The organism is Achromobacter sp. 1012554356, from assembly GCF_059760815.1.
In genome coordinates this window covers 1-54,483 of record NZ_JCBANC010000011.1, presented here as the reverse complement: position 1 = coordinate 54,483, position 54,483 = coordinate 1, and the positions used below count along the sequence as shown (strand labels likewise).

The following is a 54,483-nucleotide window of genomic DNA, read 5'->3' as shown; positions in this document are numbered from 1 at the left end:
TCTGGCCAGCGCAAATGCGATAAGCATGGCGACGCCAGCCACGCACGACGCCACAAAAATCCATTCGATGCCTTCAATGTAGGAGGCCGCCTTCGCTCCTTTGTCTGAAGAAAACACCAGATAGACGCTCAGTAGACAGGCAGCACCCAACAATCCGAAAAGGGAAAACGCACGGTCTGACACAATAGATAGCGTCGCGGCGCCCCGGCCCTGCCCCTTTTTCATGCCTCTGAAAATGTACATGGCCCGCACGACATCGCCGCCTGCGGCACCTGGCATATATAGAGAAAAGAATCCGCTCATCAGCTGGATGCGCAATATCGTTGGCAGCTGAACAGGAAATCCGGCTATGCGCAGCAGCAGCCACCACCGGAATGCCCCCGCAAGAATGCCTATGAACATCAGCACGAGCGCCGGGGCGAAATATGCAGGCTTGGTGAAGGCCAACACCAACGCTCCGGCGTCGATGTAGTCACCTTTGAAGAGCGCGAATACAAGCAGCGCACCAAAGCATACCTTCAGTGCGCTGAGTATCCATCGCTTTGGATTCCTCACGATCTGCCCCAATCAGTCTGGCTTTTATCTGCGATGGGTAAACCCAAATCGCGCACAAAGCGATCAATCCGTCTGCGGCATGCAAATATCAGGACGAGCAGGGCGAGGCTTGCGAAGCTTAAGGACAGCGCAAGCGTCAGGGTTTTGGGACGATATTTCAGTTCGACGCGGAAGTCGCCGGCGGGCACTTGAATGCCCCGGAATAACCCATTTACCCTCAGCACCTGCGCGGGCTTCCCGTTGACAGTAGCCGACCAATTTGGGTGCCAGTTATCAGTAAACACGACAAGACCCGGTTCCGCCGCGTTGCTCGCAAGAACGACCTCCGCATTCCGATACCGCACAATTTCTATCGGGGTGGCCGATGACCGGTAATCGTCACGCAGCGTCAGAGCTTCATCCTGGGCCGGCTCCGCGCGCGGGACAAAGAAAGCCCTGGCCATGACCGTCGGGTTTTCGTAAACGAATGACCCCGGCGTCTCGAAAGCCAGGCTCAGCCCGTGCTCGAGAAACGCTTTTCTATAGTTCAGGTACGAAGACGGCGTGATGATGTATTTGACTCCAAGCAAATCCAGGGCAGCCCAGTCGATCTTCGTTTTTTCCGGCTCGTCCTGAATACTATATAGGCTCGGAAAAGGTCCTCTGTTCAATGTGTAGTTGAAGCCGAATTGTTGCGAAGGCTCCATGTCGAACGTGTCGTAGAAATAGTCCCGAAAATATGGAAGATTTCCTTCGTTGGTCGAACTGACTTCCTGGATTCCGAACGCCGAGCCTAGATCTGGATATAGCGCACTCGTTCCGAAGTTCGCCGTGCGGTAATTACCAACGTTTTTCTTCACGAATGCGATGACGTCGGTCGGCTTCTTGAAAAAGTCACTACGCTCGTAGCGAATCATTTTCGAAGACATCAGCAATTCGACAAACATTACCACCACGAACACCGCAGCAAGTGCCTTGAGCACCCAACCTACCCTAACAAACCTGGCGCACACCAGACCCGAGACAAGAGCGACCAGCAGGATCCCCGTCCACATAAGAGCGCTCTGCTTGAAATCCAGGTTGGGTTCGCGCAGTCCATAGGTCTGCCACAGGAAGATCGCGCCCGCGATCGCAATTCCTAGAACGGCCAGCGCGGGCAGTATCCGTGTGCTTCCCGAACGGATGTTGTCTAGTCCCAGCCCTACTAGCGCGACCATGGGCATGACGACCGACATCCACCAATATTGATTTCCGATGCTTCCAATAATTGGGATCGACGCCACAATCGGCCGGATGACTCGGGCGCCATATATATTGGCAAGAAAGAAGAGCACCGCAGCGGAGCAGACTAAGGCTACAACGCGGAACCTATCATTTCTTCTAGATACAGCACACGCGGCCGCTGCGAAGGCGACCAGCCCAAAATGATAGACAGTATTCGGAAAATATTTCGGCCCTAGTGACGCAGGCTCGCGGAGGTTATAAGACTCGAAAAATAGAGAGGGTGAAAACAAACCTGCTAAGCCACCGGGAAATACCACGGGGTAGTAAATTCGGATCAGGTAGTTTTTCAACAGTGCCGTACTCTCGAGGTTTTCGAGCACCGGCAGATACAGAAAAGCCAGAATAGACACCGCGAAGCCGCCAGCGACTGCCTGCAAAGCCAAAATATACAGGACCGCCTTAACGGAGATCTCACGACTGGCTGCGCGATGCGCGAGATACGCCAAGGCTACGACATACACCCCGATGATGCTCACTATGGTAGTGGGCGCAAAGGTGCAACTCAACGCCAACGCAAAGCTGAGACAGACCCAAACGAATCGGAGAGCACTCGGCGTCTTTGCGTGCATTAGCACTGCATAAAGACATATAGGAATGAAAGGATAGCTCTGCGCCACATTGGAGCCCAGGTTGGCGACAGCGTATCCGTTCAATAAGAAAAAAACCGCTGCGCCAATCGCTGCAGTCTTGGATAACTCAAAGACCCTGGTCATTGTCAGGATCAAGAAATAAATGCCCAGCACAAAGTAGATCAAGGCACTCACGTTGTAGCTCAAACTCGAGCCGCCCGTCAGGGCGGTCACAATCGTGGGCACCGAAAACTTCATATCCACCAAGCTTTCGGGACCCATCGCCCCCCCGGCTGCATAGGGGTTCCAATAAGGCGAATCTCCAGTTTTCATCACACGCCGCATGAATTCAATCATGGGCTCGGACTGGAATGCCGCTCCACCGGTATCGTTATAAGCTCCCCACCACTTGACGTGCTCTGGCACTGGATAGAACGGTCGCAATTCCTTGCCGCCATAATATTCAGCCGCCATGTGATCCGTCATTCGGAGGCTGGCGCCTTCGAAGATCACATCAGGAAAAACAGCAACGACAAGCGCAAGCGCAATGGCGGCACACACCAGATACTGGCGGGCCGCCCATTTTTTAAGGGAAGACATTGATTTTGAAAAACCGGATACCTGTTTCTGCGTTGCGCTCAAAACCAATATGCAATCTTGTAGCGATGCAAGAAGGAGCGCAGGAGGCAATATGAGAATCCAATGCCTTCCTTGCGGAATATGAATTTTGATACGCCCCGCGCGCGCACACCCTGCGCGCCAGGAATATATTTGACCTGACCGCCTGTCAGGATCGCCTTGAAGGTAATCTCCGGGCTGATGCTGAAGCGATTCTGGCTCAACCCCATACCAAGCAACTCACGGCGCCGGAACATCTTGAAGGCGTATGTGGAATCGGGGATGTATTGGCCCAGTGCAATGCGTACACCGATCCGGAAGAAAAACTGGAAAAACTTGTATTTGAACGGGATGGTTGAGTCATCCCCTTTTTCCAAATACCGAGAGCACTGTGCCAGCACAGCGCCTTTCTCCATTTCGTCGTAGAGCTTGGGAATCAGTTCGATGGGATCGACGGCGTCCGCCGAAACGAAAATGCCGTAGCGGCCTACGCCATGGGCAGCCCCGTATCGGACCACGGCGCCATAGCCACGCCGCTGCAATTCACGACGCACCACGCGCACCGGAATCACACCCCGGTTGTCCGCCGCCCACTGGATGGCTCGCTCATACGTGGCGTCATCGCTCTGATCATCGACGACAACGATTTCGCTCGTGAACCTCTGACCCGCAACTGCCTGTTTCACGCTATTCAGAATATCTACAATATTCTCCTCTTCATTGAGGCAAGGAATAACGATCGTCAGATCAAGGGCGTCAACGCTGGAATTCAAGATTCTTCTCACAGAAGGGTTATCGGTCGCCCCTGATGCCAAGACACGCCGACAATTCAAAAATTCATGATTGAAAATGGCCGCGCCAATTATACGTAGATCTATAGGCTTAGTCTGAATTGATGGTGTAAACCCTCATCGATCATCCTTTTCGCGACAAAAAAAGGCGGACCGCAAGGTCCGCCTTTTTGAAGTGCTGATTCCGCTTAGAACGGAATATCGTCGTCCATGTCCGCCAGGTTGGCGCCGCTGCTGGCAGGGGCCGCTGCGGGGGCCGGGCGCTGTTGGGGCGCCGGGCGTTGGGCCGGAGCCGCGCGCTGCTGGCGCGGCGCGTCGTCGTAGCCGCCGCCACCGTAGTTACCGCCGCCACCGCCGCCGCCGTCTTCGCGGCCGCCCAGCATCTGCATCTGGTCAGCGACGACCTCGGTGCTGAAGCGGTCGGCGCCCGTGTCCTTGTCTTGCCACTTGCGGGTCTTGAGGCGGCCCTCGATGTAGACCGAGCGGCCCTTCTTCAGGTATTCGCCGGCGATTTCAGCCAGGCGGTTGTACATGACGACGCGGTGCCATTCGGTTTCTTCGCGCTTTTCGCCGCTGGCCTTGTCCTTCCAGGACGAGGTGGTGGCGATCGACATGTTGCAGATTGCCGCCCCGTCGGGGCTATAGCGGACTTCCGGGTCGCGACCCAGATTGCCCACGAGTATGACTTTGTTAACCGATGCCATGCCGATGTCCCTCTGTTGTTGACAGCCTGCGCCTTGCGTTGCCGCGAGCGCGCCGGCAACAACATAAAAAAGCGATGTTGAAGACCGGCTTCATGAAACTCGCCGGTCATCAAAGCGATGCCGGCGATGCCCAGGTGAAGCCTGTGTTGATGCGTATTATCGACGAAAAGCGCTCGCCGCGCCAAACGGGATCAGTGACAGATCGAACACTGCTGACAAACCATTTCGGCGCTGTTGGACGCCGTTCGGGGCCAGATCCACGACTTTCCGAAGTCTGCGGGAAAGCCCGCAGCCATCAGGCCAGGGGCCGCAGCGCCCAGGTGACCGCCAGCCATACCGCCGACAGGATTGCTGCAGCGATGAACACCGCGCTGGCGCCGGACTGCGACGCCAGCCAGCCGCCCAGGGCGCCCCCCGCGAAAAGGCCCGCGGCCTGCGCGGTGTTGTAGAAGCCTAGCGCCAGCCCTTTGTAGGCCTGCGGCGCCACGCGCGACACGAGCGAGGGCTGCAGGGCTTCCAGCACGTTGAAGGCGACGAAGAATCCGGTCAGCGCGATGGCCAGCGTGTAAAAGCCATGGCTGGCGGCCGGCAGCAGTGCGCACACCAGCACCAGGGCGGCGACCGACGCGCGCAGCGCGCCCCGGTGCGCCCGGCGCTTTTCGGCGACGAACACCACCGGCACCATCAGGACGAACGACACCAGGATGACTGGCAGGTAGACCTTCCACAGGTCGCGAGCGTCCAGCCCGCCGACCTTGGCCAGCAACGCCGGCACCACGACAAAGAGCGACACCTGAATCAGATGCAGCACGAAGACGCCGAAATTCAGGCGCAGCAGGTCGCGATGGGTCAGGACCTCGCGTGGCTTGGCTGCCTGCATCGTGCGGGCCTGCGTGCGGGGCACGACCGGCACCACCCAGCGCGCGACCGCCAGGCAGACGACGCCCAGGCAGGCGATGGTCCAGAACAGACCCGACAGCCCCCACCAGCCCACCAGCACCGGCGAAAGCACCAGAGACACGGCGAAGGAAAGCCCGATCGATGCGCCCACCATCGCCATGGCGCGCGTGCGCACTTCGTCGCGGGTGGCGTCGGCCAGCCAGGCGGTGACGGCTGCGGAAATGGCGCCGGCGCCCTGGATGGCCCGGCCGATCGTGATCCAGAAAACATCCGTCGCCTGCGCACACACGATGCTGCCGGCGACAAAGAGAAGCAGCCCGAACAGCACCACGGGGCGACGCCCCCAGCGGTCGGAAGCCAGACCGAACGGGATCTGCATGAACGCCTGGGTCAGGCCGTACATGCCCAGCGCGAGGCCCACGCGGACGGGATCATCGCCGCCCGGCATGCCGCTTGCGGCAACGGCGAAGACGGGCAGCAACAGGAACAGGCCCAGCATCCGCGCGGCGAACAGGCCGGCCAGGGCCACGCTCGCGCGGCGCTCGGAAGGGGTCAATTTCAGTTTTTTGTCTGCCGGCATGCGGAAAGTTCAACGATGACTAGGGCGGCGCGCATGTTTGCATGTCATACGCTCACGGTCTGATTCTTGCGGTGCGGCGCCGGCCTCTGGCCTGTCCAACCCGATGAACGGCCTTGAACGCGAGAGGATTCGGCGCGCTATAGTACCAAGTTGGCCTTTGAAACCGCTGAAATGCGCCCAAAGGGTGCGCGAGATCAAAGGCGCCATCGACGACGCAACTGGACGTTACCCATACCGACGTGACCATACGCATTCGGGGTGCCCGCACCCACAATCTCAAGAACGTCTCGCTGGACCTGCCGCGCCACAAGCTGGTGGTCGTCACCGGCCTGTCCGGGTCCGGCAAATCCTCGCTGGCATTCGACACGCTTTACGCGGAAGGCCAGCGGCGCTACGTGGAAAGCCTGTCGGCCTACGCCCGCCAGTTTCTGCAACTGATGGACAAGCCGGATGTGGATCTGATCGAGGGCCTGTCTCCGGCCATCTCGATCGAGCAGAAGGCCGCGGGACACAATCCCCGCTCCACGGTCGGCACCATCACCGAAATCCACGACTACCTGCGCCTGCTCTACGCGCGGGTCGGCACACCCTATTGCCCCGACCACGGCCTGCCGCTGCAGGCCCAGAGCGTCAGCCAGATGGTGGACGCGGTGCTGGGCTGGACGCCCGAGACGCGGCTGGCGGTGCTGGCGCCCATTGCGCGCGGCAAGAAAGGCAGCTTCGAGGACGAATGCGCCAGCCTGCAGGCGCAGGGTTACGTGCGTCTGCGCGTCGACGGCCAGCTGGTGGAAATCGACGGCATGGCGCCGCTGAAAAAGACCGAGAAGCACGATATCGACGTCGTCATCGACCGCCTGCGCATCAAGCCCGAGAGCAAGCAGCGCCTGGCCGAAAGCTTCGAGACCGCGCTGCAACTGGCCGAAGGTCGCGCCCTGGCGCTGGACATGGACAGCGAGCGCGAACAGGTCTTCTCCAGCCGCTACGCCTGCCCGGTGTGCAGCCACAGCCTGCCCGAGCTCGAGCCGCGCCTGTTCAGCTTCAACAACCCCATGGGCGCCTGCCCCAGTTGCGACGGCATTGGACAGGTCGGCTTCTTTGACCCGAAGCGGGTCGTCGCCTTTCCGGAGCTGAGCCTCGCCGCCGGCGCGATCCGCGGCTGGGACCGCCGCAATGCCTTCACGCATTCGCTGCTGACCAGCTTGGCCGCCCACTACGAATTCGATATCGAGGCGCCCTTCGAGGAGCTGCCCGAAGCGTTGCGCGACAAGGTCCTGTACGGGTCCGGCGAAGAAGAGATCTCGTTCCTCTACCTGAACGAGAAGGGCCGCAGCACCGTCAAGCGCCACACCTTCGAGGGCGTCATCCCGAACCTGGAGCGCCGCTGGCGCGAAACGGACTCGGCGACGGTGCGCGAGGAACTGGGCAAGTACCGCAATATCAAGACCTGCCCCGACTGCGCGGGCTCGCGCCTGCGCCCCGAGGCGCGCAACGTGCTGATCGGCCATGATCCGCGCGGCGGCGAACGCCACGGCCAGGCCATCTACGAAGTCGAGGCCATGCCGCTGTCCGGCTGCCTGGACTGGTTCCGCAACCTGAACCTGACGGGCGCCAAGCAGGAAATCGCGCAGCGCATCGTGCGCGAGATCGAGGCCCGGCTGAGCTTCCTGAACAACGTCGGCCTGAACTACCTGTCGCTGGACCGCAGCGCGGACACGATCTCCGGCGGCGAGGCCCAGCGCATCCGCCTGGCCAGCCAGATCGGCTCGGGCCTGACGGGCGTGATGTACGTGCTGGACGAGCCCTCCATCGGCCTGCACCAGCGCGACAACGACCGCCTGATCGGCACGCTGCAACACCTGCGCGATCTCGGCAATAGCGTCATCGTGGTCGAGCACGACGAGGACATGATCCGCATGGCCGACTGGGTCGTGGACATGGGGCCCGGCGCCGGTGAGCACGGCGGCGAGGTCGTGGCCCAAGGCGACCCCGAGACCGTGCAGCGCGATCCCAATTCGCTGACCGGCCAGTACCTGAGCGGCGCGCGCGCCATTGCCATCCCGAAGCGCCGCCCCGTCGACGACGAGCTGCCGTGGCTGACGCTTACCGGGGCCACCGGCAACAACCTCAAGAACGTCGACCTCCACGTGCCCGCCGGCCGGCTCGTCTGCGTGACCGGCGTGTCCGGCTCGGGCAAGTCCACGCTCATCAACGACACGCTGGCCGTGGCCGTATCGCGCCAGCTTCATCACGCGCAGAGCGAACCCGCCCCCTACGTGTCGATGCAGGGGCTGGAGAACTTCGACAAGATCATCAGCGTGGATCAAAGCCCCATCGGGCGTACCCCGCGCAGCAATCCCGCCACGTACACGGGACTCTTCACGCCCATCCGCGAACTCTTCGCCGGCGTGCCGGAGGCGCGCACGCGCGGCTACGACCCGGGCCGGTTCAGCTTCAACGTGAAGGGCGGACGCTGCGAAGCCTGCCAGGGCGACGGCGTGGTCAAGGTCGAGATGCACTTTCTGCCCGACATGTACGTGCCCTGCGACGTCTGCCACGGCAAGCGCTACAACCGCGAAACGCTCGAGATCCGCTATCGCGGCCGCAACATCAGCGAGGTGCTGGACCTGACCGTCGAGCAGGCGCTCGAATACTTCGAATCGGTGCCCGCCATCTCGCGCAAGCTGCATACGCTGATCGACGTGGGCCTGTCGTATATCCGCCTGGGTCAAAGCGCGACCACGCTGTCCGGCGGCGAGGCGCAGCGCGTGAAGCTCTCGCAAGAGCTGTCGCGCCGCAGCACGGGCCGCACGCTGTACATCCTGGACGAGCCGACGACGGGCCTGCATTTCCGCGACATCGAGCTGCTGCTCCAGGTGCTAAATCAGTTGGTGGACGCCGGCAACACGGTGCTCATCATCGAGCACAACCTGGACGTCATCAAGACGGCCGACTGGCTTGTCGACATGGGCCCTGAAGGCGGTGACGGCGGCGGCCGGGTCGTGGCGCAAGGCACGCCGGAAGTCGTGGCGGCAACCGAGGCCAGCCACACCGGCCAGTATCTGGGCAAACTTTTGCGGCGCAAGCCTGGCGACTGATCACCCCACTCCTACCAACGGGAAAGTCTGCATGTACACCCTGATCATCGGCAACAAGAACTACTCGTCCTGGTCCATGCGTCCGTGGATCGCGCTGCGGGCGGCGGGCATCGCGTTCACGGAACAAAAGGTCGGCCTGTTCACCGAGGAGTTTTCACAACGCGTCGCCGCCGTGTCGCCCGCCGGCCTTGTGCCCGTGCTGCTGGACGGCGATTTCGCCGTGTGGGACTCGCTGGCGATCTGCGAATACGCCGCCGACCGTCACCCCGAGGCCGCGTTGTGGCCCAAGGATGCCAAGGCCCGCGCGCGGGCGCGATCGCTGGCCGCGCAGATGCACAGCGGTTTCGGCGCGCTGCGCCAGGCCATGCCGATGAATGTCGAAGCGGATTTACCAGGCATCGACTTCCCCGAAGCGGCACGCGCCGATGTCGCGCGCGTGCAGGCCATCTGGCAGGAAACGCGCGCGCAGTTCGGTCAGGGCGGCCCGTTCCTGTTTGGCGGGTTCTCGATTGCCGACGCGTTCTTCGCGCCGGTGGTCTCGCGCTTCAAGACCTACAACATCGCCGCGGCAGGACCGGTGCGCGACTACATGAACGCCGTGCTGGCGCTGCCCGCGATGCAGGAATGGACCCGGGACGCGCTGGCCGAAGCGACCTTCGTCGAGGCCGACGAGCCCTACCGCAAGCATCGCTGACAGCGCGCCGCCTGCGGGCCGGCGCAGGCTACGCCATGTCGAACAGCCGCTTGTGTTCGCGGATGGCGTAGCGGTCGGTCATGCCGGCGATGTAGTCGGCAATCGCGCGCGCCTGTTCGTTGAACTGCGCGCGGCGGTAATCGGGCGGCAAGAGGCGCGGGTCATCCAGAAACGCCGCGAACAGGTCGCGCACAATGCGGCGTGCCTTGCGCGTCATGCGCAGCACGCGGTAGTGGCGGTACAGGTTGTCGAACAGAAATTTCTTCAGCGTGTCGGCTTCGCGGCGGATGTCTTCGGAAAACCCCGCCAGCGGCGGCGAGCGGCGCACGTCGTCCGCGCTGGCCGGCGCCGCGTCGCGGATGCGCGCGAGCGATGTGCGGGTAAGGTCGACAATCAGCGTGTTGATCACCCGGCGTATCGTTTCAGCCACCGCGCGCCGCGGCGCGAGGCCGGGATAGCGGTCCAGCACATAGGCATGGTGCCGCTCGAAGATCGACACTTCCTTCAATTGATCCAGCGTGATCAGCCCCGAGCGCAACCCGTCGTCAACGTCGTGGTTGTTGTACGCAATCTCGTCGGCCAGGTTGGCAAGCTGCGCCTCCAGCGACGGCTGCGTGCGGTTCAGGAACCGCTCACCGACGTCGCCCAGCATGCGCGCATGGGCCACCGAGCAATGCTTGAGAATGCCCTCGCGCGTCTCGAAGCACAGGTTCAGGCCGTTGAAGTCGGCATAGCGCTCTTCAAGCTCATCCACCACGCGCAGGCTTTGCAGGTTGTGTTCGAAGCCGCCCGCCTCCGGGGCCAGCTCGCGCATGCAGGCGTTCAGCTCGTCCTGGCCGGCGTGGCCGAAAGGCGTGTGGCCCAGGTCGTGCGCCAGCGAAATGGCTTCGGTCAGGTCTTCGGACAGCCCCATGCTGCGCGCCAGCGTACGCGCGATCTGCGCCACTTCGAGGCTGTGCGTCAGGCGCGTGCGGAACAGGTCGCCTTCGTGATTGACGAAGACCTGCGTCTTGTATTCCAGCCGCCGGAAGGCGCCGGAATGGACGATGCGATCACGATCGCGCTGGAACTCCGTGCGGTTCTCCGGCGGCGGTTCGGCGTGCGTCCGGCCGCGCGATCGGGACGGGTGAGAAGCATAGGAAGCCAGTTCATTCATCTGCAACACCGTCCTTGACTGCGTTTACTGGGTGGTTCGGGCCAGCACGGCGCGCACCGCATCGTCGGGGGCCGGCCGCATCACGGCTTCGCCGATGCGTGTCATGAGCACGTAGCGGATCGAGCCGCCTTCGGTCTTCTTGTCCACCTGCATCAGGTCGAGCCAGCGGTCGGCGCCCAGGTCGGGCGCGATTGCCGGACAGCCAATAGCTTGCACCAGCGCGCGCACGCGCTCGACATCGACACGATCGAAGCCCGCCACGTCGGCCGACAGCTCGGCCGCCTGGACCATGCCGCAGCCCACCGCCTCGCCATGCAGCCACGCGCCGTAACCAAGGCCCGATTCAATGGCGTGGCCGAACGTGTGTCCCAGGTTCAGGATGGCGCGCAGCCCGGATTCGCGCTCGTCCTTGCCGACCACCTGCGCCTTCAGCTCGCACGAGCGGCGGATCGCGTGGGCCACGGCATCGTGATCCAGAGCGCGCAGCTTCTGCGCGTTGTCCTCGCACCAGCGCCAGAATTCGGGATCCAGGATAAGGCCGTATTTAATGACCTCGGCCAGGCCCGCCGACACCTCGCGCGCCGGCAGGGTGCCCAGCACGTCGGTGTCGATCTCGACCGCGATCGGCTGGTAGAAGGCGCCGATCATGTTCTTGCCCAGCGGGTGATTCACGGCGGTCTTGCCGCCCACCGAGGAGTCGACCTGCGCCAGCAGCGTCGTGGGCACCTGCAGGAAGCGCACGCCGCGCATGTACACGGCCGCCGCAAAACCCGTCATGTCGCCGATGACGCCGCCGCCCAGGGCGACCAGGACGCAGCGCCGGTCCAGGCGATTGCCCAGCAGCGCATCGAAGATCAGGTTGAGCGACTGCCAGTCCTTGTAGGCCTCGCCGTCGGGCAGCTCGATGCGCAGCACCCGCTTGCCCGTGCGCGCCAACGCGGCCTCGGCGCGCTCGGCGTACAGGGCCGCCACGGTCGGATTGGTGACCACGGCAATGGCGGTGGCATCCGCGGGGATGCACTGATCCAGGAAGTCCAGGCGGCCAGGTCCGATGTGGATCGGATAGCTTCCGCCCGGGGTTTCGACGTCAACAACGTTCATATGCGCTTCTCGAAAGCTTGTAGTTGCGGCAGCAGCGCCTTGACCAGGGTGTGGATGGGCATGGAGCCCGTTTCCACCACCAGGTCGGCGACTTCCTTGTAGAGGGGCTCGCGCCGGGTCATCAGGTCGCGCAGCGTGCCGCGCGGGTCGGCGGTGGCCAGCAGGGGCCGGTTGCGGTCACGGCAGGTCCGGCGGAACAATTCGTCCACGCTGGCTCGCAGATAGACGACAATGCCGCGCTCGTGCAACAGTTGCCGGTTCTCGGCGGCCAGGATGGCGCCGCCGCCCGTGGCAAGAATTATGTTGCGCCGTTGGGTACACTCTTCCAATGCGGCGGACTCTCGGCGACGAAAACCGGCTTCGCCCTCGATTTCGAAGATTACCGGCACCCGCACGCCGCAACGCGCCTCGAGCTCATGATCCAGATCCATAAAGTCGCGCCCCAGCGCCCGCGCCAGGCTACGGCCTATGGTTGTCTTGCCCGCGCCCATCATTCCGACCAAGAATACCGGCAGGTCGTGCGGCAACGACACGGTCTTGCCCGTGCACTCGACGGCGCAGGGCTGGCTTTCAGGCGCTGCGTCGGAGCGCTCCGGGTCCGGGGCTGCCTCCGGACATGAGTTAGCGGCAAAGTTCATGGCGGCATTATCACATTTGCCGCCAGTTGCCCGTGCACCACACTGAACTATTTTGTTACAGAAACCGATCCCCCGCCATGAGGTGGGCCCGGAGATACCCGTAAAATCGCCGCGATGAGCAAGCCCCAGAATTCCTCCAAAAAAGACAAGCCCGTCAGCAGCGGCTCCCCGATACTGCGGTTCTTCGTTAAAACCGGCATCTTTTTCGCCGGCCTGTTCCTGTGCGGCGTCCTGCTCGCGGGGATGGCGCTGGCGCTCGCGTGGCCCAATCTGCCCGACTTGAACGCCATGACGGACTATCGGCCGCGGGTGCCGCTGCGCGTGTACACGGCAGACCGCGTCCTGATCGGCGAGTTCGGCGAAGAACGCCGCAACGTGCTGCGCTTCAACGAAATCCCGGACGTCATGAAATCCGCGGTACTGGCGGCCGAAGACGACCGCTTCTACCAGCACGGCGGCATCGACTGGATGGGCGTGGTGCGGGCCGGCCTGACCAACCTGATCAGCATGTCCAAGACGCAGGGCGCCAGCACGATCACGATGCAGGTCGCGCGCAACTTCTACCTGTCGTCCGAAAAGACCTATTCGCGCAAGTTCTACGAACTGCTGCTGACCTTCAAGATTGAATCGGAGCTCACCAAGGACCAGATCCTTGAGCTCTACATGAACCAGATCTACCTGGGCCACCGCGCCTACGGCTTCGCGGCCGCCTCGCGCACCTATTTCGGCAAGCCCCTGTCGGAAGTCACGCCGGCCGAAGCCGCCATGCTGGCCGGCATTCCCAAGGCCCCGTCGCGCTTCAACCCCATCGCCAACCGCCCCCGCGCCGAATTGCGCCAGCGCTACGTGCTGGGCCGCATGCACTCGCTGGGTTACCTGACCGAACCGGAATACAAGCAGGCGATGGCGCAGCCCATCGTCATGAAGTCCGCCGAAGGCACGCCGGCCGGCGGCTATTCCATCCATGGCGAATACGTGGCCGAGCTGGCGCGCCAGCTTCTCTACAACGTGTATCAGGACAACGTGTATTCGCGCGGCATCAACATCTACACGACCGTGCAGTCCAAGGACCAGGAAGCCGCCTACCGCGCCGTGCGCGAAGGCGTGCTGGAATACACGCGCCGTGCGCCCTATCCCGGCCCGGAAGAACAGCTGGATCTGCCCGCGGGCACCGAGAACAACCCCGCCGCGCTCGACGAGTTCCTGGACGGCGTGTTCGACAAATTCCCGGACAGCGGCGACCTGCTGACTGCGGTGGTGCTGTCGGCCAGTCCCACCGAAGTGAAGCTGGCACGCAGCTCGCGCGAAGTCATCACCGTGACGGACAAGAAGGTGCTGGGCGTGGTCGCCCGCGCACTGAACGACAAGGCCAAGCCCGAGCAGCGCATCAAGCGCGGCTCCGTGGTCTACATCCGCAAGTTCGGCGACAACTGGGAAATCATCAACTTGCCGTCGGTACAGGCGGCCTTCGTGGCGCTGTCGCCGCAGGACGGCGCCATCCGCGCCATGGTCGGCGGCTTCGATTTCTACCGTGGCAACTTCAACCGCGTGACGCAGGCATGGCGCCAGCCGGGCTCGAACATCAAGCCCTTCATCTACGCCGCCTCGCTGGAACGCGGACTGACGCCGGGCACGCAGATCTCGGACCAGCCCTTTGAACTCACCGCCGCGCAAACCGGCTCCAAGGCCTGGAACCCCAAGAACTACGGCAACCAGTACGAGCCCATGCTGACGCTGCGCCAGGGCCTGTACAAGTCCAAGAACATGGTGTCGATCCGCATTCTGCAGGCCATCGGTCCGCAATACGCGCAGGACTACCTGACCCGCTTCGGCTTTGACAAGGCGCGCCAGCCCGCCGTGCTGCCGCTGGCGCTGGGCGCCGGCTCCGTCACGCCGCTGCAGCTGGCGGGCGCCTTCTCGGTGTTCGCCAATGGCGGCTACCGCGTCACGCCCTACCTGATCGACCGCGTCACCGACAGCAGCGGCAAGGTCATCATGCAGTCCAAGCCGGTTGTCGCTGGCGATGCGGCGGCTCGCGCCATCGACCCGCGCACGGCCTGGGTCATGGACGACATCCTGCGCGGCGTCACCACGTACGGCACTGCGGCGCGCGCCCGGGCTCTGCTCAAGCGCGGCGACATCGCCGGCAAGACGGGCACGACCAACGAATCCGTGGACGCCTGGTTCTCGGGCTATACGCCGACGCTGGCAGCGACCGCCTGGCTGGGCTTTGACCAGCCCAAGTCGCTGGGTTCGCGCGAGACCGGCGGCGGCGTCGCCATGCCGATCTGGGTGGACTACATGCAGAGCGTGCTGAAGGGCGTGCCGGAAGAAAAGCCGCGTCCCCGTCCGGACGGCCTGCTGGTGGAAAACGGCGAGTTCTACTTCTCTGAATTCCCGCCGGGACAGGCCGTGGCCCGCCTTGGACTACCCGAGGCCGACACGTTGGGTGAATTCCTGAATGGCCTGAGCAGCGGTTCCAGCGAGGAAACCCGGATCAAGGTCGCACCAGGCGTCGGTACGCAGACCGCCACGCCCTGGTCGCAGAAGATTCCCTTCTGATGCAAAAAGGCCGGCCCCACCGGCCGGCCTTTTTTTTACAGCCGGATCGTCACGGGGACGCCGGCGGCCGCGGAGCAGATCTGGGACAAGGCGTCCGGCAACTGCGGCCCGCCCCGGGTATCGTTCCAGTGCTGGCCATCAAAGCGGTAGTGGAATCCGCCGCTGCGCGCGGCGACCCACAGCTCCTGCATGACGGCCTGGCTGTTCACCACGACGTGGGTGTTGTCCTCGAAAACCAGGGTCAGCACATTGCCGCTACGGCTGGTTTCGACGTCGACGTCGAGCGAAGCCGCCCAGTCATCGGCCTGGCTTTCGATGCTGTCCAGCACCTGGTCGATCAACGCAAGAAATTCGGTTTCGGTCATAATCGAGCCTGCAAGAATTACGGAGTTCCCAGTGTTCCAATTGGCATATAGCCGCATGGCTCTTCGCATTGTAGCCACGCTCATGGCGGCCGGCATGGTGACGGCCTGCGGGTACAAGGGGCCGCTCTTCATGCCGCCGCCCCCTGAAGGCAGCAAGGCGCCGGCCCGCACGCAGCAGAACCCGCCGCCAGCGCAGATCCCGCCCGCCCCGGTCCTCCCATGACGCCTCCGTTCCCAACCCCGCCAGAGTTGGCCGGCCATCCCTACTTCCAGTACCGCAATAACGTGTTGTACGCCGAAGATGTGCCGCTTGACCATCTGGCCGAACGGTTGGGAACGCCACTTTACGTCTACTCCCGCGCGGCCCTGAAAGCCGCCTGGCAATCCTATTGCAGCGCCATCGGGCAGCGTCCGGTGCTCGTCTGCTATGGCATGAAGGCCAATTCCAACCTGGCGGTGCTTGGCGAATTCGCGCGGCTCGGCGCCGGCTTTGACATCGTGTCGGGCGGCGAACTACATCGTGCTCTCGCCGCGGGCGCCGATGCTTCCCGAATTGTGTTTTCCGGCGTGGGCAAGCAGGCCTGGGAAATGCGCGATGCCCTGCACGCCGGCGTAAAGTGCTTCAACGTCGAATCCGTTGACGAACTGCACCGCCTGTCCGACATCGCCGCGCACCTGGGCCTGCGCGCCCCCGTATCGCTGCGCGTGAACCCGGACGTCGACGCCCGCACGCACCCGTACATCTCGACCGGCCTGAAAGAAAACAAGTTCGGCATTGCCATCGGCGACGCACTCGAAGCCTACCGCACCGCGCAGTCGCTGCCCGGCCTTCGGATCGTCGGCGTGGACTGCCACATCGGCTCGCAGCTCACCGACATCAGCCCCTACTTCGATGCGCTCGAAAAGCTGCTGGACCTGATCGAGGGTCTGGAACAAGCGGGCATGCATATCGAACACCTGGACCTGGGCGGCGGACTGGGCATCCGCTATATGGACGAGACGCCGCCTTCACCACGCGCCCTGCTGGACCGCGTTTTCGAACGATTGAACGCGCGCGGCCAGGGTCACCTGCAACTGGTGCTGGAACCGGGACGCTCGCTCGTTGGCAATGCCGGCGTGCTGCTCACCACCGTGCAATACATCAAGCACGCCGAAGCCCGCAATTTCGCCATCGTCGACGCGGCCATGAACGACCTGCTGCGTCCGGCGCTCTACGATGCATTCCATGGCGTGCAGCCGCTGCACCCCCGCGCCGGCGACGCCGCCGAATACGACATCGTCGGCCCTGTCTGCGAAAGTGCCGATTGGCTCGCGAAGCAGCGCCTGCTCACGATCCGCCAAGGCGACGTGCTTGCAGTGGAATCGGCCGGTGCCTACGGCATGACCATGGCCAGCAACTACAACTCGCGCGGCCGCCCGGCCGAGGTCATGGTCGATGGCGATAAATTCTATGTCGTGCGCCAGCGCGAAACCCTGGCGGACCAGCTACGCGGCGAATCGCTGCTTCCCTGAACCGGCGTCGCGCAAAGGACAAAGGCCCCTGCATGCAGGGGCCTTTGTTCGTCTGCGGGGATACTTGCGAGCTTAGAGCTGGCCGTACGAGTGCAGGCCCGACAGGAACATGTTCACGCCCAGGAACGCGAAGCCCGTGATCAACAGACCCATCAGCGCCCAATAGGCCGCCATCGCGCCGCGCAGGCCCTTGATGAGGCGCATGTGCAGCCATGCCGCGTAGTTCAGCCAGACGATCAGCGCCCAGGTTTCCTTGGGATCCCACTGCCAGTACGCACCCCACGCATCGGCCGCCCACAGCGCCCCCAGGATGGTGGCCACCGTGAAGAAGGCGAATCCGATCGCGATGGCGCGATACATGATGTCGTCCAGCACTTCCAGCGAGGGCAGCGCTTCCGCGATGCGGCGGCGGCCCAGAAGAATAGCGCCCACGATCACCGCACCCACGCCGAAATACAGCATCCAGGTGGCCGACAGGCCGTCAGTGCGGAACACCATGGGCTCGGCGCACAGCAGCACGCCCAGAATGAACAGCGGCGCCAGCTTGGCCCACGACGTGGTCTGGCCGTGCTGCTTGACCAGGTACGCAAAGCCCACCATCGCCGCCAGCGAGAACGTGCCGTAGCCAATGAAGTTGGCGGGCACATGCAGTTTCATCCACCAGCTCTTGAGCGCGGGCACCAGCGGCTGGATCTGTCCCGCGTCGCGCGTGAACGAATACCAGAGCAGGAACACGACGGCCGACGTCACCACCAGCATCACGAAGCCGCCCAGCGCGCGCGTGGCGTATTTGCGTTCGTAGTACAGGTAGAACAGCGCCGTAATGAGGGAAAACAGAACGAAGACTTCGTACAGGTTGCTGACCGGGATATGGCCCAGATCCGGGCCCATCAGATGGCCCTCGCGCCAGCGCACGAGTAGACCCGTGACGCCCGCGAACACCGCTCCCCAGCTCAGAGCCGTGCCCAGCCATGCGGCCGTCGGGCTGAACAGGCCAATCCAGTAGCAGACCATCGACAGCGCAAACAGCGCGCTCATCCACAGGATGGCGGACTGCGAGGAGAACAGATACTTCAGGAAGAACACCTGCTCGGCGCGGGCGAGATCGGTGCCATACAGCATCAGCGCCAGGCCCGACGAGATCGCACAGGCGATCATCAGCCGGCGCAGCGGCCGCCACAGCCAGCCCAGCCAGGCCACCGCAGGCACCGTGCCGCACAGGATGATCTTCTCGTAATAGTCCATCGCGTGCCCGTATCGGGTCAGCGCGAATCCTGCCCCCACCGCAAGCAGCAAAAAGAAGACGATGTCGGTCCAGTCAGGCTTGCCGCGTTGCGCGCGGTTGTCGCCGGTTTCGGACAAGGCATCCTGCCAGAGCGATTCAGGCGACGGGGGTTGCGTGGTGGTCGTCGTGGACATAAATAACCTTAGGACCCTTTTTTCTGGCGCAGCAGCGCCTGCTTGAAGCGTTCGAACTCTTGATTGAAGTCAAGTGTACGCTTCTGTGACGTCATGGCCGCCAGGACGCTGCTGCCGCCGCCTTGCGGCTTGACCCAGATCCAGACACGACGATCGCGGATGTAGAACATGGAGAACACGCCCAGGACCAGCAGCAGGCTGCCCAGGTAGACGGTGTTCTTGCCGGGCGTGCGGCTGACCTGAAACACGCTGGCCTGCACGTGGTTGAAGTCGGCCAGCGACAGGAAAACCGGCGCGGGATAGACGGTCAGATCGGACAGCGCCGCCACCGCCAGGCGCGACCACACTGCCGCGCGTTCGCCCTCCTGGCCTTCGACGGGTACGGGCGGCTGACCCGCGCGTTCGCGCGCGATGGCGCGCAATTCATTCATGCTGGCGCCGATCAGGCGGATCACGACATCGGCCGCGCGCTCCAGATCCGGGGCCGGCGTGTTGGCTTGCAGGAAGGCCGCAACGGCCTGCAGGCCGCCGGAGGCAAAGGTGTCCAGCGCGCGCTCGGCCGCGGTCTCCAGCGGCTGGCGGTCGGCGCCCGACGGGCTGTTGCGCTCGGCAAAGCGGCGGGCCGCTTCCTTGCGCGCGGCCGGGTCGGCCAGGGTGGCGCGCAGGCGCATGAATTCAGCAATGGTGCTGTCGTCGTCGGCCGGAATGCGCAGATAGCGGAACGGCTCGGCCGCGTTGTTGCGCACGCCGGCCAGAAACACGGCCGCGCCGTCCAGCTCGACGGGCAGCATGTAGTTCTGGAATTCGTGCGCCTGGCCCGCATCGTCGATCAGCTTGTACTCGACGCTGGGACCCACGTTGCGCAGGTTCTCGTTCTTCTTGCCGGCCGCACTGCCGGCGACCGACGCCACGTGTTCCGCAAAGCTTTGGTTGGCGCCCTTGGGATCGCCGCGGGTCAGGTCCTCGACGTTGATGGGACGCATGGCCGTGATCTCGATGCCCATGCTGCGCGGGCCCTTGGCCGTCTGCGCGGTGAGTTCGCTGGTCTTGCCGACCGTGCCGTCGACCGAGAACGTGGCGTCGTTGGCGCCCACCAGCGGATAGCCCTTCAGCGCGACCGTGCTGCCGCCATCGTCAAAGCTCGACTGATACACCGTCATGCCCTTGAAGCGCAGCGGCTCGTTCACCTCGATGGTCGAATCGAAGGTCTTGCCGGTGTCAGGGTCGGTGACCTCGACTTCGCTGGCGAAGCGGCTGGGCATGCCGGTGGAGTAGTAGTCGACAACGAACTTCTTGAGCTTGAGCGTGAAAGGCATCGGCTGCACCAGAGCGCCGTCGCCCACCATCACGACCGCCGTGGTGGCCTGGCCGCCCTCGGGCACGAGCACGCTGGCACGAAAGCTCGGATTGTTGACGGACAGGCGCCCGCTCTCCGGCACCTCGGAAATCAGCATGTTGTCGACGATCGGCTGCTTGCCGCCAAACATGACCTGCAGGCGCACCGGCAGTTCGCTGTCGAGCAGGCCGCCGATACAGATGATGACCATGGCCGCATGGGCGAACACATACCCCAGGCGGTTCGCGCTACCCTTCTTGGCCGCCACCAGGACGCCGTCCTGGTCCTCGCGCACGCGCACCGCATACCCCATGCGGCCCAGCAGCGCCTTCAGGCCGGTCACGGTCTGCGGCACGCCGGTGGGCTCGGTGGTTTCCACGCGATGCGGGAATGCGCGCAGGCTGCCTTCGCGCACATGCTCGCGGAACGAACGCGCGTCGCGCAGCATCTTGGGCGCATTGCGGATCAGGCACACCGAGGTCGACACGACCAGAAAGCCCATGATCAGCAGGAACCACCAGCTGTTGTAGACGTGCCAGATGGAGAACTTGTCGAACACTTCAAACCAGAACGGGCCGAACTGGTCGATGTAGTTGTTGGACGAGCGGTTCTGCTGCAGCACCGTCCCCACCAGGCTGGCCACGCAGATGAACATCAGCAGGCTGACGGCAAAACGCATCGAACCCAGAAGTTCAAAGAGATCGCCTGGCAGGCTGCGCAGAGAGGGGCGGGAGTGGGTTCGAGTCGAATTCATGAAAAAAGGGGGGCCGCGCTATCGGCTACCCCCCTCATAGACAGTGCGTGACGGAACGAGGTTCCGGCGCGCTCAAGTTGCATCAACGCGGACCGGCCGCGCACGTTGCGGCCAATCGTTTACCGAAGGCCGGCCGCGTAATCCGACACCGCCTTGATGTCGGCGTCCGACATGCGGTCCGCGATGGCGTGCATGACGTCGTTCTTGCGGTCGCCGCTACGGAAAAGCTTCAGTTGCTCTTCGATGTACACGGGGAACTGCCCCGACAAACGGGGGTACTGGCCGGGAATTCCGGCGCCATTGGCAGAATGGCATGCCGCGCAAGCGGGCACATTGCGGTCAGGCAAACCGCCACGCCAGATCTTTTGACCTAGCTCAACCAAGTTCTCATGGCCTGCCGTGGCGGGCTCTTTGAGCGGCTGCGTCGCCAGGTACAGCGCGACGTTCTGCATGTCGGCCGGGGTCAGGTTCTGCACCATGGCGGTCATGGCGCTGGGATTGCCGTCCGGACCATTGCGCACGGGAGTCTTGGCGCCTTCCTTGATCTTGAAGTCGGCAAGCTGCTTGGCCAGGTATTCGTGCGGCTGCGCGGCCAGGTTCGGGTTCACCGGAATGGTGCTGTTACCCGCCGCGCCGTGACAGGAGGCACAGGCAATGATGCCGCGGGCCGCGTCGCCTTGGTCAAACAGCTGACCGCCCTTGGCGGCATCTGGTTTGGCCGGGCCCGCAGCGCCATTGGCGGCGAAACTCGTAGCAGAGAGGGCGGAGGCGCCGAGCAACAGCCCGCTCGCAACCAACATCCGGGACAGCACACGCTTCATGAAGACCTCGACGATCACATCGATCAAGGCGCAAAAAGGCGCCCACGCCTGCCCGCACTCGCAGTAAAACCGTATCGAACCTGTTTTGCTTGTCCTGCTTGCGATCTTGCTGCGAGGCTGCGTCAGCACTGCCCGGGAAGGGCTTTTACTGGCTGGATGGCAGCTAAACAGTAAGCAAAAAAGACGGCTCCGCGCACGGGGACCACTGTAGCAAACGCCGGATTATACAATAGGGCTCGAAACCAACCGTATCGAAAGCCATCCGTGTCCCTCCTACATCGCGCCTCCTTCCTCACTTCCGCGGCTCGCCTCGACCAGTTGCCGCCCGCCGGCGCTCCCGAGGTCTGCTTCGTCGGCCGCTCCAACGCTGGCAAGTCCACGTCCATCAACGTGCTGTGCAACCAGCGCCGTCTTGCGTTCTCCAGCAAGACGCCGGGCCGCACGCGCCTGATCAACATGTTCGGCCTGCCTGACCCGCTGGACCCCGAAGCCCACATCGGCTATCTGGTCGACCTTCCCGGCTACGGCTACGCGTCCGTGGCCCGCAACGAAAAGGAAAAGTGGGCGGACATCCTGGGCGGCTATCTGCGCGACCGTGAATCGCTGGTCGGCATCGTGCTGCTCATCGACATCCGCCGCGGCGTGACCGAACTGGACCGGCGCCTGGCGAACTTCATTGCGCCCACCGGCCGCCCCGTGCTGGCGCTGCTGACCAAGGCCGACAAGCTGCCGTACGGACAGCGCATGCGCACCGTCTTCTCGGTCCGCAAGGACCTGGCCGACATCGGCGCGCTGCACACGATTCCCTTCTCGGCGCCCGAGCGCATCGGCCTCGAAGAAGCCGGCGCTCACATCGAAAATTGGATTTCCCCGAAGGTCGTACCATGAACCCGCAGATCATTACCCCTGAGTTTCCGGTCTCCCGCCCCCGCCGCCTGCGTCGCGACGACTTCACGCGCCGTCTGGTGCGCGAGAACGCCCTGACGGTCAATGACCTGATCTACCCGGTTTTCGTGGCCGAAGGCACGGGCCTGCGGCAAGCTGTCGCCTCCCTGCCCGGTGTGGTCCGCTATTCGCTGGACACGCTGCTGCCGGTGGCCGAGGAATGCGTGTCGCTGGGCATCCCGGTGTTGTCGCTCTTTCCCGCCATCGACCCGTCGCTCAAGACGCCGGACGGCATCGAAGCCACCAATCCCGACGGCCTGATCCCACGCGTGGTCCGCGAGCTGAAGTCGCGTTTCCCGGAACTGGGCGTGCTCTGTGACGTGGCGCTGGACCCGTATACCAGCCATGGCCAGGACGGCGTCATCGACGCCGACGGTTACGTAATCAACGAACCCACCGTCGAGATCCTGGTCAGGCAGGCGCTCACGCAGGCCGAAGCCGGCGTCGACATGGTCGCCCCCAGCGACATGATGGACGGCCGCATCGGCGCGGTGCGCCGCGCGCTCGAGGCCAATGGCCACATCCACACCCGCATCATGGCGTATTCGGCCAAGTACGCCAGCGCGTTCTACGGCCCGTTCCGCGATGCCGTGGGCTCGGCCACCAATCTGGGCAAGTCCAACAAGATGGCCTACCAGATGGATCCGGGCAACATCGACGAGGCGCTGCGTGAAGTGGCCGGCGACCTGCAGGAAGGCGCCGACATGGTCATGGTCAAGCCGGGCATGCCTTACCTGGACGTGCTGCGCCGGGTCAAGGACACGTTCCGCGTGCCGACCTTCGCCTATCAGGTCAGCGGCGAATACGCCATGATCAAGGCCGCCGCCGCCAATGGCTGGCTCGACCACGACAAGGTCATGATGGAGGCGCTGCTGGCCTTCAAGCGCGCCGGCGCCGACGGCATCCTGACGTACTTCGCCATCGAGGCTGCAAAGCTGCTGAAAAACCAGCGTTAAGCGCGGCGGGCGCGGCGCAGTCCCAGCCACGTCCCGCCCAGCACGCAGCTCAGGCCAACGACATGCGTCAGCGTGACGTGCTCGTCCAGGAACAGGGCCGCGAACAGCAGCCCGAAGATCGGCAGCCAGTTCACGAACAGCGCGGCGCGGCTGATCCCCAGCCGCGCGATGCCCGCGTTCCAGACGATGTTGCTGACACCGGATGCGACCACCGCCGAGAACATCAGCACGGCCCAGGGCCACCACGTCATCTGCCACGTATCCGCGTGGTACGAGGACGGCGTCAGCGCGGCATGTCCAACCAGCATCACGCCGCCGGCCAGGTACATGTACCAGAGCATGCCCAGGGGATCCATCATCCGCGACATCCGCTGGATGACAAGGCCGCCAAACACGAAGACCAGCACGGCCACAAACACCACCGCATCGCCCCATCCGGTCAGCCCGAGCTGCGCGCCGCTGCCCGCCACCACCATGCCCACGCCCAACAGGCCGAGCAGCGCACCGGCAATGCGGGTGGCCGTCAGCTTTTCGCGATAGAAGATGGCGGCCAGAAAGGCGGACAGCAACGGGCTGGTGGCCATGATCAGCGTGCCGTTGGCCGCCGAGGAAACCCGCAGGCCTGACACCAGCGCCACCTGGTGCGCATACACCACCAGAAACCCGGCAAGCGCCACCCAGCCCAACTGCGCACCGCCCAGTTTCGGAATGCGGCTGCCGCGCGCCTTCATGATGAGGGTGACAGTGATGAACGCAATGACGATCCGCACGGCAGCCAGCGCCTGGATATCCATGTGCTGCGTCAGATACTTGATGGAGACGATGTTCAAGCCCCATGTGGCCATGACGAACATCAATTGAAGATAAATCAGACCGTTCCGGTCCTGACTTGCATCAACGGTGGTGGACGTCACGGCGCCGGCCTGAAGGGAGTTGGATGCGCCGCGCGGGCAGCGAAGCGATCATGGTATATCGCCGCTTTTCTTGATTCAACGCAAGCATTGCCGCGTTGCGCGCATCAGACGTTAACGCCTGCGCTGCCCCGCCCGCCCCTCAACGCACGAGCACGCGGTCCAGCGATTCCGTGAAGCGCTTTGCGTCCTGAAAGCCCACCACGCGCGCATCCGCGATTTCCTTGCCACCGGGCTCGAAGAACATGATGCCGGGCGGGCCGAACAGACGGAAGCGCTTGAGCAGCGCACGGTCGTCGGCATTGTTCGCAGTCACATCCGCCTGCACCAGCACCATGCCCGCCATGCGCTGCGCCACCCCCGGATCCGTGAACGTGAAGCGCTCCATCTCGCGGCACGACACGCACCAGTCCGCATAGAAGTCCAGCATGACCGGACGGGTGCTTTGCGCCAGCAGCGTGTCCAGCTCGGCGTTGCTGCGCACGCGGGTGAAATGCACCTCGCCCGCAGCGGCGCCGCCGGCAGCCGGCGCATCAACGCGCGCGGCCAGGTGCGACAGCGGCTGCAGCACATCACGTCCGCCGCTGGCAGCCCCCACGAGCCACGCCGCGGCCGCCAGGGCGAGCAACAGGCCCAGGCCCTTGCCGAACATGCGGCCGGCCCCCGCGCCTGGCGGCAAGGCGTCAAAGGCGCGCAGCATGACGGCCGACACGACGGCCAGGAACGCCCAGCCCGTCATCTGAACCCAGGTTGGCACGACCGGAATCAGCATCCACCACGCGGTCGCCAGCAGCAGCATGCCGAACAATCGCTTCACGCCGTCCATCCACGGTCCGGCCTTGGGCAGCAAGGCGGACGACGAGGCACCGACGATCAACAGCGGCACGCCCATTCCCCATGCCATCGCAAAGAGCGCCGATCCGCCCAGGACCACGTCCCCGGTCTGCGAGATATACAGCAAGGCGCCGGCCAGCGGCGCGGCCACGCACGGACCGACAATCAGCGCCGACAAGGCGCCCATGACCAGCGCGCCGGTGTAGCGTCCACCTGGCACGCGCGAAGAGCGCTCGGACAGCATCGCCTGCACACCCGACGGCATCTGGAACGTGAATACGTCGAACATGGCCAACGCCAGCACGGTCAACAGGATGGCAAAGAGGGTCAGGATCCAAGGCGTCTGCAGCCAGGCCGCGAGCCCCGCGCCGCTCAGGCCGGCAGCCACGCCCAGCGCGGTGTACACCACCGACATGCCCAGCACGTAAGTAGCAGCCAGCGCCAATCCGCGTCCGCGACTGGGCCGTTCCTGCTGCGCGCCGCCCAGCACGATGGACGACAGGATGGGGATCATGGGCAGTACGCACGGCGTGAAGGCGAGCAACAGGCCCAGCACCAGAAAGACGCCCGCCGTCTTGATCCATCCCAGCCCGCCCAGCGCGTCGGCCAGCCCGGTGTCCCCGGCGTTAACCAGGGCGGACAAGCCGCCGGAAGCCGCTTGCGGCGCCAACGCCCCGCCCAGTCCCGTGCCCGCCACCGCGTATCCGCCCGCCACGGGCGTGAGCTTCACGGTGCTGTCCATCGGCGGATAGCAAAGTCCGGCATCCGCACAGCCCTGGCCCGTCAGCGTCAGCGTGAAGGGCTGTCCGCCGGTCCCCACCGGGACGCGGATCGTCACGTCCTTGTGGAAGACCTCCATGTCCTTTTCAAAGGTTGGGTCGTATTTGACTTCGCCCTTGGGGTAAACGGCCTCGCCCAGCGTGGTGGCGTCGGCGGGGTTGATGGCAATCGCGAAGCGCTCGCGGTACATGTAGTAGCCGGGCGCTACCTCGTAATGCAGCTCCAGCGTGTCCGCGGACGCCATGTTGGCGCTGAACACGAACGCCTTTTCGGGCTCGAGGAATTCGGCGTCCGCGCGCGCGGCAGCCTGCCATCCGAACAGCAGGAAAGCCATCGCCAGCAGCAGCAGGCAGTGCCTGAAAAAGGCGGAGGTCGCGCTCTCGGCGCGCCCGCGCGCACCGACCGTACCGGCAAGTTGCAACATCAGTTTCTCTTGTTCTGCGTAATGGCCGTCTGCTCGCGCACCCAGTCCAGGTATGGCGCCGCGCCGGCAATGACCGGAAGCACGATGATCTCGGGCACGTCGTAGGGATGGAGTTCCGACAACGCCTGCACGACGGCGGCATGCCGCGCGTAGGTCGTCTTGATCTGAATGGGGATTTCCTCAGCCCCTTCGACCTCGCCGTTCCACAGGTAGATGGACAACCCGGGCGCGCCGAGGTTCACGCACGCGGCCAGTCCATCCTCGACGAGCACGTGCGCAATGCGCTTGGCCAGCAACAGGTCCGGCGCATTGCTGATGACCTGCACGACGTCGTCATCGCGCAACATGGAACCTCCTTGGGATACCCGCGTGGGATGTAACTCGAGGTATTTTATCGGTATTGCCGTCCCCCTTCCCGGAACCGCCGCGCGCCAGGCCGCCGTGCAGTCCCCTTACACGCCGAGGCAAGCATGTCCGACAACTGCCTGTTCTGCCGCATCGCCCGTCACGAGATTCCCGCGCACGTCGTCCACGAAGACGACCGCCTGTTGGCCTTCCTCGACATCCAGCCCGTGCGCCCGGGGCACACGCTCATCATTCCCAAACAGCACTATCCCTATTACGAAGACATGCCGGCCGACCTGGCCGCCAGCATCGTCAACTTGGGCCAGCGCCTCGGCCGCCAGATGAAACGCCTGTACGGCGTCGAGCGCGTTGGCTTCGCGTTCACGGGCATCCACGTCGCGCACGCGCATGCCCATGTCATTCCGATGCACCACCCGCAGGACGTGACGTCCACGCAGTACATCGCGGAACAGGACCTGACGTTCCGGATGCCGCCTCAGCCGCCCCAGGAGGCGCTGGCCGCCACGGCCGCGGAGCTGCGCGGGCACTTGCGCGGCGGGCGCGATCGCGGGGATGAGGGCAACGCCTGATCGGCGATAGCCCACGCCAAAAAAAACAAGGGCGGGTCCGAAGACCCGCCCTTGTCGCTTATCTAGCTGCCGAAATTACTCGGCGCTGTCCTCAGCGGCTTCATCGACTTCCGGACGGTCAACCAGTTCCATGAAAGCCATGGGAGCGTTGTCGCCTTGACGGAAGCCCATCTTCAGCACGCGGGTGTAGCCGCCGTTACGGGCCGCGTAGCGCGGGCCGATTTCAGCAAACAGCTTCACAACCGCATCGCGATCGCGCAGACGGGCGAAAGCCAGACGCTTGTTCGCGAGCGTGGGCTCCTTGCCCAGCGTGATCAGGGGTTCGATGACGCGGCGCAATTCTTTCGCCTTCGGCAGCGTGGTCTTGATTGCTTCGTGGGTGATCAACGAAACGGCCATGTTGCGGAACATGGCAAGACGGTGACTGCTGGTGCGGTTGAGCTTACGCAAGCCATTACCGTGACGCATGATAAGTTTCCTTTGAATCTAAAGAAGGCGTTTCCGCCATCGGGTTGCCGGCTCTTCTATCAGCCTGCAATCAGGCTGCGGTCCGGTAGAAAACGGGGCATTTTACGACGATTTCGCAAACCGCCCGGCGGTGAGGCCGGGCGCTGCGGGAGACGCCCCTTTTCAGGGGCGGCACCCTACTAAGACTTACGGACGCTCCAGGCCCAGGGGCGGCCAGTTCTCGAGCTTCATGCCGAGGGTCAAGCCACGTGCAGCCAGCACTTCCTTGATCTCGTTGAGCGACTTGCGACCCAGGTTCGGGGTCTTGAGCAGCTCGTTTTCGGTACGCTGGATCAGGTCGCCGATGTAGTAGATGTTTTCGGCCTTCAGGCAGTTGGCCGAACGCACCGTCAGCTCCAGGTCGTCGACCGGACGCAGCAGCACCGGGTCGATCTGCGGCGTGCCGCGGACCGGGGCTTCGTACGAATCGCCAGCGCCTTCCAGGGCGGCGAAGACCGAGATCTGGTCCATCAGGATGCGGGCCGACTGGCGCACCGCTTCCTCGGGCGAGATCACGCCGTTGGTTTCGATGTCCAGGACCAGCTTGTCCAGGTCGGTGCGTTGTTCAACGCGGGCGCTTTCAACGGCGTAGCTCACGCGGCGGACCGGGCTGAACGAAGCGTCCAGAACGATGCGGCCGATGGTGTGCGTACGGTCTTCCGACAGCGCGCGCACGTTGCCCGGCACGTAGCCGCGGCCCTTTTCGACCTTGATCTGCATTTCCAGCTTGCCCGCTTCCGTCAGGTTGCAGATGGCGTGGCCGGGATTGATGATCTCGACGTCGTGCGGCAGCTCGATGTCGCTGGCCAGCACCGTGCCGGCGCCGGACTTGCGCAGAACCAGCGTCACTTCGTCGCGGTTGTGCAGCTTGAAGACCACGCCCTTCAGGTTCAGCAGGATGTCGACGACATCTTCGCGAACGCCCGGGATGGTCGAGTATTCGTGCACCACGCCCGTCATCTGGACTTCGGTCGGCGCGTAGCCGGTCATCGAAGACAGCAGGATGCGGCGCAGGGCGTTGCCCAGCGTGTGACCGTAGCCACGCTCGAACGGCTCCATCACGATCTTGGCATGGTGCGTGCCGACCGGTTCGACTTCAATGGAGCGCGGCTTCAGGAAACCTTGAGTGGACATTTACTGTGTTCCTTTTCAATACCCTCGGCTCGTTACACCGATAAGGCTGATGGACAGGGTGAGGCGTGAAACACGGGCGGTGCAAAAACATCACCCGATACTTACCGCAAAGCCCGCTCCACCAAATGGCGAAAGCGGGCTGCTGCGGGACGTGCAGACGGGTCAACCGGGTCGCGGGACCAGCTTGCCAGCGCTTCCCCGAAGGAAGGCGCCGGCAGGCGTGATTAACGCGAGTACAGTTCGACGACCATCGATTCGTTGATGTCGCGAGCGACGTCAGCGCGATCGGGGGCCGACTTGAACGTGCCGGTCAGCTTGGCCGCGTCGACTTCCACCCACTGGGGGATGCCGATGCTGGTGGCCAGGTCGAGCGATTCCTTGATACGGCCTTGCTTCTTGGCCTTTTCACGAATCGAGACGACGTCGCCAGCCTTGACCAGCATCGAAGCGATGTCAGCCGTGTGGCCGTTCAGTTCGATGGCGCGGTGGCTCACCAGCTGGCGAGCTTCGGCGCGCGTCGAGCCGAAGCCCATGCGGTAGACGACGTTGTCCAGACGCGATTCCAGCAGCTGGATCAGCGTTTCGCCGGTGTTGCCACGGCGGCGCTCGGCTTCAGCGAAGTACTTGCGGAATTGCTTTTCCAGCACGCCGTACATGCGCTTCAGCTTTTGCTTTTCGCGCAGCTGCAGGCCGTAGTCGGAAGTGCGGGCACCCGAAGTGCGGCCGTGTTGGCCAGGCTTGGAATCCAGCTTGCACTTGGAATCCAGCGAGCGGCGGGCGCTCTTCAGGAACAGGTCAGTACCCTCGCGGCGCGAGAGCTTGCATTTGGGTCCAATATAACGTGCCATGTGGATTCCCTTTAGATACGACGACGCTTCGGCGGACGGCAGCCGTTGTGCGGAACGGGCGTGATGTCGGCGATGGACGAAATCTTGATGCCCAGCGCGTTCAGCGCACGGACCGACGACTCGCGGCCAGGACCGGGGCCCTTGATGCGGACTTCCAGCGTCTTGATGCCGTACTCGAGCGCAACGCGGCCAGCCGTTTCAGCGGCAACCTGCGCGGCAAACGGGGTCGACTTGCGCGAACCCTTGAAGCCAGCACCGCCCGACGTGGCCCACGACAGTGCGTTGCCCTGACGATCGGTGATGGTGATGATGGTGTTGTTGAACGAAGCGTGAACGTGCGCGATGCCGTCCGAGACGTTCTTCTTGACCTTTTTGCGCACGCGCGAAGCGCCGCTGGTGGAAGCTTTCGCCATAATCCTGTTCCTCGATTATTTCTTCAGGGACGCAGCAGCACGACGCGGGCCCTTGCGGGTCCGGGCGTTGGTGCGAGTGCGCTGGCCGCGCACGGGCAAACCGCGCTTGTGACGCATACCGCGGTAGGTTCCCAGGTCGATCAAACGCTTGATCGAGAGCTGTACTTCACGACGCAGGTCGCCTTCAACCGTGAACAAACCAACATGTTCGCGGACGCGTTCCAATTCAGCGTCGCTCAGATCCTTGACCTTTTTGTCAAAGGGTACGTTTGCCGCTTCGCAAATCTTGCGAGCGCGCGTACGACCGATGCCAAAAATGGCGGTCAGGCCGATCTCGGCGTGCTGTTGCGGCGGAATGTTAATGCCAGCAATACGGGCCATGACTGTTCCTTGAATAAATCCGTTGCGTAGTCGCTAACCCGAGTTAGCCTTGACGCTGCTTGTGACGCGGGTCGGTGCAGATAACGCGCACCACGCCGTGACGTTTGATAACTTTGCAGTTGCGGCAGATCCGCTTAACCGATGCCATTACTTTCATGGTTGACTCCTAATTTTCCGTAATCCGGTTTCGCTCACTTGGAGCGGAAAACAATCCTGGCTCGCGTCAGGTCATAGGGCGTGAGCTCCACTGTGACCTTGTCACCCGGCAGGATCCGGATGTAATGCATACGCATCTTGCCGGAAATATGGCCCAACACCACGTGGCCGTTTTCGAGCTTGACGCGAAATGTCGCGTTCGGGAGGTTCTCAAGAACCTCACCTTGCATCTGAATGACGTCGTCCTTGGACATTCTTTTGCTTACCGCATCGGCAAACCCGCGCCCTTGAAGTTGGCCTTCTTGAGCAACGAGTCGTACTGGTGAGACATCATGTAGGCCTGAACCTGCGCCATGAAATCCATCGTCACCACCACAATGATCAACAGAGACGTACCACCGAAGTAGAAAGGAACGTTCCAGCGCATCACCAAGAATTCCGGCAACAGGCACACCAACGTGATGTAGATGGCACCTGCGAGCGTCAAACGCATCAGGATCTTGTCGATGTAGCGCGCTGTTTGCTCGCCCGGACGGATGCCCGGAACAAACGCACCACTCTTCTTCAGGTTGTCCGCCGTTTCGCGGCTGTTGAAAACCAGAGCCGTGTAGAAAAAGCAGAAGAAAATAATCGCGACCGAGTACAGCGTGATGTAGAGCGGTTGACGAGGCGACAGGGCCGCAGCCAGGTCGCTAAGCCAGCGCATGTTCTCGCTGCTGGAGAACCAGCTCGTGATCGTGGCCGGGAACAGAATGATCGACGACGCGAAGATCGGCGGAATCACCCCTGCCATGTTCAGCTTCAGCGGCAAATGCGAGCTTTGACCACCGTAGACCTTGTTGCCGACCTGACGCTTGGCGTAGTTCACCGTGATCTTGCGCTGTCCGCGTTCCACGAACACCACAAAAGCGGTAACCAGCACCACCAGAGCCACGATGAACAGTGCCGAAAGCACAGACATCGCGTTGGTGCGGACCAGGTCCAACAGTGCAGCCAGCGCCGCGGGAAGACCCGCCACGATACCTGCGAAGATCAGGATGGAAATCCCGTTGCCCAGACCGCGCTCCGTGATCTGCTCACCCAGCCACATGACGAACATGGTGCCAGTGACCAGGGTCACGACGGTCGTGAAGCGGAACAGCATGCCCGGATCGATCACCAGTCCCTGCTGAGACTCCAACGCCACCGAAATGCCCACAGCCTGCACCAGCGCCAGCACGACCGTGCCGTAGCGGGTGTATTGGGTAATCTTCCGACGGCCGGATTCGCCCTCTTTCTTGAGCGCTTCCAGCGACGGCACCACCACCGACATCAACTGCATGATGATGGATGCCGAAATGTACGGCATGATCCCCAGGGCAAAAATCGAGAAACGCGAGAGCGCTCCGCCCGAGAACATGTTGAACAGGCCCAGGATCCCGCCCTGGTTCTGACGGAACAAGTCCGCCAGCGCGTCCGGGTTGATACCCGGAACCGGGATGTGTGTACCCAAACGGTAAACCACCAGGGCGAGCACCAGGAACACCAGACGGCGCTTCAGATCGCCGTATCGTGCTCCGGATTTGCCCAATGCCTGCGCGTTAGCCACTCGTCACCTCTGATCAAGCAAGCGAGCCGCCCGCGGCTTCGATGGCGGCGCGAGCGCCGGCCGTCGCGGTAATGCCCTTGAGCACGACCTTGCGCGAGAGTTCACCAGACTTGATGACCTTGGCGTAACGAACCGCCTGGCCAATCACGCCGGCCGCCTTCAGCGCTTGCACATCGATGTCATCGATGGGCAGGGCTTCGAGGTCCGACAAGAGAACTTGTGCATACAGGTGTTGACCCAGCGGGGTGAAACCACGCTTGGGCAGGCGACGTTGCAGCGGCATTTGACCGCCTTCGAAGCCAACCTTGTGGAAACCGCCCGAGCGCGACTTCTGACCCTTGTGACCACGGCCGGCGGTTTTACCCAGACCCGAACCGATGCCACGGCCGACGCGGCGCTTGGCGTGCTTGCTGCCCTCAGCGGGCTTCAGCGTATTAAGTTGCATATCCGACATGGTGATTCCTTAGGCTTCCGAGACGGAAACGAGATAATCCACCTTACGGATCATCCCACGCACCTCGGGCGTATCGACCAGCACGCGGCTGCTATTGATGCGGCCCAAGCCCAAACCGCGAACCGTATCACGGTGCGATTGCTTGGTACCGATCACCGAGCGCACGAGGGTCACTTTGATCTGCTTCTGAGCCATGATTTACCCCAGGATCTCTTCGACCGTCTTGCCGCGCTTGGCAGCAACATCGGCCGGGGTCAGGGAGGCGCGCAGGCCGTTCAACGTGGCGCGAACCATGTTGTAGGGGTTGCTCGAGCCCAGGCTCTTGGCAACCACGTTACGCACACCCATCACTTCGAAAATAGCGCGCATCGGGCCGCCGGCGATAACGCCAGTACCTTCAGCAGCGGGCGAAATCAGCACGGTAGCGGCGCCATGCTTGCCGACCACGGTGTGGTGCAGCGTGCCGTTCTTCAGAGCGACCTTGAACATGCCGCGACGGGCCTGTTCCATAGCCTTCTGAACGGACACCGGCACTTCACGCGCCTTGCCCTTACCCATGCCGATGCGGCCATCGCCATCGCCAACCACGGTCAGCGCGGCAAAGCTCATGGTGCGACCACCCTTGACCACTTTGCTCACGCGGTTGACCGCGATCATCTTTTCGCGGAGGCCGTCATCGTTCTCTTTTTCCGCGGCGTTCTTGCCTTGTACTTTAGCCATTTGACAGATCCTCGCTTAGAACTTCAGGCCGGCTTCACGCGCGGCATCGGCCAGCGCCTTGACGCGGCCATGGTAACGAAAGCCCGAGCGATCGAAAGCGACCAGTTCGATACCGGCAGCCTTGGCCTTTTCGGCCACGCGCTTGCCAACCAGCGTCGCAGCGGCTTTGTTGCCACCCTGACCGGTTTGGCCGGCCAGTTGCGCACGCACTTCGGCTTCCACCGTCGAGGCGCTGACCAGAACGCGATCGCCTTCCGGCGAAATGATGTTGGCGTAGATGTGCTGGTTCGAGCGGAAAATCGAGAGGCGATGAACGCGCAGCTCGTTGATCTTCCGGCGAGTCGGAACCGCACGACGCAAACGGGAAACTTTTTTGTCCATGATTCGTCCTTGCGTGCGCCGTTATTTCTTCTTGGTTTCTTTGATGACGACGCGTTCGTCCGAGTAACGCACGCCCTTGCCCTTGTAGGGTTCGGGTTCGCGGTACGCGCGGATTTCAGCGGCCACCTGACCGACGACTTGCTTGTTGGAGCCCTTGATGACGATTTCCGTCTGGGTGGGGCATTCGGCCTTGATACCGGCCGGCAACTGATGCAAAACGTCGTGCGAGAAACCGAGCTGCAGCTTAACGGCGTCGCCTTGAACCGAGGCGCGGTAACCCACGCCGACCAGGTTCAGCTTGCGCTCGAATCCCTTGCTCACGCCATTGACCATATTGGCCACCAGCGCGCGCACGGTGCCCGACATGGCATTGGCGTGACGGGAATCGTTGGCGGCGGCAAACGTGAGCTTGCCACCGTCCAGCGAAATCGTGACGTCGCCAGTCAGGGGTTGGGTCAAGGAACCCAGCGGGCCCTTGACAGTGATCTGATCCTGCTTGACGTCAGCTTCGACGCCCTTGGGCAGTTCGACCGGATACTTAGCGATACGTGACATTCGAATTTCTCCTTAGGCCACGTAGCACAGCACTTCGCCGCCGACGCCGTTGGCGCGAGCCTTACGGTCGGTCATGACGCCGCGCGAGGTCGAAACGATAGCCACGCCCAGGCCATTCATGACCTGAGGAATGCTGGTACGGCCCTTGTAGATACGCAGACCGGGGCGCGAGACGCGTTCGATGCGCTCGATGACCGGACGGCCAGCGTAGTACTTCAGGGTGATCTCGAGCTCAGGCTTGGCCTGGGTGCCCTTGATTTCAAAGCTGTCGATGTAGCCTTCGTCTTTCAGCACAGCGGCAATGGCCGCCTTCAGCTTCGAGGAGGGCATGCTCACCGTAACTTTGTCCACTTGCTGCGCATTGCGAATGCGGGTCAGCATATCGGCGATGGGATCGCTCATGCTCATATTGTTTCTCCTACCAGCTGGCCTTGGTGATGCCGGGGATTTCACCCTTCATCGCCATTTCACGCAGTTTGTGGCGCGTCAGACCGAACTTGCGGAACACGCCGCGAGGACGACCGGTGACCACGCAACGGTTGCGTTGACGCGTCGGGTTGGCATTGCGCGGCAGCTGTTGCAGCTTGAGCCGAGCTTGGTAACGTTCTTCGTCGGTCTTCGACTGATCGTCGACGATCGCCTTCAACTCAGCGCGCTTGGCAGCGAACTTGTCAGCCAGCTTGGCGCGCTTGATGTCGCGATTGATGAGGGAAAGTTTAGCCACGTCATCAGCCCCTTAGTTACGGAACGGGAAGCTGAAGGCCGTCAACAGCGCCTTGGCTTCTTCGTCGGTCTTCGCGGAGGTGGTGATGCTGATGTTCAGCCCACGCAGCGCGTCGATCTTGTCGTACTCGATTTCGGGGAAAATGATTTGCTCTTTCACCCCGATGTTGTAGTTGCCACGGCCGTCGAACGCACGACCCGAGATACCGCGGAAGTCGCGCACGCGAGGCAGCGCAACCGCCACCAGGCGATCCAGGAATTCGTACATGCGTTGACCACGCAGCGTGACCATGCAACCAATCGGGTAGTTTTCGCGGATCTTGAAACCGGCGATTGCCTTCTTGGTCTTCGTCACGACGGGCTTCTGGCCGGCGATCTTGGTCAGATCCGACACAGCGTGCTCGATGACTTTCTTGTCGGAGACCGCTTCCGAGACACCCATGTTCAGGGTGATCTTGGTGATGCGCGGCACTTCCATGACGCTCTTGTAGCCAAACTTGGCCTGCAGGTCGCCAGCGACCTTGCTCTTGTAGAAATCTTGCAAACGAGACATGTCTATCGCCCCTTACGCCTTGGCGCCGACAACGGCACCATTGGAACGGAACACGCGGACCTTGCGACCTTCGACTTCTTGAACGCCCACGCGGTCGCCACGACCGGTTGCGGGGTTGAAGAGCGCCACATTCGAGATGTGGATCGGCATGGTCTTTTCGACAATCCCGCCCGGGTTGTTAGCCATCGGGTTGGCTTTGACGTGCTTCTTGGCAACATTGACGCCTTCGACCAGAACATGGTCGGCATCAACGCGAGCCAGCACGGTGCCGCGACGCTTCTTGTCGCGGCCGGTCAGGACGATGACTTCGTCGCCTTTACGAATGTTGTTCATCGTAGGGCTCCTTACAGCACTTCCGGGGCCAGCGACACGATCTTCATGAACTTCTCGGTACGCAGTTCACGCGTAACGGGTCCGAAGATGCGGGTGCCGATAGGCTCCAGCTTGGCGTTGAGCAACACGGCGGCATTGCCACCGAAACGAATCAGCGAACCGTCTTTACGGCGCACGCCCTTGGCGGTACGAACCACCACGGCATTGTAAATTTCGCCTTTCTTGACGCGTCCGCGCGGAGCCGCATCTTTGACGCTCACCTTGATGATGTCGCCGATACCGGCATAACGGCGCTTGGAGCCACCGAGCACCTTAATGCACATGACATGACGCGCACCAGTGTTATCGGCCACGTCCAGCGTGGTCTGCATTTGGATCATGATTTTTCCTGTTCCAACTTAACTGGAAATACGGTTTTCCCAACAAGGGAACACTGCAATTCCTGCCAGTTTTGGTCCCGTCAGGTCAGCCGCCCTGCTTTTTTGTCGGCAAGTCCGTACTATCTGGACCAGCAACTGGTGGCAACGCAACGACCCTGGGTTGAAATCCTGCGGGTATTCCCCCCGACGCGCTCACCTAACCTTCGGCTAAGTGAATCGACAATCTGGGAAAGCTGATAATTCTAACGTGGTTAATTTTTGAGCGCAAGCACTTTGTTGGGATTGCGCACAAAAGACCACGCCCCCTGTCAAGGGGGCCGGTTTGGCGGGCCATCCGCCCCTGTTTCTGGCGGTAGTAGCCCTTCGCCCATGCGTCACGATTTGCCTTGCCGCGACGGATTTCGTCCGTGGACGGCGCAGCCATGAGCACCAAGCGATCGTGCATTCTACAGGAACTCGGCAAGGGAGCCCGACATCGGCGCAAAGTACGGTTCTCAGGCCGTCAGCGTGCGGAAGCCTCAGCAGGCCAATGGCTCCAAGCTCACGGCAAGGATTGGCTCCTTAGGCGCGGGGCGAGCTGGTTTAGACTGCCGTGGGCAGCGACAGGCGCTGCCACCACCTAGCTATCCCTTCCTATTTCGCAAGGAACGACAGGCATGTATGAACAGTTGGCGCTGTATATCGACGGCGAATTCGTCGCCGGCGAGGGCAGGCGCACCCAGGACGTCATCAACCCGGCCACGCTCGAGGTGCTGGGCCAGCTGCCTCACGCCACGCAAGCCGATCTGGACCGCGCGCTTGCCGCTGCCCAGCGCGCCTTCGAATCGTGGAAGAAGTCTTCGCCCATGGACCGCTCTGCGATCCTGCGCAAGGTCGCCACGCTGTCGCGCGAGCGCGCCAAGGAGATCGGCCGCAACATGACGCTGGACCAGGGCAAGCCGCTGGCCGAAGCCGTGGGCGAAGTCACTTCCTGCGCCGAACATGCCGACTGGCACGCCGAGGAATGCCGACGCATCTACGGCCGGGTCATCCAGCCGCGCAATCCCGACGTCCGCCAGATCGTGGTGCGCGAACCCATCGGCGTCTGCGCCGCCTTCACGCCCTGGAACTTCCCGTACAACCAGGCCATCCGCAAGATCGCCGCCGCCATCGGCGCCGGCTGCACGGTCGTGCTCAAGGGACCCGAGGACTCGCCCAGCGCGGTCATGGCCATTGCGCGCATGTTCCACGATGCCGGCCTGCCCAAGGGCTGCCTGAACATCGTCTGGGGCGAACCCGCCACCATCTCCGACTACCTGATCCGTTCGCCGATCGTGCGCAAGGTGTCGTTCACCGGCTCCGTCCCGGTGGGCAAGCAGCTCGCGGCACTGGCAGGCGCGCACATGAAGCGCGTCACCATGGAACTGGGCGGCCACTCGCCCGTCCTCGTGTTCGACGACGCGGACATCGATCGCGCGGCCGAGATGCTGGCCAAGTTCAAGGTGCGCAATGCCGGCCAGGTCTGCGTGTCGCCCACCCGCTTCTATGTGCAGGACGGCGCGTACGAGCAGTTCCTGGCGCGGTTCTCGGAAGTGCTCAAGAACATCAAGGTCGGCGACGGCCTGGAAGCCGGCACCGAGATGGGACCGCTGGCGCATGAACGCCGCGTGCCCGCGATGAGCGCTTTCATCGACGACGCCAAGAAGCACGGCGCCAAGGTGGTGGTGGGCGGCGGTCCGCTGGACCGCAAGGGCTTTTTCTTTGCGCCGACCGTCGTCACGGAACTGCCCGACAGCGCCATGCTGATGACCGAAGAGCCGTTCGGTCCCGTGGCGCCCGTGGTCCGCTTCAAGGACACCGATGAAGTGCTGCGCCGCGCCAACAGCCTGCCCTTCGGCCTGTCGTCGTACGTGTTCACCAACTCGCTGAAGACCGCGACCAAGGTGTCCAACGGCCTGGAGGCCGGCATGGTCAACATCAACCACTTCGGCAGCGCGCTGGCCGAGACGCCCTTCGGCGGCATCAAGGACAGCGGCATCGGCAGCGAAGGCGGCACGGAAACGTTCGAGGGCTACCTGGTCACGAAGTTCATCACGCACGTCTGATCCCGCGGCCATCGCAACGCAAAGCCCCGCACCTGGCGTGCGGGGTTTTTTTTGCCCGTTGAGTGACGCGGACCGGTTCGGGATTCATGACGCTGTCATGCGGGTCAGTGAGCATTGGGCCCGCTTACAACTAGCTGACCCAAAAAAAGCTGACCCGCGGCTGCCACCTCGACATGGCCAATGCCCATGCGCGACCGCCGCCGCACCCGAACCTTTCAGGATCCCAACGCCCGATGACGCTTCGCCCTTCCCGCTCCGTCCGCGCCGCAGCCTCCCTGCTGCTCGTTGCCCTGCTCGCCGCTTGCGGCGGCGACAAGGACGATGAAACGCCGCCGCCTGTTGCCGAGACGCCGCCCCCGGCGGAAACGCCCGCACAGCCGCCCGCCCCCGTGCAGGTCGCGTTCATGCCCGACATCCATTTCCATGACGTTTACGCGGACTTCAAGGACGGCTCGTTCCCCGGCATTCCGAACCCGAAGGCCGGCGACAACGCGACCATCCGCACGATGTACGCGCAGCTGACGTCCACGCGCCTCTTCAACGAAAACTACTTCGCCTTCCTGGCCGCGCTGGACGACGCCGTCAAGCGCGGCGTGAAGTACATCGCGCTGCCGGGCGACTTCTCGGATGACGGCCAGCCCGTGCACATGCGCGGCCTGGTCAAGATCATGGACGACTATTCGAAGAAGCACGGCATCCAGTTCTTTGCCGCGCCGGGCAACCATGACCCCAACCGCCCCTTCAACCAGCCCGCGGGCAAGGGCGATTATCTGGGCCTGGATCCCGTAACGGGCGCGATCGGCTTTTCGCAGCCGATCTACAGCCGCGGCGCCAACGTGTGCAACACCGCCTACGGTGGCGATTGGACGCGCATTGGCAACACGTATTGCACCGAGGAAGTGCTGCACATGGGCTACTCGGGCATCACGACCGCGCTCGAGCAGCATGGCTTCATGCCGCAGCCGCAGAACGTGTATTACGAAACCCCGTACAGCACCTATAAGTACGAAGATTACGATTACGCCACGGCGGTCTCGCAAGCCAACTGGATCAACCGCCAGTACGAAATCTGCGCCGAAGGCACCGGCGGCCCGAACAAGCCGCAGAACTACACGCTGTGCAAGATGGTGCCCGACACGTCGTATGTGGTCGAGCCCGTCGAGGGCGTGTGGCTGGTGGGCCTGGACGCCAACGTCTACGTGCCGACGGGTCCAGGCGTTAACGACTTCACCGGCTCGGGCGATCAGGGCTACAACAAGATGCTGACCCACAAGGCGCACGTCATCACGTGGCTGACCGACGTGGTGGCGCGCGGCAAGGCGCAAGGCAAGCAAGTCATCGCCTTCAGCCACTTCCCGATGTCCGAATTCTTCAATGGCGCCTCCGACGACATCGAGGCGCTGCTCGGCGCCAACAAGATGCAGATGATTCGCCGCCCCGCCGAGAACACCACCCGCGCGCTAGCCGAGACCGGTTTGAAGGTGCACGTGGGCGGCCACATGCACTTCAACGACATGGCGCTGCGCAACTACGGCGGCGACCACGCGCTCTTCAACATCCAGGCGCCTTCCATGGCCGCCTATGTGCCCGCGTACAAACTCATGACGCTGCAAAGCGCGGACGAGATCGAAGTGCAGACCATCCGGCTCGACCAGGTGCCGCGCTTTGATGAACTGTTCGACCTGTACCGCGCCGAAAACGCCTACGACGTGCCGCCGCGCTGGAACGTGTCCATCCTGGACGCCAAGGACTACGGCGACTTCACCTACCGCTACATGAGCGAACTGGTGCGCCTGCGTCTGCTGAACGACGACTGGCGCTGCGAGATGCGCGAACTGGTCAAGAGCCCGTTGACGGGCGCCGACCTGCTGGCGTTGTCGCAATTGCAGACGACGGTCACGCTCAAGGAACTGGCGAACACTGGCAACCAGAACAACCTGACGCCCGCGTTCTTTGCGTGCCTGTTTGACGGCGGCGGCAGCGGCGCGAGCAACCCGGCCTATGCCGCGGATGCCGCCAACGCGCAGACGCGCGCGCAAGCCCTGGCGCAGGCCAACGGCATGCAGCTGGCGGACTTCGCGCAATGGACGGCGCTGGAGATGGCAGGCGATTTCGTGCGCCTGGCCAATGCGGGCGACCTGGCATTCGCCGACATCCCCGCGCAGCGCGCCAGCCAGTACAAACTGCTGGCCCAGGCTTTGGCCCAGACCAACGCCGCCGTGCAAATGAACGGCAACAGCGTCAGCAACGCCACGACGCCGGCAGACCTGTTCAAGGCGCGCTTCAAGCCGCTGATGGCGATCATGCTTAAGCTGGCCAACGGCGCGCCGTCCGAGCACATCCGCCTGGACCTGACGACCAACAGCATCGTCAACCTGTCCAACCAGCCTTCCCCGTTCTAGGCCGGTTTCGCGCGCCCTGAAAGGCCAACGGCCCGCTGATCAAGCGGGCCGTATTCGTTGGCAGCGTTGCCCGCCGCGCGGGATCAGTACGCGCTCACCCCTGCGCGGCACGGCCGCCTGCGCGCAGGTCGCGCGGCGTCACGCCGAAGCGCTGCTTGAACAGCCGGCTGAAATGCGAAGGATGAGAGAAACCCACCTGGTACGCCAGTTCGGCGATGCCGCGATGACGGTGCCGCGCGTCCAGCAGCAGTTCGCGGCACCGGTCCAGCCGCTGCTCGAAGATGAACGACTCCGCCGACAGTCCGCCCGCGCGCAGGATGCGGTGCAGATAGGCGACCGACACGCCGCAGCCCTGCGCCACCCGTGCGGGCGACAGATCCGGGTCCGCGAGATGCTGGCGGATGTAAGCCAGCACGCGCGTACGGTGCGCCACCGTGACGCTGCTGTCCGCCTCCGAGACCTGTCCCTGTCCCGGCTGCACCAGGAAGAGCACGATGAGGTCGATCAGGCGTTCGCCCAGTTCGGCCGCCTCGGTATCGGTCCAGCCGTCCATGCCTTTGAACAGGTGATCCATGTAGCCAGCCAGCAGCGCGCCGCGCGGCGACCCGTCGTCCGTGCGCAGCTTATAGAAGGCGCCGATCCGTGAATCCCGCTGCGACAGCGCGCTGCGCGGAAACGAGACGCTCAGGCTGCGGTAGCCCGACGCGCCATTCGCGGTTGCCTGATACGGCAGGCTCTGGTTCATCAGGTACACGCAACCCGGTTCCACCTGGAATTCGCGGCCCGCTTGACGCACCGCCAGCGGACCGGCCAGCGGCAGGCCAAAGGTGTAGAACTCCTGGTCCAGCCGTGAGACGTTGCCCGGGGTGCGTTCCAGCCGTTGGCCCTGGTAATGCAGGTCGTTGAACTGCAGGCTGGCGCGGCGCGCGTAGCGCACGTGCCCCGCGAAATGACCGGGTTTGCCGCCATGCACCTCGAACGGCCCGAAGGCATCGGCCAGCGCGGCGCGCCACGCATCGCGCCGTTCGGCGCCGGCGCTGGCCGAAATGGCGAATTCCGTATCTGCCATGGCACGGTCTCCTGGGGGGGCTGCGCAAATTGATCTTGCGTCTACATATTGTTGACTCACCCTGTTTCGGGGTGGACGGCGCATTGTGGGCGCGCTTGCCGCAAGTCTATATTCAGCCCGATAAGCACACAACCTGGACAAACCGGGAGGAGACGCATGGACGAGTCAGAGGCGGCAGCCGCGCGCCATACGCCGGCGTCGCGCTATCTGCGCTGCGCGGGGCGCGAGTTGCACTACACGGAATGGGGCGCTGCTGACGCGCCGCCCATCATCATGTGGCACGGCCTGGCCCGCACCGGCCGCGACTTCGACGAACTGGCGCGGGCCCTGGCCGGCGGCTACCGCGTGATTTGTCCCGACGCGATCGGGCGCGGCCTGTCGCAATGGAGCCCTGATCCGGCCGCCGAGTACCGGCTCGATTTCTACGCCACGCTGGCGCGCGCGCTGGTGGACGCCTTGTCGCTGGCGCGCGTGCGCTGGGTGGGAACGTCCATGGGTGGCGCGACCGGCATGCACGCCGCTGCGACCACGTTGCGCGATCGCATTTCGCATCTGGTCATCAATGACATCGGACCGGAGCTGCCGCAGCCCGCCATCGAGCGCATCCTGGCCTATGCGGGCAACCCGCCGGCCTTCGACACGGTGACGGAGCTGGAAGCGTGGCTGCGGGCCGCCTACAAGCCCTACGGCTGGCAAAGCGACGAACAATGGCGCCGGATGACGGAAACGTCGGTGCGCCGGCTGCCCGACGGCCGCGTCACCGCCCACTACGATCCGGCCATCGTCGGGCAGTTCAGCCATCATCCTAGCGATTACGACCGGTGGGAAGGGTACGACACGCTACGCATGCCGACCCTGCTCTTGCGCGGCGCCGAATCGGACCTGCTGCTGCCGGAGGTTGCCCACGCCATGACGCAGCGCGGTCCGCGCGCGCAGCGCATCGACTTTCCCGATTGCGGGCACGCCCCCGCGCTGAACGTGCCCGCCCAGATCGAACCCATCCGTCAATTTCTTGCCAGGCCGGACAACACGGCCGCACGCGACCAATGACACCAGGAGACTTCCATGAAACGCATTCTGCTCGCCGCCATGGCCAGCCTGTGCATGAGTTCCGCACTCGCGGCAAAGGACTTCGTTGTCGCCCACGTCTATGACAAGACCGGCCCGCTGGAAGCCTATGCCAAGCAGACCCAGAACGGCTTGATGCTGGGGCTGGAATACGCCACGCAGGGCACCATGACGGTGGCCGGGCGCAAGATCCGCGTCATCGAGAAGGACAACCAGGGCAAGCCCGACGTCGCCCGCGCGCAGCTCGCGTCCGCCTATGCCGACGACAACGCCGACATCGCCGTGGGCCCCACGTCGTCAGGCGTGGCGCTTGCCATGCTGCCGATCGCGGAGGAATACGAAAAGATCCTGCTGGTGGAACCGGCGGTGGCGGACTCCATTACCGGCGAGAAGTGGAACAAGTACATCTTCCGCACCGGCCGCAACTCCTCGCAGGACGCCATCGCCAACGCCGTGGCCTTCGACCAGGAAGGCACGTCGATTGCCATGCTGGCGCAGGACTATGCTTTTGGCCGCGACGGCGTAAAAGCCTTCAAGGGCGCGCTCAAGAACGCCAAGATCGTGCACGAGGAATACCTGCCCGCCAACGCGACCGACTTTACGGCCGGCGCGCAGCGGCTGTTCGATGCGCTGAAGGACAAGCCTGGCCGCAAGATCATCTTCATCCTGTGGGCCGGCGCCGGCAATCCGTTCAAGATCGCCGATCTGGATCCCAAGCGCTACGGCATCGAGATCGCCACAGGCGGCAACACGCTGACCGCCATGACGCCGCTCAAATCCCTGGCGGGCATGGAAGGCGCCACGTATTACTACTACGGCATCCCCAAGAACCCCGTCAACGACTGGCTCGTCGCCGAGCATCAGAAGCGCTTCGGCCAGCCGCCCGATTTCTTCACGGCGGGCGGCATGGCGTCGGGCATTGCGATCGTCGCGGCCTTGAACAAGACCGGCGGCGATTCGGACACCGACAAGCTCATCAAGGCGTTGGAGGGCATGAGCTTCGACACGCCCAAAGGCAAGATGACCTTCCGGCCCGAGGATCACCAGGCCATGCAGTCCATGTACCACTTCCGGATCAAGAACGATCCATCGGTGCCGTGGGCGGTCCAGGACCTGGTCAAGGAAATCACGCCAGACCAGATGGCCGTGCCCATCCAGAACAAGCGCTGATGTCCGCCGCTCATGCTTGAGACTCAATCGCTCACCGTACGCTTTGGCGGTCATGTGGCGGTCAACGATGTCAGTTGCGCCTACACGCCCGGCACCTTGACCGCCATCGTCGGCCCGAACGGCGCCGGCAAGACCACGTACTTCAATCTGATCTCGGGCCAGCTTCGCGTCAGCGCCGGAACGGTCAGATTGAATGGACGCGACCTGACCAAGTTGCCGGCGCCCGCCCGCATGCACGCGGGACTGGGGCGCGCGTTCCAGCTCACGCAGCTTTTCCCGCGGCTGAGCGTTCATGAGAACGTGCGGCTTGCCCTGCAGTCGCGGCAGCAGGGCATGGGGTGGCGCCACATCCGGTTCTGGCGCACGTGGCGCGACGACCGCGGCCTCATGGACCGCGCCGACGCGCTGCTCGCGCGCACGCGGCTGGCGGCGCGCCGTGACGACCCAGCCGCCGACCTGCCGCATGGCGACCAGCGCAAGCTGGAGATCGCCATGCTCATCGCGCTGGAACCCTCGGTATTCATGTTCGACGAACCTACTGCCGGCATGAGCGTGGACGACGTGCCCATCGTGCTGGACCTCATCCGCGAATTGAAGGCCGACACTTCCAAGACCATCCTGCTCGTCGAGCACAAGATGGATGTCGTGCGCGAATTGGCCGACCGCATCGTCGTGCTGCACAACGGCAGGCTGATGGCGGATGGCGATCCGGCCACCGTGATCGCCTCGCCCATCGTGCAGCAAGCCTACCTGGGCATCAGCGCGCCGGAGGCGGCATGACGGCGCAACCGCTCCTGGAACTGAAGGACGTGCACACGCACATCGGCGCGTATCACATCCTGCACGGCGTGACGCTGTCGGTGCCCGCATCGGCGGTCACCATGCTGCTCGGACGCAACGGCGCGGGCAAGACGACGACGCTGCGCACCATCATGGGATTGTGGCGCGCATCGCAGGGCCAGGTCTGTCTGGACGGCAAGCCGATCGGCGGACCCGGCACGCGCACGTCGCCGCCCGACATGGCGCGCATGGGCATGGCCTACGTGCCCGAGAACATGGGCATCTTCGGTGACCTGTCCGTCAAGGAGAACATTCTTCTCGCGGCACGACTTGCCAGAAATGCCGCGCAACTGGATACCGCGCGGCTGGAGTGGATCTTCGGATTCTTTCCCGCGCTGAAGAAGTTCTGGCTGCATCCCGCCGGCAAGCTGTCGGGCGGACAGAAGCAGATGCTGGCCATGGCGCGCGCGATCATCGAGCCCCGGCGTCTGCTGCTCGTCGACGAGCCGAGCAAGGGCCTGGCGCCGGCCATCATCCAGAACATGATCGACGCGTTCATTGAACTCAAGCAGTCCAGCACCACCATCCTGCTGGTGGAACAGAATTTCAACTTCGCCCGCCGCGTTGGCGACTTCGCGGCGATCATGGACAACGGCCAGGTGGTGCACGCAGGCGCCATGGCCGATTTGGCCGCGGACGAGGCGTTGCAGACGCGCCTGTTGGGCCTGTCACTGGGAAGCCATCAATGAGCACGCTGGACATCGAAGCGCCGCTGCCGCGCGCACGCGCCGATCTGCTGCCTTTGCTGCTGGTGCTGGCGCTGGCGGTCATCGCGCTACCCCTGGTCGGGTCGTTCTCCACCTGGGTGACGCTGACGTTCGCCGGGCTGGCGATGGGCATGATCATCTTCATCGTCGCCTCGGGCATGACGCTCGTCTTCGGCCTGATGGACGTGCTGAATTTCGGGCACGGCCTGTTCATTGCCATCGGCGCGTACATGGCGGCCACCGTGCTGGGTTCCATGGCGGACTGGACGCAGTCCGGCAGCCTGTGGAGCAATCTGATCGCGGTGCTGCCGGCCATGATCGTGGGCATGCTGGTGGCGGGCGCCGTGGGTCTGGCGTTTGAGCGCGTGATCGTGCGGCCGGTCTATGGACAGCATCTGAAGCAGATCCTCATCACCATGGGCGGCATGATCATCGGCGAAGAGATCATCAAGATGATGTGGGGGCCGCAAGCGATCACGCTGCCATTGCCCGAATCCCTGCGCGGCGCATTCCTGCTGGGCGATGCCGCCATCGAGAAGTATCGCGTCGTGGCGCTGGTGGTGGGCCTGATCGTGCTGGGCGGGATGCTGTGGGTGCTGAACCGCACCAAGCTCGGCCTCCTGATCCGCGCGGGCGTCGAGGACCGCGAAATGGTCGAAAGCCTGGGCTACCGGATCCGCCATCTCTTTGTCGGGGTGTTCGTGGCCGGGTCCATGCTGGCCGGATTGGGCGGTGTGCTGTGGGGGATGTACCAGCAATCAATCGTGCCGCAGCTTGGCGCGCAGGTGAACGTGCTGATCTTCATCGTCATCATGATCGGCGGCCTGGGCTCCACGGTGGGCTGCCTGATCGGCGCGCTGCTGGTCGGACTGATGGCCAACTACACCGGCTTCCTGATGCCCAAGGCCGCCCTCTTTTCAAACATCGCGCTGATGGTTGCCATTCTGTTGTGGCGCCCGCAAGGCGTGTATCCCGTCATGAACCGCTAGGAGCCGTCGACATGCCGTTTCGCCTGCTTTCCGGCGACCCTCCGCGCAGCGCGATCCTGGCGCTGCTGCTCATGGCAATCGTGGCCGCGCTGGCCGCGGCGCCTTTCCTGTTTCCCGGCCCCAAGGCGCTGGCCGTCGCGGCGAAGATCCTCGTCTTCATCGTGCTGGTTGCCAGCTACGACCTGCTGCTGGGATACACCGGCATCGTCAGCTTTGCGCACACCATGTTCTTCGGTATCGGCGCATACGGCGTGGCGATCGCCAGCATTCGCATGGAACCCGGGTGGACGGCGGTGTTGGCCGGGACGGCGGCCGGGCTGGCCGTGTCACTCGCCTTCGCCTTGCTGATCGGCCTGGCCAGCCTGCGCGTGCGCGCGATCTTCTACGCGATGATCACGCTGGCGGTGGCCGCGGCGTTTCAGACGTTAGTGTCGCAATTGTCGGAACTGACGGGCGGCGAGGACGGACTGAACTTCAAGGTCCCGCAGATATTGAGGCCCGCGTTTCGCCCGTTGTCGGAACCCGTGTTTGGCGTGACGGTGGACGGGCGGATCATCACCTATTACCTGATCGCGGCGGTCTGCGTGGTGCTTTTCCTGATGTTGCTGCGCATCGTGAATTCGCCATTCGGCCGAGTGCTGCAGGCCATCCGAGAAAACCCCTTCCGCGCCGAAGCGATCGGCTATCGCACCGTGCTGTACCGCAGCCTCTCGAATCTGCTTGCTGCGGCCTTCGCGACGCTGGCCGGCGCGATGTACGCGCTTTGGCTGCGCTACAACGGCCCGGACACGACCTTGTCGTTCGAGATCATGCTCAACATCCTGCTGATGGTCGTGATCGGCGGGATGGGCACCATGTACGGTGCGGTGGTCGGCGCGAGCCTGTTCGTGTTCGCGCAGAGCTATCTGCAGGACGGCCTGCATGCCGTGCATGAAGTCGTGGCGGGAATCCCCCCGCTGGCCCTGCTGTTCGAACCGGACCGCTGGCTGCTCTGGCTTGGAATTCTGTTCGTGCTGTCGGTGTATTACTTTCCGACCGGGGTAGCCGGACGGCTGCGGGAGTTTGCAAAACGCGCATAGGCGCGTCCGGGACGGCAACGCCTTCGGGCATCTGATGCCCGCCAGAAGCACTTGGCTACCGTCCGCCCTGTCTGAGCGTATCGGCCCCGCGCCGCAATTCATCGACCCGCCGCTGCATGTCATTCACGCTGCGCTGCGTCTGATTGCTGCCCCGATTCAATTGAGATCCCGATGGCGTAGGCATCAAGGGCGGCATGGTCATCTGACCGCCGGAGCTCAGCGGAATCATGGCGGGCGGGTGGGGGTCCGCGTTTGGCGGCGGCGCGTTCAGCACGCGTTCCAGCACCTTCAGTTGGTCGCGCTGTGCCTGCAGTGCGCGTTCCTGGTCCAGCAGGCCCTGTTCGTCTTCGTCATCGGTGCCGAAAATGGCGGCATGATCGCGGGACCTTCCGTCCAATTGAACCCGCGGATCCGGCCCGGCGTTCAGCAGTTGCTTGCCGAGCGTCGTGGCGTCCATCGGAGGTGGCGTGGAAGTCGGTGCCGCGGCCGACTGCGCACCCGTTGACGCCGCAGGCCGCCCCCCCGTCGTGGTGCCTGGCGGCATCGCGGCGGGAAATATTCCGGGAATCGCGCCCTCGATCGCACCGGGCGTGGCGTCCGCGGCGCCGGCGGTCGACGCCACGGGCGCGGCTCGCTCCTGCGCGAACGCGGCGCCAGCGGCTATTGCCATCCCGTACGTGAAGCCGGCAATTCGAACTGATTTGCTGAAGCTGAACATCCTTCCCTTCAGAATTCCCAGATGCGAGACATAAAAAAACGGCAAGGGTTTTGGCCCTTGCCGTTTTATATCAGAACGGCGAACCGTTCCGAGGTGCAGCTTTCACTTAGATGATACGTGCGGCTTCAACCAGACGCACCACACGCCACGACTTCGAGCGCGAGATGGGACGGCCTTCAGCGATTTCAACCGTATCGCCTTCGTTGTACTGGTTCGATTCATCGTGCGCCTTGTACTTCGCGGAGCGCATGATGATCTTGCCAAAGATGGGGTGCTTGACGCGGCGCTCAACCAGAACGACGACAGTCTTGTCCATCTTGTTGCTGACGACCTTGCCAACCAGCGTACGCTGGCGCTTGGCCACTTGGGTGTTTTGAGTTTCGCTCATCTTTATTTCCCTGCCTTCTCGGTCAGCAAGGTGCGGACGCGAGCGATGTCGCGGCGCACGTTGCGCAGCTGGCTGGTGTTGGCCAGTTGCTGCGTGGCTTTCTGCATGCGCAGACCGAATTGGGCCTTCAGCAGGCTTTCGAGCTCTTTGCCGAGCTCGGCGGCGTCTTTCGAACGGAGTTCGCTAGCTTTCATGTTAGTACTCCTTAAGCACCGATATGACGCGCGACGAACGTGGTCGAAATCGGCAGCTTGGCAGCGGCCAGGCGGAAAGCTTCACGCGCGAGCTCTTCGCTAACCCCTTCCATTTCGTAGAGCACCTTGCCGGGCTGGATTTCAGCAACCCAGTACTCCGGGTTGCCCTTACCGTTACCCATACGGACTTCGGCAGGCTTCTGCGAGATGGGCTTATCCGGGAAAATGCGAATCCAGATACGGCCGCCACGCTTGATGTGACGATTGATAGCGCGACGAGCAGCTTCGATCTGACGGGCGGTCAGACGGCCACGGCCGGTAGCCTTCAGGCCGAACTCGCCGAACGACACGTGGGTGCCACGAGTCGCCAGACCGGTGTTGCGGCCCTTCTGCTCTTTGCGATACTTTCTGCGGGAGGGTTGCAGCATGGTTATTCTCCTTCAGGCGCCGGAGCAGCATCCGCCTTGCGGGGAGCGCGGCCACGACCACCCGGACGACCGGTGCGAGCACCGTCCGGACGATCGCCACGCGGAGCGCGGCGCGGACGACGTTCTTCTTCACGCGGGGCTGCGGTTTCCGGCGGCAATTCGCCGTTGGCCAGCATGTCGCCCTTGTAGACCCAGACCTTGATGCCAATCACACCGTAAGTGGTGTGGGCTTCGGAGGTGCCGTAGTCGATGTTGGCCTTGAGGGTGTGCAGCGGCACACGGCCTTCGCGATACCACTCGGTGCGAGCAATTTCGATACCGTTCAGACGGCCCGAGCTCATGATCTTGATGCCTTGGGCACCCAGACGCATCGCGTTCTGCATCGCGCGCTTCATGGCGCGGCGGAACATGATGCGCTTCTCGAGCTGTTGCGAGATCGAGTCGGCGATCAGTTGAGCATCGGTTTCCGGCTTGCGGATTTCTTCGATGTTGACGTGCACGGGCACGCCCATCAGACGCTGCAGATCAGCCTTCAGGCTTTCGATGTCTTCGCCGCGCTTGCCGATCACCACGCCCGGACGAGCCGAGTAGACGGTGATGCGGGCATTCTTGGCGGGACGCTCGATGATCACGCGACCAACGGAGGCGCTCTTGAGCTTCTTCTTCAGGTACTCGCGAACGCGAATGTCTTCGGCCAGCATCGTGCCGAAGGCCTTGTCGTCGGCGAACCAACGCGAGGACCAATTACGGGTGACCGCGAGACGGAACCCAGTGGGGTGAATTTTCTGACCCATCGTGACTCCTTAAGCTCCGACCTTGACCGTGATGTGGCAGGTCTGCTTCTCGATACGGTTGCCGCGGCCCTTGGCGCGAGCGGAGAAGCGCTTCATCGACTGAGCCTTGTCCACAAAAATCGTGGTGACTTTCAGTTCGTCGATGTCGGCGCCGTCGTTGTGCTCGGCGTTGGCGATGGCGGACTCGACAGCCTTCTTCAGGATGACGGCAGCCTTCTTCGGCGAGAAGGTGAGGATTTCCAGCGCACGGCCGACCTTCTGACCACGGATCAAGTCCGCAACCAAACGGGTCTTCTGAGCGGAGATGTGAACCCCACGGATAATGGCAGTAGTTTCCATCGCTTACCTCTTCGCCTTCTTGTCCGCGGCGTGACCCTTGAACGTACGGGTCAGCGCGAACTCGCCCAGCTTGTGACCGACCATGTTCTCGTTGATGTAAACGGGAACATGCTGCTTGCCGTTGTGCACAGCGATCGTCAGACCGATGAACTCGGGCAGGATCGTGGAACGACGCGACCAGGTCTTGATCGGCTTCTTGTCTTTGCCCGCAACGGCCGTGTCCACCTTTTTGATCAGGTGAGCATCGACAAACGGGCCTTTCTTGATCGAACGTGACATAGTGTTCGCCTCTTACTTGCGCTTGCGCCGTTGGACGATCATATTGTTCGTCCGCTTGTTGCGACGGGTCTTGAAACCCTTCGACGGAGTGCCCCACGGGCTGACCGGCTCGCGTGCTTCACCGGTACGGCCTTCGCCGCCACCGTGCGGGTGATCCACCGGGTTCATGGCAACGCCACGAACGGTCGGGCGGACACCGCGCCAACGCATTGCACCGGCCTTGCCAATTTGGCGCAGGCTGTGTTCTTCGTTACCGACTTCACCGATGGTGGCGCGGCATTCGATGTGCACACGGCGGACTTCACCCGAGCGCAGACGCACCTGAGCGTAGATGCCTTCGCGAGCCAGCAGGACGGCGGAAGCGCCGGCCGAGCGGACCATCTGGGCACCCTTGCCGGGGAGCATTTCGACGCAGTGGATCGTCGTACCGACCGGGATATTGCGGATCGGCAGCGTGTTGCCAGCGCGGATCGGAGCATCGGTGCCGGACACGACGGTCGCACCGACTTCCAGGCCACGGGGAGCGATGATGTAACGACGTTCGCCGTCGGCGTAGCACAGCAGAGCGATGTGCGCCGTACGGTTGGGGTCATATTCCAGACGCTCGACCTTTGCCGGGATGCCGTCCTTATCGCGACGGAAGTCGACGATACGGTAGTGCTGCTTGTGACCACCGCCACGATGACGGATCGTGATGTGACCGTTGTTGTTACGGCCAGAACCACGGGTCTTCTTTTCCAGCAGCGGCGCGTAGGGCTCACCCTTGTGCAGGTTCGGGCTGACAACCTTCACCATGCCACGGCGGCCAGCCGAAGTCGGCTTAACTTTTACGAGGGCCATTTACTTCACCTCCGCAAAGTCGATTTCCTGGCCGTCCTTGAGCGAGACGTAAGCCTTGCGCTCATTACGGCGACGGCCAACGAATCGGCCAAAGCGCTTGACTTTGCCCTTACGGTTGAGGACCTGCACGGACTCGACCTGCACCTTGAAGAGCAGTTCGACGGCAGCCTTGATTTCCGGCTTGGTAGCGTCAGCCACGACACGGAAAGCGACTTGCTGATTCTTCTCAGCGACGAACGTGGCCTTTTCGGTCACGATCGGAGCCAGAATGACTTGCATCAAGCGTTCAGCGTTCATCCCAGCATCTCCTCGAGTTGAGCGATGGCCGGCTTGGTGATCAGCACTTTCTTGTAGTGGACCAGCGACAACGGATCGGCATAACGGGGCTCGACAACGGCAACGTGCGGCAGGTTGCGGGTGGCGAGGTAAACATTTTCATCAACGCTGTCGGTGATGATCAGGACCGAGTCCAGGCCCAGGCTCTTCAGCTTTGCAGCGGCAGCCTTGGTCTTGGGCGATTCCAGATCAAACGATTCAACAACGGCGATGCGGTCTTCGCGAGCGAGCTGCGACAGGATCGAACGGATCCCGGCGCGGTACATCTTCTTGTTGACCTTCTGGCTGAAGTTCTCTTCGGGCGAGTTCGGGAAAGTCCGACCACCGCCACGCCACAGCGGCGACGAAGTCATACCGGCGCGAGCGCGGCCGGTACCCTTTTGACGCCAGGGCTTCTTGGTGGAGTGCTTGACTTCCGTACGGTCCTTCTGAGCACGATTGCCGGAACGCGCGTTGGCTTGGAAAGCCACGACGATCTGGTGAATCAGCGCTTCGTTGAAGTCACGGCCGAAGATCGTGTCGGGCGCGCTGAACGTAGCAGCGGCCTGACCTTGGTCGTTCAGGAGCTTGAGATCCATTTACTTACGCTCCCTTCTTGGCCGGGGCCTTGATGGCCGGGCGCACAACGATGTCGGCGCCAGCGTGGCCGGGGACAGCGCCCTTGACCAGCAGCAGGCCGCGCTCAACGTCAACGCGAACGACGTCGAGGTTTTGAACGGTGCGGGTGACGTCACCCAGGTGACCAGCCATGCGCTTACCCGGGAAAATACGACCCGGATCTTGTGCCTGACCAATCGAGCCGGGAACGCGGTGCGAACGGGAGTTACCGTGCGACGCGCGCTGCGAACCGAAGTTGTGACGCTTGATGGTACCGGCGAAGCCTTTACCAATGGTCGTGCCCGTGACGTCGACCTGTTGGCCGGCTTCGAACACGGATTCCACGGCGATCACGGAACCGGCCGCAAATTCAGCGGCGCGAGCGGGATCAAGGCGGAATTCTTTGAGGATGCTACCGGCTTCAGCGCCGGCTTTGGCGTAGTGGCCCGTTTGCGGCTGAGCCACACGCGAGGCACGACGAGTGCCATAAGCCACCTGGATAGCGGCGTAGCCGTCGGTTTCCAGCGACTTAACTTGGGTCACGCGGTTGTTGGACACGTCCAGCACGGTCACCGGGATGGATTCACCTTCCTCGGTAAAAATGCGGGTCATGCCGACCTTGCGACCCACCAGCCCCAGCCGGTGAGCGGCGGGCGTGGGTGTCGAATTCGACATCGTTTTCTCCATTCCCGACTGCGATTGGTCGGGGCTAATCAGGCAAAAGGTAACGGCCTTTGCCCTACGACTATGTTCAACCTGGACTAGGCACAGCGCCCTCAAACATCAAGGTGGCTTTCGCTTTGTCCATAGTTAGACTTGCCACAAAATGGCAAGCTTCGCATATTAGCATGTTTTTTCTAAGCGGCACAAGCACTTAGCGGATCTGGCGCGTGTGGCGGCGGGCATTTTTGCCACGGATTGCGCACGCCTGGATGCGGGGGGCCATGCAGCGCTGGCCGCGCGGGTAGTGAGCGCATGCTCACATGCCGGAGATTCAAAACAAAATGGCCGCAATCCCGAGGGAATGCGGCCATTCTTTACGAACCTGCCGGCGAAGGTAGCAGGCTCGGAGCGTCTTACTGCAGCGCGATTTCGACGTCGACGCCGGCCGGCAGGTCCAGACGCATCAGGGCGTCAACGGTCTTGTCGGTGGGATCAACGATGTCCATCAGGCGCTGATGGGTACGGATTTCGAACTGGTCACGCGACGTCTTGTTGACGTGCGGCGAACGCAGAACGTCGTAGCGACGGATACGCGTGGGCAGCGGCACCGGACCGCGGACGACAGCGCCAGTGCGCTTGGCGGTGTCGACGATTTCGGCGGCCGATTGATCGATCAGCTTGTAATCGAAGGCTTTCAAGCGGATGCGGATCTTTTGGTTTTTCATGGCGTTTCCTAAAGAACGAGACGCGAGGGCGGGATCACGCCCTCGCTGGTTGGGTGCTGCTTAATAGATCCGAATTACTTCAGGATCTTGGCGACGACGCCGGCGCCGACGGTACGACCGCCTTCACGGATGGCGAAACGCAGACCTTCTTCCATGGCGATCGGGGCCAACAGCTTGACCGTCATGGCCACGTTGTCGCCCGGCAGAACCATTTCCTTGTCGGCCGGCAGTTCGATCGTGCCCGTCACGTCCGTCGTGCGGAAGTAGAACTGGGGACGATAGCCTTGGAAGAACGGGGTGTGACGACCGCCTTCTTCCTTGGACAGAATGTAGACCTCGGACGTGAAGTCCGTGTGCGGGGTGATCGAGCCCGGCTTGGCCAGAACTTGGCCGCGCTGGACGTCTTCACGCTTGGTGCCGCGCAGCAGGA

63 protein-coding genes (1 of these 63 only partly in view) are annotated in these 54,483 nt (G+C 63.1%); 16 read left to right on the top strand and 47 right to left on the bottom strand.

The features are described 5' to 3' along the window. From AC6LJW_RS07550 to AC6LJW_RS07530, 5 genes are all read right to left on the bottom strand, one after another. Positions 1-555, bottom strand: the 5' portion of a protein-coding gene (locus AC6LJW_RS07550; RefSeq protein ID WP_162253579.1) for a lysylphosphatidylglycerol synthase transmembrane domain-containing protein. The gene continues 429 nt to the left of window position 1, outside the view; the window shows 555 of its 984 coding nt (coding positions 1-555); the start codon lies at positions 553-555; the stop codon falls past the left edge of the window. Next, positions 552-3,029 carry a YfhO family protein gene (locus AC6LJW_RS07545; RefSeq protein ID WP_498086892.1) on the bottom strand — a complete coding sequence of 826 codons (2,478 nt, stop codon included), beginning with the start codon at positions 3,027-3,029 and terminating at the stop codon, positions 552-554. Before AC6LJW_RS07545 ends, AC6LJW_RS07550 begins: the two co-directional genes overlap by 4 nt. Then, complete coding sequence (locus AC6LJW_RS07540) at positions 3,026-3,778, bottom strand: glycosyltransferase family 2 protein (RefSeq protein WP_200949484.1); 753 nt, start codon at positions 3,776-3,778, stop codon at positions 3,026-3,028. Before AC6LJW_RS07540 ends, AC6LJW_RS07545 begins: the two co-directional genes overlap by 4 nt. 206 nt (positions 3,779-3,984) lie before the next feature. Next, positions 3,985-4,500, bottom strand: coding sequence for a single-stranded DNA-binding protein (gene ssb / locus AC6LJW_RS07535; RefSeq protein ID WP_056571078.1), 516 nt, complete (start codon positions 4,498-4,500; stop codon positions 3,985-3,987). A gap of 295 nt (positions 4,501-4,795) precedes the next feature. Beyond that, positions 4,796-5,980 (bottom strand): MFS transporter, encoded by a 1,185-nt coding sequence (locus AC6LJW_RS07530; protein ID WP_056571076.1) that lies wholly within the window; start codon positions 5,978-5,980, stop codon positions 4,796-4,798. A 239-nt stretch (positions 5,981-6,219) separates the two neighbouring features. On the opposite strand from AC6LJW_RS07530, the gene uvrA reads away from it, so the two are divergent. Beyond that, positions 6,220-9,075: an excinuclease ABC subunit UvrA gene (gene uvrA / locus AC6LJW_RS07525; RefSeq protein ID WP_056571074.1), complete on the top strand. Its 2,856-nt coding sequence runs from the start codon at positions 6,220-6,222 to the stop codon at positions 9,073-9,075. A gap of 31 nt (positions 9,076-9,106) precedes the next feature. After that, positions 9,107-9,769 (top strand): glutathione S-transferase family protein, encoded by a 663-nt coding sequence (locus AC6LJW_RS07520; RefSeq protein WP_498086891.1) that lies wholly within the window; start codon positions 9,107-9,109, stop codon positions 9,767-9,769. 28 nt (positions 9,770-9,797) lie between these two features. Here AC6LJW_RS07520 and AC6LJW_RS07515 read toward each other — a convergent pair whose 3' ends face one another. The 3 genes from AC6LJW_RS07515 to AC6LJW_RS07505 are packed head-to-tail and all read right to left on the bottom strand — an operon-like array spanning position 9,798 to position 12,664. After that, positions 9,798-10,925, bottom strand: coding sequence for a deoxyguanosinetriphosphate triphosphohydrolase (locus AC6LJW_RS07515; protein WP_498086890.1), 1,128 nt, complete (start codon positions 10,923-10,925; stop codon positions 9,798-9,800). Between the two features lie 24 nt (positions 10,926-10,949). Beyond that, positions 10,950-12,026, bottom strand: a complete 1,077-nt coding sequence (gene aroB, locus AC6LJW_RS07510; RefSeq protein WP_056571066.1) for a 3-dehydroquinate synthase — start codon at positions 12,024-12,026, stop codon at positions 10,950-10,952. Further along, the gene (locus tag AC6LJW_RS07505; RefSeq protein ID WP_056571064.1) at positions 12,023-12,664 is read right to left on the bottom strand and encodes a shikimate kinase; all 642 of its coding nucleotides are present in this window, start codon (positions 12,662-12,664) and stop codon (positions 12,023-12,025) included. The genes aroB and AC6LJW_RS07505 overlap by 4 nt, the downstream gene beginning before the upstream one ends. Before the next feature lie 114 nt (positions 12,665-12,778). Here AC6LJW_RS07505 and AC6LJW_RS07500 point away from each other — a divergent pair, with 114 nt between their 5' ends. Further along, the gene (locus AC6LJW_RS07500) at positions 12,779-15,226 is read left to right on the top strand and encodes a penicillin-binding protein 1A (protein WP_056571063.1); all 2,448 of its coding nucleotides are present in this window, start codon (positions 12,779-12,781) and stop codon (positions 15,224-15,226) included. Positions 15,227-15,261: 35 nt separating this feature from the next. Here the strand turns inward: AC6LJW_RS07500 and cyaY are convergent, their stop codons facing one another. After that, a complete protein-coding gene (cyaY, locus tag AC6LJW_RS07495; protein ID WP_056571060.1) occupies positions 15,262-15,591 on the bottom strand; it encodes an iron donor protein CyaY in 330 nt (109 codons plus the stop codon). A gap of 55 nt (positions 15,592-15,646) precedes the next feature. On the opposite strand from cyaY, the gene lptM reads away from it, so the two are divergent. Continuing rightward, on the top strand, positions 15,647-15,814 hold the full coding sequence (lptM, locus tag AC6LJW_RS07490; RefSeq protein ID WP_235512342.1) for an LPS translocon maturation chaperone LptM: 168 nt from the start codon (positions 15,647-15,649) through the stop codon (positions 15,812-15,814). After that, complete coding sequence (lysA, locus tag AC6LJW_RS07485; protein ID WP_056571058.1) at positions 15,811-17,103, top strand: diaminopimelate decarboxylase; 1,293 nt, start codon at positions 15,811-15,813, stop codon at positions 17,101-17,103. Before lptM ends, lysA begins: the two co-directional genes overlap by 4 nt. A gap of 72 nt (positions 17,104-17,175) precedes the next feature. Here lysA and ccsB read toward each other — a convergent pair whose 3' ends face one another. The 3 genes from ccsB to AC6LJW_RS07470 all read right to left on the bottom strand — a co-directional run bounded on the left by ccsB (position 17,176) and on the right by AC6LJW_RS07470 (position 21,433). Further along, a complete protein-coding gene (gene ccsB, locus AC6LJW_RS07480; RefSeq protein WP_056571056.1) occupies positions 17,176-18,522 on the bottom strand; it encodes a c-type cytochrome biogenesis protein CcsB in 1,347 nt (448 codons plus the stop codon). An 8-nt stretch (positions 18,523-18,530) separates the two neighbouring features. Then, a complete protein-coding gene (locus tag AC6LJW_RS07475) occupies positions 18,531-20,612 on the bottom strand; it encodes a cytochrome c biogenesis protein ResB (RefSeq protein ID WP_056571054.1) in 2,082 nt (693 codons plus the stop codon). 119 nt (positions 20,613-20,731) lie between these two features. Continuing rightward, entirely contained in the window at positions 20,732-21,433 is a 702-nt protein-coding gene (locus AC6LJW_RS07470) for a c-type cytochrome (RefSeq protein WP_105241762.1), read from the bottom strand. A 264-nt stretch (positions 21,434-21,697) separates the two neighbouring features. On the opposite strand from AC6LJW_RS07470, the gene yihA reads away from it, so the two are divergent. Both yihA and hemB read left to right on the top strand, forming a co-directional pair. Then, positions 21,698-22,321 (top strand): ribosome biogenesis GTP-binding protein YihA/YsxC, encoded by a 624-nt coding sequence (yihA, locus tag AC6LJW_RS07465; RefSeq protein WP_056571052.1) that lies wholly within the window; start codon positions 21,698-21,700, stop codon positions 22,319-22,321. Next, positions 22,318-23,334 carry a porphobilinogen synthase gene (gene hemB / locus AC6LJW_RS07460; protein ID WP_056571050.1) on the top strand — a complete coding sequence of 339 codons (1,017 nt, stop codon included), beginning with the start codon at positions 22,318-22,320 and terminating at the stop codon, positions 23,332-23,334. The genes yihA and hemB overlap by 4 nt, the downstream gene beginning before the upstream one ends. On the opposite strand, the gene AC6LJW_RS07455 is transcribed toward hemB, so the two are convergent. From AC6LJW_RS07455 to cutA, 3 genes are all read right to left on the bottom strand, one after another. Further along, on the bottom strand, positions 23,331-24,188 hold the full coding sequence (locus tag AC6LJW_RS07455; RefSeq protein ID WP_056571048.1) for a DMT family transporter: 858 nt from the start codon (positions 24,186-24,188) through the stop codon (positions 23,331-23,333). The genes hemB and AC6LJW_RS07455 overlap by 4 nt on opposite strands. 199 nt (positions 24,189-24,387) lie before the next feature. Next, positions 24,388-26,283, bottom strand: a complete 1,896-nt coding sequence (gene dsbD / locus AC6LJW_RS07450) for a protein-disulfide reductase DsbD (RefSeq protein ID WP_498086889.1) — start codon at positions 26,281-26,283, stop codon at positions 24,388-24,390. After that, the gene (cutA, locus tag AC6LJW_RS07445) at positions 26,283-26,630 is read right to left on the bottom strand and encodes a divalent-cation tolerance protein CutA (RefSeq protein WP_498086888.1); all 348 of its coding nucleotides are present in this window, start codon (positions 26,628-26,630) and stop codon (positions 26,283-26,285) included. Before cutA ends, dsbD begins: the two co-directional genes overlap by 1 nt. A gap of 123 nt (positions 26,631-26,753) precedes the next feature. On the opposite strand from cutA, the gene AC6LJW_RS07440 reads away from it, so the two are divergent. Next, positions 26,754-27,218 carry an HIT family protein gene (locus tag AC6LJW_RS07440; RefSeq protein WP_056571042.1) on the top strand — a complete coding sequence of 155 codons (465 nt, stop codon included), beginning with the start codon at positions 26,754-26,756 and terminating at the stop codon, positions 27,216-27,218. 75 nt (positions 27,219-27,293) lie between these two features. Here AC6LJW_RS07440 and rplQ read toward each other — a convergent pair whose 3' ends face one another. From rplQ to rplN, 18 genes are all read right to left on the bottom strand, one after another. Beyond that, positions 27,294-27,686 carry a 50S ribosomal protein L17 gene (rplQ, locus tag AC6LJW_RS07435; protein WP_006389635.1) on the bottom strand — a complete coding sequence of 131 codons (393 nt, stop codon included), beginning with the start codon at positions 27,684-27,686 and terminating at the stop codon, positions 27,294-27,296. A 186-nt stretch (positions 27,687-27,872) separates the two neighbouring features. After that, a complete protein-coding gene (locus tag AC6LJW_RS07430; protein WP_008169002.1) occupies positions 27,873-28,859 on the bottom strand; it encodes a DNA-directed RNA polymerase subunit alpha in 987 nt (328 codons plus the stop codon). A gap of 224 nt (positions 28,860-29,083) precedes the next feature. Beyond that, entirely contained in the window at positions 29,084-29,707 is a 624-nt protein-coding gene (gene rpsD / locus AC6LJW_RS07425) for a 30S ribosomal protein S4 (protein ID WP_056571040.1), read from the bottom strand. Positions 29,708-29,718: 11 nt separating this feature from the next. Beyond that, on the bottom strand, positions 29,719-30,120 hold the full coding sequence (gene rpsK, locus AC6LJW_RS07420) for a 30S ribosomal protein S11 (protein WP_006216516.1): 402 nt from the start codon (positions 30,118-30,120) through the stop codon (positions 29,719-29,721). 15 nt (positions 30,121-30,135) lie between these two features. Further along, positions 30,136-30,501 carry a 30S ribosomal protein S13 gene (gene rpsM / locus AC6LJW_RS07415; RefSeq protein ID WP_008168996.1) on the bottom strand — a complete coding sequence of 122 codons (366 nt, stop codon included), beginning with the start codon at positions 30,499-30,501 and terminating at the stop codon, positions 30,136-30,138. Positions 30,502-30,544: 43 nt separating this feature from the next. Then, a complete protein-coding gene (gene rpmJ / locus AC6LJW_RS07410; protein ID WP_003806928.1) occupies positions 30,545-30,658 on the bottom strand; it encodes a 50S ribosomal protein L36 in 114 nt (37 codons plus the stop codon). Between the two features lie 34 nt (positions 30,659-30,692). Further along, positions 30,693-30,911 carry a translation initiation factor IF-1 gene (infA, locus tag AC6LJW_RS07405; protein ID WP_003806927.1) on the bottom strand — a complete coding sequence of 73 codons (219 nt, stop codon included), beginning with the start codon at positions 30,909-30,911 and terminating at the stop codon, positions 30,693-30,695. Between the two features lie 8 nt (positions 30,912-30,919). Next, on the bottom strand, positions 30,920-32,245 hold the full coding sequence (secY, locus tag AC6LJW_RS07400) for a preprotein translocase subunit SecY (protein WP_056327063.1): 1,326 nt from the start codon (positions 32,243-32,245) through the stop codon (positions 30,920-30,922). Between the two features lie 13 nt (positions 32,246-32,258). Next, positions 32,259-32,699, bottom strand: a complete 441-nt coding sequence (rplO, locus tag AC6LJW_RS07395) for a 50S ribosomal protein L15 (RefSeq protein ID WP_056571038.1) — start codon at positions 32,697-32,699, stop codon at positions 32,259-32,261. A 9-nt stretch (positions 32,700-32,708) separates the two neighbouring features. Next, positions 32,709-32,894 (bottom strand): 50S ribosomal protein L30, encoded by a 186-nt coding sequence (rpmD, locus tag AC6LJW_RS07390; protein WP_006216520.1) that lies wholly within the window; start codon positions 32,892-32,894, stop codon positions 32,709-32,711. Between the two features lie 3 nt (positions 32,895-32,897). Further along, complete coding sequence (gene rpsE / locus AC6LJW_RS07385; protein WP_008168987.1) at positions 32,898-33,419, bottom strand: 30S ribosomal protein S5; 522 nt, start codon at positions 33,417-33,419, stop codon at positions 32,898-32,900. A gap of 15 nt (positions 33,420-33,434) precedes the next feature. Next, on the bottom strand, positions 33,435-33,800 hold the full coding sequence (gene rplR / locus AC6LJW_RS07380) for a 50S ribosomal protein L18 (protein ID WP_008168985.1): 366 nt from the start codon (positions 33,798-33,800) through the stop codon (positions 33,435-33,437). 21 nt (positions 33,801-33,821) lie between these two features. Beyond that, on the bottom strand, positions 33,822-34,355 hold the full coding sequence (gene rplF / locus AC6LJW_RS07375; protein ID WP_056571036.1) for a 50S ribosomal protein L6: 534 nt from the start codon (positions 34,353-34,355) through the stop codon (positions 33,822-33,824). A 12-nt stretch (positions 34,356-34,367) separates the two neighbouring features. After that, positions 34,368-34,763 carry a 30S ribosomal protein S8 gene (gene rpsH, locus AC6LJW_RS07370; RefSeq protein WP_006216525.1) on the bottom strand — a complete coding sequence of 132 codons (396 nt, stop codon included), beginning with the start codon at positions 34,761-34,763 and terminating at the stop codon, positions 34,368-34,370. A gap of 10 nt (positions 34,764-34,773) precedes the next feature. Then, a complete protein-coding gene (gene rpsN, locus AC6LJW_RS07365) occupies positions 34,774-35,079 on the bottom strand; it encodes a 30S ribosomal protein S14 (RefSeq protein ID WP_056571033.1) in 306 nt (101 codons plus the stop codon). A gap of 12 nt (positions 35,080-35,091) precedes the next feature. Continuing rightward, the gene (gene rplE / locus AC6LJW_RS07360; RefSeq protein WP_006216529.1) at positions 35,092-35,631 is read right to left on the bottom strand and encodes a 50S ribosomal protein L5; all 540 of its coding nucleotides are present in this window, start codon (positions 35,629-35,631) and stop codon (positions 35,092-35,094) included. A gap of 12 nt (positions 35,632-35,643) precedes the next feature. Next, on the bottom strand, positions 35,644-35,964 hold the full coding sequence (gene rplX, locus AC6LJW_RS07355; protein ID WP_056571030.1) for a 50S ribosomal protein L24: 321 nt from the start codon (positions 35,962-35,964) through the stop codon (positions 35,644-35,646). 11 nt (positions 35,965-35,975) lie between these two features. Further along, entirely contained in the window at positions 35,976-36,344 is a 369-nt protein-coding gene (rplN, locus tag AC6LJW_RS07350) for a 50S ribosomal protein L14 (RefSeq protein WP_006216531.1), read from the bottom strand. 656 nt (positions 36,345-37,000) lie between these two features. On the opposite strand from rplN, the gene AC6LJW_RS07345 reads away from it, so the two are divergent. Both AC6LJW_RS07345 and AC6LJW_RS07340 read left to right on the top strand, forming a co-directional pair. Beyond that, a complete protein-coding gene (locus AC6LJW_RS07345) occupies positions 37,001-38,428 on the top strand; it encodes an NAD-dependent succinate-semialdehyde dehydrogenase (protein WP_056571028.1) in 1,428 nt (475 codons plus the stop codon). 233 nt (positions 38,429-38,661) lie between these two features. After that, the gene (locus AC6LJW_RS07340; RefSeq protein WP_498086887.1) at positions 38,662-40,830 is read left to right on the top strand and encodes a metallophosphoesterase; all 2,169 of its coding nucleotides are present in this window, start codon (positions 38,662-38,664) and stop codon (positions 40,828-40,830) included. A gap of 94 nt (positions 40,831-40,924) precedes the next feature. Here the strand turns inward: AC6LJW_RS07340 and AC6LJW_RS07335 are convergent, their stop codons facing one another. Then, a complete protein-coding gene (locus AC6LJW_RS07335) occupies positions 40,925-41,899 on the bottom strand; it encodes an AraC-like ligand-binding domain-containing protein (protein WP_498086886.1) in 975 nt (324 codons plus the stop codon). A 156-nt stretch (positions 41,900-42,055) separates the two neighbouring features. Between AC6LJW_RS07335 and AC6LJW_RS07330 the strand changes: the two genes are divergently transcribed. From AC6LJW_RS07330 to AC6LJW_RS07305, 6 genes are read left to right on the top strand one after another with little or no spacing between them, the layout of a single operon-like run. After that, positions 42,056-42,949 carry an alpha/beta fold hydrolase gene (locus AC6LJW_RS07330; protein ID WP_498086885.1) on the top strand — a complete coding sequence of 298 codons (894 nt, stop codon included), beginning with the start codon at positions 42,056-42,058 and terminating at the stop codon, positions 42,947-42,949. 15 nt (positions 42,950-42,964) lie between these two features. Next, positions 42,965-44,137 (top strand): substrate-binding domain-containing protein, encoded by a 1,173-nt coding sequence (locus AC6LJW_RS07325; RefSeq protein WP_498086884.1) that lies wholly within the window; start codon positions 42,965-42,967, stop codon positions 44,135-44,137. A 12-nt stretch (positions 44,138-44,149) separates the two neighbouring features. After that, positions 44,150-44,917 (top strand): ABC transporter ATP-binding protein, encoded by a 768-nt coding sequence (locus AC6LJW_RS07320; RefSeq protein WP_498086883.1) that lies wholly within the window; start codon positions 44,150-44,152, stop codon positions 44,915-44,917. Continuing rightward, on the top strand, positions 44,914-45,666 hold the full coding sequence (locus tag AC6LJW_RS07315; RefSeq protein ID WP_427987076.1) for an ABC transporter ATP-binding protein: 753 nt from the start codon (positions 44,914-44,916) through the stop codon (positions 45,664-45,666). The genes AC6LJW_RS07320 and AC6LJW_RS07315 overlap by 4 nt, the downstream gene beginning before the upstream one ends. Next, positions 45,663-46,673, top strand: coding sequence for a branched-chain amino acid ABC transporter permease (locus tag AC6LJW_RS07310; RefSeq protein WP_498086882.1), 1,011 nt, complete (start codon positions 45,663-45,665; stop codon positions 46,671-46,673). Before AC6LJW_RS07315 ends, AC6LJW_RS07310 begins: the two co-directional genes overlap by 4 nt. Positions 46,674-46,684: 11 nt before the next feature. Next, a complete protein-coding gene (locus AC6LJW_RS07305) occupies positions 46,685-47,752 on the top strand; it encodes a branched-chain amino acid ABC transporter permease (protein ID WP_498086881.1) in 1,068 nt (355 codons plus the stop codon). 55 nt (positions 47,753-47,807) lie between these two features. Here AC6LJW_RS07305 and AC6LJW_RS07300 read toward each other — a convergent pair whose 3' ends face one another. The 13 genes from AC6LJW_RS07300 to AC6LJW_RS07240 all read right to left on the bottom strand — a co-directional run. Then, complete coding sequence (locus AC6LJW_RS07300) at positions 47,808-48,422, bottom strand: hypothetical protein (protein WP_498086880.1); 615 nt, start codon at positions 48,420-48,422, stop codon at positions 47,808-47,810. Between the two features lie 154 nt (positions 48,423-48,576). After that, positions 48,577-48,858 carry a 30S ribosomal protein S17 gene (rpsQ, locus tag AC6LJW_RS07295; protein WP_006216549.1) on the bottom strand — a complete coding sequence of 94 codons (282 nt, stop codon included), beginning with the start codon at positions 48,856-48,858 and terminating at the stop codon, positions 48,577-48,579. A 2-nt stretch (positions 48,859-48,860) separates the two neighbouring features. Then, positions 48,861-49,052, bottom strand: a complete 192-nt coding sequence (gene rpmC, locus AC6LJW_RS07290) for a 50S ribosomal protein L29 (RefSeq protein WP_003806912.1) — start codon at positions 49,050-49,052, stop codon at positions 48,861-48,863. A gap of 11 nt (positions 49,053-49,063) precedes the next feature. After that, positions 49,064-49,480: a 50S ribosomal protein L16 gene (gene rplP, locus AC6LJW_RS07285; protein WP_006389610.1), complete on the bottom strand. Its 417-nt coding sequence runs from the start codon at positions 49,478-49,480 to the stop codon at positions 49,064-49,066. A 2-nt stretch (positions 49,481-49,482) separates the two neighbouring features. Then, a complete protein-coding gene (gene rpsC / locus AC6LJW_RS07280; protein ID WP_056571007.1) occupies positions 49,483-50,274 on the bottom strand; it encodes a 30S ribosomal protein S3 in 792 nt (263 codons plus the stop codon). A gap of 9 nt (positions 50,275-50,283) precedes the next feature. Next, positions 50,284-50,613: a 50S ribosomal protein L22 gene (rplV, locus tag AC6LJW_RS07275; RefSeq protein WP_006227021.1), complete on the bottom strand. Its 330-nt coding sequence runs from the start codon at positions 50,611-50,613 to the stop codon at positions 50,284-50,286. A gap of 3 nt (positions 50,614-50,616) precedes the next feature. Beyond that, a complete protein-coding gene (gene rpsS / locus AC6LJW_RS07270) occupies positions 50,617-50,892 on the bottom strand; it encodes a 30S ribosomal protein S19 (RefSeq protein WP_006216555.1) in 276 nt (91 codons plus the stop codon). A 12-nt stretch (positions 50,893-50,904) separates the two neighbouring features. Further along, positions 50,905-51,732, bottom strand: a complete 828-nt coding sequence (rplB, locus tag AC6LJW_RS07265) for a 50S ribosomal protein L2 (RefSeq protein ID WP_056571006.1) — start codon at positions 51,730-51,732, stop codon at positions 50,905-50,907. Next, positions 51,733-52,029, bottom strand: coding sequence for a 50S ribosomal protein L23 (gene rplW / locus AC6LJW_RS07260; RefSeq protein WP_006216557.1), 297 nt, complete (start codon positions 52,027-52,029; stop codon positions 51,733-51,735). After that, complete coding sequence (rplD, locus tag AC6LJW_RS07255) at positions 52,026-52,646, bottom strand: 50S ribosomal protein L4 (RefSeq protein WP_008168948.1); 621 nt, start codon at positions 52,644-52,646, stop codon at positions 52,026-52,028. Before rplD ends, rplW begins: the two co-directional genes overlap by 4 nt. Positions 52,647-52,650: 4 nt before the next feature. Next, a complete protein-coding gene (rplC, locus tag AC6LJW_RS07250) occupies positions 52,651-53,340 on the bottom strand; it encodes a 50S ribosomal protein L3 (RefSeq protein WP_008168945.1) in 690 nt (229 codons plus the stop codon). A gap of 401 nt (positions 53,341-53,741) precedes the next feature. Further along, positions 53,742-54,053: a 30S ribosomal protein S10 gene (gene rpsJ / locus AC6LJW_RS07245; RefSeq protein WP_003806903.1), complete on the bottom strand. Its 312-nt coding sequence runs from the start codon at positions 54,051-54,053 to the stop codon at positions 53,742-53,744. 74 nt (positions 54,054-54,127) lie between these two features. Beyond that, positions 54,128-54,483 (bottom strand): EF-Tu C-terminal domain-related protein (locus AC6LJW_RS07240; protein WP_498086879.1); only part of this gene is annotated, 356 nt, incomplete at its 5' end.

What these genes read in the sequence shown, in the direction of transcription:
- ssb (WP_056571078.1), bottom strand. Translation starts at nt 4,500, where the DNA reads ATGGCATCGGTTAACAAAGTCATACTCGTGGGCAATCTGGGTCGCGAC.
- AC6LJW_RS07530 (WP_056571076.1), bottom strand. Translation starts at nt 5,980, where the DNA reads ATGCCGGCAGACAAAAAACTGAAATTGACCCCTTCCGAGCGCCGCGCG.
- AC6LJW_RS07520 (WP_498086891.1), top strand. Translation starts at nt 9,107, where the DNA reads ATGTACACCCTGATCATCGGCAACAAGAACTACTCGTCCTGGTCCATG.
- AC6LJW_RS07515 (WP_498086890.1), bottom strand. Translation starts at nt 10,925, where the DNA reads ATGAATGAACTGGCTTCCTATGCTTCTCACCCGTCCCGATCGCGCGGC.
- aroB (WP_056571066.1), bottom strand. Translation starts at nt 12,026, where the DNA reads ATGAACGTTGTTGACGTCGAAACCCCGGGCGGAAGCTATCCGATCCAC.
- AC6LJW_RS07505 (WP_056571064.1), bottom strand. Translation starts at nt 12,664, where the DNA reads ATGAACTTTGCCGCTAACTCATGTCCGGAGGCAGCCCCGGACCCGGAG.
- AC6LJW_RS07500 (WP_056571063.1), top strand. Translation starts at nt 12,779, where the DNA reads ATGAGCAAGCCCCAGAATTCCTCCAAAAAAGACAAGCCCGTCAGCAGC.
- cyaY (WP_056571060.1), bottom strand. Translation starts at nt 15,591, where the DNA reads ATGACCGAAACCGAATTTCTTGCGTTGATCGACCAGGTGCTGGACAGC.
- lptM (WP_235512342.1), top strand. Translation starts at nt 15,647, where the DNA reads ATGGCTCTTCGCATTGTAGCCACGCTCATGGCGGCCGGCATGGTGACG.
- lysA (WP_056571058.1), top strand. Translation starts at nt 15,811, where the DNA reads ATGACGCCTCCGTTCCCAACCCCGCCAGAGTTGGCCGGCCATCCCTAC.
- ccsB (WP_056571056.1), bottom strand. Translation starts at nt 18,522, where the DNA reads ATGTCCACGACGACCACCACGCAACCCCCGTCGCCTGAATCGCTCTGG.
- AC6LJW_RS07475 (WP_056571054.1), bottom strand. Translation starts at nt 20,612, where the DNA reads ATGAATTCGACTCGAACCCACTCCCGCCCCTCTCTGCGCAGCCTGCCA.
- AC6LJW_RS07470 (WP_105241762.1), bottom strand. Translation starts at nt 21,433, where the DNA reads ATGAAGCGTGTGCTGTCCCGGATGTTGGTTGCGAGCGGGCTGTTGCTC.
- hemB (WP_056571050.1), top strand. Translation starts at nt 22,318, where the DNA reads ATGAACCCGCAGATCATTACCCCTGAGTTTCCGGTCTCCCGCCCCCGC.
- AC6LJW_RS07455 (WP_056571048.1), bottom strand. Translation starts at nt 24,188, where the DNA reads ATGTTCGTCATGGCCACATGGGGCTTGAACATCGTCTCCATCAAGTAT.
- dsbD (WP_498086889.1), bottom strand. Translation starts at nt 26,283, where the DNA reads ATGTTGCAACTTGCCGGTACGGTCGGTGCGCGCGGGCGCGCCGAGAGC.
- cutA (WP_498086888.1), bottom strand. Translation starts at nt 26,630, where the DNA reads ATGTTGCGCGATGACGACGTCGTGCAGGTCATCAGCAATGCGCCGGAC.
- AC6LJW_RS07440 (WP_056571042.1), top strand. Translation starts at nt 26,754, where the DNA reads ATGTCCGACAACTGCCTGTTCTGCCGCATCGCCCGTCACGAGATTCCC.
- rplQ (WP_006389635.1), bottom strand. Translation starts at nt 27,686, where the DNA reads ATGCGTCACGGTAATGGCTTGCGTAAGCTCAACCGCACCAGCAGTCAC.
- AC6LJW_RS07430 (WP_008169002.1), bottom strand. Translation starts at nt 28,859, where the DNA reads ATGTCCACTCAAGGTTTCCTGAAGCCGCGCTCCATTGAAGTCGAACCG.
- rpsD (WP_056571040.1), bottom strand. Translation starts at nt 29,707, where the DNA reads ATGGCACGTTATATTGGACCCAAATGCAAGCTCTCGCGCCGCGAGGGT.
- rpsK (WP_006216516.1), bottom strand. Translation starts at nt 30,120, where the DNA reads ATGGCGAAAGCTTCCACCAGCGGCGCTTCGCGCGTGCGCAAAAAGGTC.
- rpsM (WP_008168996.1), bottom strand. Translation starts at nt 30,501, where the DNA reads ATGGCCCGTATTGCTGGCATTAACATTCCGCCGCAACAGCACGCCGAG.
- rpmJ (WP_003806928.1), bottom strand. Translation starts at nt 30,658, where the DNA reads ATGAAAGTAATGGCATCGGTTAAGCGGATCTGCCGCAACTGCAAAGTT.
- infA (WP_003806927.1), bottom strand. Translation starts at nt 30,911, where the DNA reads ATGTCCAAGGACGACGTCATTCAGATGCAAGGTGAGGTTCTTGAGAAC.
- rplO (WP_056571038.1), bottom strand. Translation starts at nt 32,699, where the DNA reads ATGTCGGATATGCAACTTAATACGCTGAAGCCCGCTGAGGGCAGCAAG.
- rpmD (WP_006216520.1), bottom strand. Translation starts at nt 32,894, where the DNA reads ATGGCTCAGAAGCAGATCAAAGTGACCCTCGTGCGCTCGGTGATCGGT.
- rpsE (WP_008168987.1), bottom strand. Translation starts at nt 33,419, where the DNA reads ATGGCTAAAGTACAAGGCAAGAACGCCGCGGAAAAAGAGAACGATGAC.
- rplR (WP_008168985.1), bottom strand. Translation starts at nt 33,800, where the DNA reads ATGGACAAAAAAGTTTCCCGTTTGCGTCGTGCGGTTCCGACTCGCCGG.
- rplF (WP_056571036.1), bottom strand. Translation starts at nt 34,355, where the DNA reads ATGTCACGTATCGCTAAGTATCCGGTCGAACTGCCCAAGGGCGTCGAA.
- rpsH (WP_006216525.1), bottom strand. Translation starts at nt 34,763, where the DNA reads ATGAGCATGAGCGATCCCATCGCCGATATGCTGACCCGCATTCGCAAT.
- rplE (WP_006216529.1), bottom strand. Translation starts at nt 35,631, where the DNA reads ATGTCTCGTTTGCAAGATTTCTACAAGAGCAAGGTCGCTGGCGACCTG.
- rplX (WP_056571030.1), bottom strand. Translation starts at nt 35,964, where the DNA reads ATGAACAACATTCGTAAAGGCGACGAAGTCATCGTCCTGACCGGCCGC.
- rplN (WP_006216531.1), bottom strand. Translation starts at nt 36,344, where the DNA reads ATGATCCAAATGCAGACCACGCTGGACGTGGCCGATAACACTGGTGCG.
- AC6LJW_RS07345 (WP_056571028.1), top strand. Translation starts at nt 37,001, where the DNA reads ATGTATGAACAGTTGGCGCTGTATATCGACGGCGAATTCGTCGCCGGC.
- AC6LJW_RS07340 (WP_498086887.1), top strand. Translation starts at nt 38,662, where the DNA reads ATGACGCTTCGCCCTTCCCGCTCCGTCCGCGCCGCAGCCTCCCTGCTG.
- AC6LJW_RS07335 (WP_498086886.1), bottom strand. Translation starts at nt 41,899, where the DNA reads ATGGCAGATACGGAATTCGCCATTTCGGCCAGCGCCGGCGCCGAACGG.
- AC6LJW_RS07330 (WP_498086885.1), top strand. Translation starts at nt 42,056, where the DNA reads ATGGACGAGTCAGAGGCGGCAGCCGCGCGCCATACGCCGGCGTCGCGC.
- AC6LJW_RS07325 (WP_498086884.1), top strand. Translation starts at nt 42,965, where the DNA reads ATGAAACGCATTCTGCTCGCCGCCATGGCCAGCCTGTGCATGAGTTCC.
- AC6LJW_RS07320 (WP_498086883.1), top strand. Translation starts at nt 44,150, where the DNA reads ATGCTTGAGACTCAATCGCTCACCGTACGCTTTGGCGGTCATGTGGCG.
- AC6LJW_RS07315 (WP_427987076.1), top strand. Translation starts at nt 44,914, where the DNA reads ATGACGGCGCAACCGCTCCTGGAACTGAAGGACGTGCACACGCACATC.
- AC6LJW_RS07310 (WP_498086882.1), top strand. Translation starts at nt 45,663, where the DNA reads ATGAGCACGCTGGACATCGAAGCGCCGCTGCCGCGCGCACGCGCCGAT.
- AC6LJW_RS07305 (WP_498086881.1), top strand. Translation starts at nt 46,685, where the DNA reads ATGCCGTTTCGCCTGCTTTCCGGCGACCCTCCGCGCAGCGCGATCCTG.
- AC6LJW_RS07300 (WP_498086880.1), bottom strand. Translation starts at nt 48,422, where the DNA reads ATGGCAATAGCCGCTGGCGCCGCGTTCGCGCAGGAGCGAGCCGCGCCC.
- rpsQ (WP_006216549.1), bottom strand. Translation starts at nt 48,858, where the DNA reads ATGAGCGAAACTCAAAACACCCAAGTGGCCAAGCGCCAGCGTACGCTG.
- rpmC (WP_003806912.1), bottom strand. Translation starts at nt 49,052, where the DNA reads ATGAAAGCTAGCGAACTCCGTTCGAAAGACGCCGCCGAGCTCGGCAAA.
- rplP (WP_006389610.1), bottom strand. Translation starts at nt 49,480, where the DNA reads ATGCTGCAACCCTCCCGCAGAAAGTATCGCAAAGAGCAGAAGGGCCGC.
- rpsC (WP_056571007.1), bottom strand. Translation starts at nt 50,274, where the DNA reads ATGGGTCAGAAAATTCACCCCACTGGGTTCCGTCTCGCGGTCACCCGT.
- rplV (WP_006227021.1), bottom strand. Translation starts at nt 50,613, where the DNA reads ATGGAAACTACTGCCATTATCCGTGGGGTTCACATCTCCGCTCAGAAG.
- rpsS (WP_006216555.1), bottom strand. Translation starts at nt 50,892, where the DNA reads ATGTCACGTTCGATCAAGAAAGGCCCGTTTGTCGATGCTCACCTGATC.
- rplB (WP_056571006.1), bottom strand. Translation starts at nt 51,732, where the DNA reads ATGGCCCTCGTAAAAGTTAAGCCGACTTCGGCTGGCCGCCGTGGCATG.
- rplW (WP_006216557.1), bottom strand. Translation starts at nt 52,029, where the DNA reads ATGAACGCTGAACGCTTGATGCAAGTCATTCTGGCTCCGATCGTGACC.
- rplD (WP_008168948.1), bottom strand. Translation starts at nt 52,646, where the DNA reads ATGGATCTCAAGCTCCTGAACGACCAAGGTCAGGCCGCTGCTACGTTC.
- rplC (WP_008168945.1), bottom strand. Translation starts at nt 53,340, where the DNA reads ATGTCGAATTCGACACCCACGCCCGCCGCTCACCGGCTGGGGCTGGTG.
- rpsJ (WP_003806903.1), bottom strand. Translation starts at nt 54,053, where the DNA reads ATGAAAAACCAAAAGATCCGCATCCGCTTGAAAGCCTTCGATTACAAG.